Source organism: Massilia sp. MP_M2, from assembly GCF_039123635.1.
In the GTDB taxonomy this organism is placed as follows: Bacteria; Pseudomonadota; Gammaproteobacteria; order Burkholderiales; family Burkholderiaceae_D; genus Telluria.
The window spans coordinates 224,907-282,577 of sequence record NZ_JBCHJF010000005.1 but is presented as its reverse complement, the minus strand read 5'-3'; the positions used below and the strand labels follow the sequence as shown (position 1 = coordinate 282,577).

Sequence of the window (57,671 nt, the reverse complement as noted above, 5' to 3'; positions counted from 1 at the left end):
GAAATGGACCAGGCCAACCAGCGTACCGGAATTGCGGTGCAAGGCAGCACCATCCTGAACGGCGATCCGACCCGCAATAACGAAGTCCTCAATGCAATCAACTCGCTCGTCACCCGGGTAAAGCCAGGCGCCGATGTGAATGGCGACGGTCATGCCGACGGCGGCGTACTGGCCTATGCCTACGATGGCCCGGACCACGTCGTGCTGGGCGGTACAGCGGGCAACGATACCCTGAAGGGCGGCCGCGGCATGGATACCTTATGGGGTGACGGCGGCAACGACCACTTGGATGGCGGCGACGAAGCCGATCAAGTACATGGCGGCGACGGCGACGACATCATCGAAGACCACGGCACACCTGCAGGCGCGGCTGACTTCCTGCGCGGCGACGCTGGCAACGACGTCATCAGCAATGGTGCCGGCAACGACATCGTCTTTGGCGGCACCGGGCAGGACTTCTTCATCGTCGGCCCCGACTTTACTGAAATATTCGCCGGCGAAGGCAATGACTTTCTGCTGGGCGGCCCCGGTTCCGACGGCTTGATGGGCAATGAGGGCGACGACTGGATCGAAGGTGGCGAGGGCTTCGATGGCCTGTCGGGCGAGAACTCCCAGCTGTTCTTCAACAGCGACATTATCGGCCACGATGTGCTGAATGGACAGGGCAACGACACCGACTATGACGGCGAGTCGGGCAACGACATCATGGTACAGGGAGCTGGCATCCAGCGCAGCAACGGCATGCTCGGTTTCGACTGGGCCATCCACAAGGGCGACCCTGTCGCCGCCAATTCGGACCTTGGTATCGCCGTCTTCTTCGAGCAGGACCAGTTTATCCTGCGCGACCGTTTCGACTCGGTCGAGGCCTTGTCCGGCTGGAAGTATGACGACGTGCTGACCGGTACGATCCGGCCGACCGGCACGGCCGGCGAGCCAGGCGGCATCCTGAACGGCCCATTGTCGGACAGCAAGCTGCTGCAAAAGGACGTGGCCATGATTGCAGGGCTCCAGCAACTGCTTGGCGTGGCGGCCGTGGCCAATGGCGAAGCAGTGGTGTTTGATCCGGTCAACGGAGGGGATATCCTGATCGGGGGCAACGGCAACGACCGATTCATTGGCAAAGCTGGTGACGACCTGATCGATGGCGATGCCTGGCTGAATGTGCGGGTCAGCGTACGCAGCGCGACCGATCCCGACGTCGAAATCCGGTCGGTCGACAGTATCAGCGAGCTCAAGACGGACATGCTGAACCGGACGATCAACCCGGGCCAGCTCCGGATCATCCGGGAAATCATCACCGACCCGGCGGCCAAGAGCGATACCGACACGGCCGTTTATTCGGACCTTTACGCCAATTACGACCTGAGCCGCAACGCCGACGGCACTTGGACCGTTGCCCACCTGCGCGGCACCCAGGCCGATGGCACGGACAAGATCCGCAATGTCGAACTGCTGCAGTTCACCGACCACCTTGTCAACCTGACCGGCGAGCCGAAGATCAGCGACAGCACGCCGCTCGAAGGCCAGGTGCTGACTGCGCTGCCGGGAGAGATTGCACTGTTCAGTGGCATTCTCGAATCGGCCATCAAGTTCCAGTGGCAGAGCGCGAACAGCGGCGCATATACGAATATCGCCGGTGCCACGTCGCCCACATTCACGCCAACTCAGGCCCATGTGGGCATGAGCTTGCGTGTCGTCGCCACATTTACGGACGCGGCAGGCATTGCGCGCACAGTGACTTCGGCGCCGACCAAGGGCGTCGGCGACCTTGTCACCGGCACCAACCTTGGCGATACGCTGAGCGGCACGGTCAACAATGACCGCCTTGTCGGGCTCAACGGGAACGATACGCTCGATGGTGGTGCCGGCGCCGACGAGATGATCGGCGGCGCGAACAACGACGCTTATACCGTCGACAACACGGGTGATGTCGTCACCGAACTGGATGGCGGAGGCACCGACATCATCCATACGACGCTGACCAATTACGCACTTGATGAGCTCGGCAACGTCGAACATCTCATGTTCATCGGGAGTGCCAACTTTACCGGCCAGGGTACATCAAAGGCCAATACGCTGACTGGCGGCGCCGGCAACGACATGCTCGACGGCGGCGCAGGCGTGGACCGGCTGGTTGGCGGCGTCGGTAATGACACCTATACCGTCTCGGATCTCGGCGACATCGTCGTCGAAGGGACTGGCGCGGGCAACGATACCGTCAATGCCAGCGTGGCTACCTACACGTTGGCGAACAATGTCGAAATCCTGCGCTACACCGGCACCGGCAATTTCAACGGCACCGGCAACACAAGCGCCAACCTGATCGTGGCCGGCGCCGGAGACGACATCCTCGACGGCGGCGCCGGCAACGACGAATTGCGCAGCGGGGCCGGCAATGACAAGCTCACCGGCGGCATCGGCGACGATATCTTGTTCGGCGGCACAGGCGACGATGTGCATGATGGCGGCACGGGCGCAGACCGCATGACCGGCAGCAATGGTGACGACACCTATGTGGCCAACGACGTGGGCGACGTCATTGTCGAGCTGCTCGGCGAAGGTGACGATACCGTCCGCACCACGCTGGCAAATTTCGTGCTCGGCGCCGACCTGGAAAACCTGCTTTACACCGGCACCCAGGTGTTCAGGGGGACCGGCAATGCGCTAAGCAACCGGATCACAGGCGCGGGGGCTGCGGATTTCCTGGATGGCGGGGCCGGCATTGACAGCATGACCGGCGGCAGCGGCAACGACACCTACACTGTCGACGAGTCGCTCGACGCCGTGGTAGAGCTGGTCAACGGCGGCACTGACCTGATCAGAACCAGCCTCACCAGCTATGCGCTGTTCGACCACGTCGAGAACCTGACATACACCGGCAACCTTGCCTTCCTGGGCGATGGCAACGGCCTTGCCAATATTATTGTCGGAAGCACCGGCGCGGACACGCTCGACGGCAAGGGTGGCGCCGACCAGCTGGTGGGCGGCGCAGGCAACGACATCTATATCGTCGACGAGACCGCAGACATGATTGTGGAGGCAGCTGGCGCAGGCCTGGATATCGTCAGGTCGACCGCGCTGGCGTACACGCTGGCCAACAATGTCGACTACCTCGCCTTTGCAGGTACCGGCAACTTCACCGGCACCGGCAACAACCAGGCCAACCAGATCACCGGCGGTGACGGCAATGACGTGCTGGACGGCGGCGCCGGTGCCGACACCCTCACTGGTGGCAAGGGCAACGACGCTTATAAGGTCAATCAGGCGTCGGACGTCATCGTGGAAGTGGCTGGCGAAGGCACTGACACGGTCCAGTCGACTGCGACGAGTTATACGCTCGGCGCCAACCTCGAGGATCTGCTGCATGTCGGCGTTGCTGCAACACTGATAGGCAATGAGCTCGGCAACACCATCGTCGGGGGCGGTCTCAACGACATTCTCCGTGGCATGGATGGCAACGACCGTCTTGACGGTGGCGCTGGTAACGATGTTCTTCAAGGGGGAAACGGTTCTGATGCATTCGTGTTCAGCACGTACGCGTTTGGCGCCGACACGATATCCGGATTCGATGCCAATCCGGACGGCGGCCAGGACCTGATCGATCTTGTTGCACTTGGTATCACTGAGGCGAATTTCACGTCAAAAGTGCAATTTACGCTGGCAGACAACAACACCAGCATCCATATCCAGATCGTTGGAGGTGGCTCGATCTTGCTTCAAGGTCTTGGGGATCTGTCTTCGATGACCATGGCCGACTTCGTACTGGCTGTCTAAAAGCATCTTGTTGTAGCTGTAAGCGAAACCCCTGTGGCTGGCACGGGACAGTTGTCCTGTGCCTGGTCAGAATCCATCTCAACTAGGTGAGGCATCATGAAAAATTATTATTTTGGCAAAGCCAAACAAGTCGTCGTCGCTATCGTGTTATCTGCGGCGAGCATACAGGCGGCCTCGGCCGGCATCATTTTTTCGCAGCCAACAGCGGTGCCCGGCGTCGGGAACGGCGTGTTTGCCGTTCGGTTCAATACGGGACCAAGCGATACCGGGCCATCCACCACAGTAACCGGCACAGCTGGCGCGGGCCCGGTCAACGAACGGTACCTCGTCGATTTCTCAAGTAATGAATCGCTGATAGCGGCCGACAATCCAAACGCAACTCCGCCGATCACACCGCAAGTGAGCGGCGAGGACGGCAGTTTCCGGCTACTCGACGTCAGTGTTCAGGACGGCGCATTTACCTCATTGTTCCTGAATTTCCGTGTGCCCGTTGTGCCTCGTGATCCAGCGGGCCGCTTCGCCGATATCACAGCGTTCGGGTTCGATGGGGAAATGGCCACTTATACCCTTGAGCTCAGCAATGGCAACAACTTTTTCCGTGTCGATGCCACGGAAGGTACGCTGCTGAGAAGCCTATCGTTGTTGAGCCCTTTCGAGATCCTCGACGCACGCCAGGCGCGCATCGGCGGTCTGCAAGACGCACCAGTGCCTGAACCGGCTACGCTGCTAAGCCTCGGCATTGGCCTGGCAGGCTTGGTTTCAGTGCGGCGCCGTGCCCGTGTTCGAAGTGAAGTCGTTTTCGGTGCACAGTCGGCGTTCCAATAGCGCGCCAAAAAGGGAGTGCTCGACCTTGTGGACCGAACGCAGCGATGTCGCGTCGTTCCGCCCGCGCTTGCTGCCTGTGTTGCGGTGGCAGGCTGGGGCGAGTAATCGCTTCTTTGCCGAATATTTACCCATGAATTTCACGCTTTTCAGAGGCGCCAAGCCTTCGAATACACGCGCTGTAAAACCTTGACAGCCAGGGGTGTCAACATGCAGAGATCCACAGGAAATGGGGTTCTTACGCCCAAACGTCGCGAATTCCTGAAACTCGGTGCGGTAGCAGGAGGATCCGGACTAATTGCGTCGCGCGCACTCGACGTCAGCGGAGCAGTTATTACGCCTCCGTATACCGTACCGTATCTTGAAGCACTCCCGGTGTATCGTGCCAAACTGCCGATAGAGCTTAGTCCGCCGCCGCAGGAGTATCCCCATGCCGACGAGGCGGGGCGTGACCGGCACCAAGCATGGAACAGGTTTCCATACCAAAAAACCTATTCAATCATCGTCAAGCAAGCGATGCATTCATTTCATCCGCACCTGCCTACCCAGACGATTTGGGGCTACGACGGCAAGTGCCCCGGTCCGACGATCGTCGCGCGGATAGGTGAGCCTGTGATTGTCCGTTATTACAACAGACTGCCTCGCGACGTAAATAGTTTTGGTTCACCTGAGATATCAACCCACTTGCATAATGGTCACGCGGCGTCGGAAAGCGATGGTTTTGCCGGCAATTATTTTAGCCCCACAGTTGCCGGGCCAACATTGACTCGGCCTGGCAAATACTACGATTGCCATTATCCGAATGCGTATGCCGGTACCGATCGATGGCCAGACAGCGCAGGCGATTATCGGGAGGCTTTGGGGACACTGTGGTATCACGATCACCGTGAAGGTTTTACAGCAGCGAACGTGTACAAGGGGCTCGCCGGTTTCTACCTTGTGTTTGACAAAATCGATTCCGGCAATGAGCGGGATCCTTCTCCGACTGCCTTGCGTCTACCCAGCGGCGTCGGTGTCTACGACATCCCCATGGTCATCCAGAACCCAAAGTTCGATGCAGGGGGTTTACTGATTTTCGACCAATTCGACACTGAAGGCTTCCTTGGAAACAAGATTACCGTGAATGGTAAAGTTTCACCTTTTTTCAAGGTGGCAAGCCGCAAGTACCGGTTCCGTATTCTCAACGGCAGTACCTCACGCTTTTACGATCTGGTCGTGCGGCGAGGCAATACTGACTTGCCTTTCCAAATTATCGCCAATGACGGTAACCTGCTGCCGGCCCCCTTGCAAGCGACCTCAATACGGATTGCGCCTGCCGAGCGGATCGACATTGTCATGGATTTCTCAACCATCGCAATTGGTTCCGAATTGTACTTGGTGGATCGCATTGTGCAGAGCGAGGGCCGGGGCCCTGAAAGTATTCTCAACCTTGCCGGTAATGCGCTGATGCGCTTCGACATCGACCGGACCGCTGCCGATAGCAGCCGCGTTCCGAGCCAGTTGCGACCATTGCCAGAAATAGACTTTACTGAGGTAGCCAAACGGCGCGCGTTTCGATTCAAACGCGAGAACGGCGTGTGGCTGGTGAACGACGAGGTCTTCGATCCTGAAAAAGTCTCGTTCAAAGTCAAGCGTGGTACTGCAGAAATCTGGGAACTTGGGGGGAGCGGCAGTTGGCATCATCCGATCCATATTCATCTTGAAGAGGGTCGCTTGTTGTCACGCGGCGGCAGACCGCCGTCGCCAGTCGAAGCAGGACGAAAGGACGTGTTTGTTCTGAATCCGCAAGAGAGCGTCACGATATATATCCAGTTTCGGGACTTCGTTGGAAAATACATGATGCATTGTCATAACACGATTCATGAAGATCATTCGATGATGGTGCGTTTTGACGTCGAGGACTGAGCAGTTGCGCGGAAAATAAACCTACGAGGTGAACAGACATGGACAGGCGTCTTTTATTTGCAACCGCAGGAGGACTAGCATTTGGCATGGCGAGCAAGCTGCTTGCGTCGCCAGATCATGCGCCGTCTGCGCATCCGTATTTCCCTGACACCGTGTTATATGATCAGGACGGCAAGCCACGACGATTTTATTCGGATCTGCTGGAGGGCAAGGTTGTCGTCATTAATATGATGTATGCGGTGTGTACCGCGATCTGCCCGGACAATACCGCGCGTCTGCGCGAGGTGCAGACGGCGCTCATGGAACGGTCTGGCCGCGATGTGTTTATTTACTCGATCACATTACGGCCAGAAGTCGACTCCCCGGCTGTATTGGCGGCATACGCTAGACAATTTGAAGTTGGTAAGGGATGGTCATTTCTTACCGGCTCACCCAAGGATATCGATCTTGTCCGACGCAAACTCGGTTTCTACGACACCGATCCGGTGGCCGATGCCGATATACGGAACCACACTGGTGTCCTGCGAATTGGCAATGTCAAGCTGGACCGGTGGATGATGATGCCGAACCAAAGCCGGGCGAGTCTTGTCGTCCGCGCCATCGATAATATCTGTTGACAGCCTCGTTGAGCGAACCTACCCACGGCAAGGCACGACGCCCTACTGCAACGCCACGCCTCCTGGTGTCCTGGCAGGCCAGGCGCGCGTCAAGGAAAGTGTATGCTCTTGCCATGCCCACTGTCCGAGGAAAGCGCGCCATGACTGCCCCCACCCGACCATCCCGCCGCGCTGCCCCGCCATGGCGCACACGACGGCTGATGGGCCTTGCCTGCGTCGTGGGGCTGGCGCTGTCGCTGCTGCCCGCAACCAGCCACGCGGTCGAAGAACCCGCCTACACCATTGTGCGGTCCTTCCCCACATTCGAGATTCGCCAATACGCGGCCTACACCGTCGCCGAGGTGGTGATGCCGCCGCCCGCCGATGATGCGGGGAACCGCGCCTTTCCCATCTTGGCCGGCTACATCTTTGGCAAGAACAAAGGCGAACGCAAGCTTGCCATGACCGCCCCGGTGACGCAGGCACCGGTCCCGGTCAAGCTGGACATGACGGCGCCCGTGACCCAGAGCACAGGTCCCGACGGTATCCTGGTGCAGTTCGTCCTGCCCAAGGACATCAGTATGGACAATGCGCCGCTGCCGCTCGATCCACGCATCAGACTGCGCGAAGTGCCGCCCGCACAGATCGCGGTGCTCCGGTATTCCGGCTTCTGGTCGCAAGCCAATTACGACGAGCACCTGGCCGAACTCCAGGCGGCGCTGCGTGCAGCCACGATCAGCTGGACCGGCGAACCGGTACTGTCGCGCTACAACAGCCCGCTGACGCCATGGTTCATGCGGCGCAACGAGATCTGGCTGAAACTCGACTGAACGGCGCCGCGCCGGCGCCTGTTACCGACGCGCGGGCATGCGCCTCCATTTGACCAGGCCCACAAGCGCGAACACAAGCACCAGGCCGAGCAGCACGGCAAGCTCCATGCGCACCTCGTGCAACGAGGCGCCCATCTGGTTGGTGGCGACAAAGCCCTGGATCGCCGCAGTCGACGGCAACAGCGCGCCGAGTGCGCGCAACGGCAGCGGGATCGCGCTTGCCGGCCAGGTCAGGCCCGACAGGAACATGATGGGCAATGAGGTGGCAACGAGCAGCTGCATGCTGCGCTCGCGGGTGCGAAAGAACATGCCGATCAACATGCCCAAGGCCGCCACGCTATAGGCGAACAGCAGGGTCAGGACGGCCGTGCCCCACAGGTTGCCGCCGCGCGGATAGTCCTGCCACCAGAAGACGAAGCCGAAAAAGTACAGCGCATTGAGCACCACGACCAGCGCGAACGCACTCAGGGCGCCGCAATACGAGGCCCCGTCCTGCCCGTAAGGGAAGGATTTGTCGCTCGACCAGCTGCCGAACAACAGCCCGATCCCGAGCAGGAAGGTTTGCTGCATCACCAGCACCACGACGCCAGGCACGACATACGAGCCATAGCCCTCGCGCACATTGAACAGGGGCAGCGCTTCGACGGCCAGCGGCTGGCGCGCCGCCTCGGCCTGCATGCCGGACGGGGTCGCTGCGCCCAGGCGCTTGAGTTCGATACCGGCGGACACCGTGCCGACAACCTCGGCCAGGCCATTCAGGACCACCTTGTTCAGCAAGGGATAGGAACCGTGGCCGCTGACCTCCACTTCGGGCTGCATGCCGGCCAGCACCTTGCGGCTGAAGTCGGCGGGAATGAACAGCGCGCCGGCAGCCTTGCCCTGCCAGATCAGCGCCTGTGCATCTTCCGGTCGCGTGCTGACGCCGGCCACGACCAGGCCGGGGTGCGCCCCTGCATAGCGGATCAGCTGGCGCGACAAGGCTGACTGGTCCTGGTCGACAACCGCGACCGGCACCCGGCGCACTGTCTCGGCACTATAGGGCAGCGGATAGAAAAACGAATAGATGATGCCGGAAATGAAAAACAGCAGCAGCGCCGCCTTGTCCCGCAAGATGGCTTGCCAGGTCAGCACGAAGGCGCCCCAGGCGCGGCGCGGGGCGCTCATTGCTTGCCCCAGGTGGCAGGCTGGTGCATGCGGCGTGCCAGGCGCAGCCAGGCAGCCACGCCCAGGCCAAGCGTAAACGCCAGCAGGATCGCCACAGGGGCAATGTTGTAGCGCAGCGGCGCGCCCCCTGTCCAGGTGTTGTTCAGCATTTGCAGATAGTGTGTCAGCGGCAGGGATTCGGCCCAGATGCGCGCGCTCAGCGGCATCGACAGCAGCGGAAAGCCCTGGCCGGCGAACGCGAACGCGGGCGCCGTGATGAAGGCGCTGGCCGACAGCGCCGCGCGCAGCGATGACGTGAAGACGGCGAGCGCCGCGCCAAGCGCGAGGCAGGCCGTGATGAACAGGGCCGTGCCCGCCAGCATGGACGTGGCGCTCCCCTGCACCGGCCAGCCCAGGACGCCGAACAGCACGAACAGCAACAGCGCATGCACGGCGAAGCAGGCGCAGGGGATGAGCAATTTGCCTAGCAGGGCCACAGCAGGCTTGCCGTGGGCGGCGGCCAGCCATTCGGCCACCGTGGCGGCGCGAAATTCGCGGCCAATTGCCGTCACCGCCGCCAGCGTCACGAACATGTGCAATAACGTAAAGGCCACCGGCAGCGCAAGCGACGGGATGTAGTTGCCGTTTTCATTGAACAGCGTGCTGATGCGGGTTTGCACTGGCTCGATCTGCACGCTGGCCTGGCCGGGGCCGGCGCCGCGCCGCGCGCGCGCTTGCAGTTCGATGCCCGCCGACAGGGTGGCCACCACGGCGCGCACGTCGCGCGTCATGCTGCCCGAATGCGCCGCGAACTGGGCGTTATAGGCCCACTGGACTTTGGCACCCCGGCCCGCCAGCACCGACTCCTGCAAATCTGCGGGAATCGACACCAGGCCGAATGCCTGGCGCGCGCGGATCAGGCGCAGCGCCTCGGCCTCGTCGTCTGCCGCGAGCACCACTTTGAGTCCGGGCGAGGCGTCGAGCATGCGGATGAGGTTGCGCGAGACGGCGGTCTGGTCGCGGTCATGCACCACCAGCGGCAGGTCGCGCGCCACGCCGGCCGAGAAGATCCACCATGTCAGCAGGTAGAGCGCGAGCGGGATCGCACCCAGCATGGCGATATCCCACGGATCGGCGCGCAGGCGCGCCCATTCGCGCCGCAAGGACGATGCGATGGCGTTGCCGGATCGGGTCATCGGCCGCGCTCAGTGATCGAACACGACCGTCATTCCCGGGCGCAGCCCGGGCACCGGGGCAGTCGGGCGCAGCCTGACCTCGAAGGTGCGCAAATCGGTGCCGCCCGGGCGCGCCGCGCGCCAGGTGGCGAAGGCCGGCAAGGCTGACACCGTGGTGACCTTGAACTGGACCCGTGTGTTGAGCGCGGGGATGGTGGCCTGGTGCAGCGAACCCTGCGCATACGCCTTGAATGCATCTTCACGCACGGCCACCACGGCCCAGACATCGGCCAGGTCGACCAGGGTAATGACGGGGAAGCCCTGCGGCGCCAGCTCACCGGCCTGGATCGCGAGCCTGGTCACCTCGCCCGCGGCAGGCGCCGTGATGCGCGTCTCGTCGAGCGCGGCGCCGGCTTCGTCCGCTACGCCGGCCACCTGACGCGCCTGTGCCTCGGCGGCCTGGCGGTCTTCGGCACGGGCGCCCTGGCGCGCCAGCGCATATTGGGCCCGGGCGGCGGTGGCCAGCTCGCTCGCCGAGCGCGCCTGGGCTTCGGCCTCGTCGCGTTTCTGGCGCGCGACGACACCTTCGGCATACATCGCCCCGATGCGCTCGAACGTGACCCTGGCGAGACTGGCGCCTGCCTCGGCGCGCTCCCAGTTGGCGCGCGCGGCGACGATTTCTTCCGGCCGCGCGCCGGCCTGCACCTTCTGGCTGGTCGCGCGCGCCGCATCGCGCGCGGCTTCGGCCTGCGCCACCTTGGCCCGCACTTCGGGGCTGTCGAGCTCGAACAGCAGAGCGCCGCGGGCGACACGTTGGCCCAGTTGCACATGGACCTGGCCAACCCGTCCCGGCACCTTCGACGCCACATTGATTTCCTGCGCCTCGATCTGGCCCTGGAGCGGATCGCGGACCGGCTGGAAGGCCAGGTACAGGCCCCAGCCGAGCAGGGCGAGAATGACGATGCCGGTGCCGCCGGCAAGCAGGCCTTTGGCCGAAGGTTTTGCCATGATGCTTATTCTTTCGTGAGGTCGACGATGTGCGTGGCGGTCCGGGACAGCGCGCTCAAGCGCTCTGGCTCGCCGCTGGTGCCCAGCAATTTGGCCAGCGCCATGACGTAGTCGTAGCCAGCCTGGGCGCGCTCGAGGGAAGTTTTGGTGTGATTGAGCGAAGCGTCGGCAACGTCGGTCGAGGTTGCCTGACCGTTCTGGAACCCCACCTGCGCCAGGCGCTGCGTCTCGGCCGCCAGCTCGATTGCGGACCCCATCGCCAGGTAGCGCTGGCGGGCGTCTTCCATGGTACGCCACTGGCTTTCAGCCAGGGTCGGGATATCGCGCCCGGCCTGTTCTGCCGCGACTTCGACGCGCTGCTGCTCGAGCCGGGCGGCGGCGGTCATTTTTGCACGGTCGATGCGCTCGACCAGCGGGATGCTGACCGACACGCCGACCAGCCAGTTGGCGCGGCTGGAGCTGCCACGGTTGAGGTTATAGTTGGCGATCCCGATGACGGTCGGGCTGAATTCCCGGCCCTGCAGCTGCAGTGCGCCGTCCGCCTGTTTGCGCTTGCTTGCAATTTGCTTCCACGCCGCGTTCGAGGCCATGGCCGCATCGATGAACGAGGCCAGCGAGCCGGGCGACTCCGCATGCACGAACAGCGGCGTGGTCGGCGTGATGACGCCCTGCGCGTCGAGCAGGCGGCGCAGCGCGAGCTGCGCGATCTCGAGGTCGCTGGCCGCCTTTGCCGCTTCCCGGACCGCATTGTCGACGGCGACATCGGCTTTCAGGCGCTCGACCTTCGCGATCAGCCCGCTACGCTCCATCTTGCGCGCCATGCGCTGGTGTTCTTTGGCAAGCTCTGCCGCCGAGCTGCGCAACTGGCTGGCCTTCGTGGCAAGTTGCACCGTGAAATAGCGCTGCGCCAGCTGGATCGATGCATCGTCCACGGCCGCCTGCACGCTCGCATGGGCTTCGTCCGCGCGGCCGGCGGCGATCTGCTTGACCGCATCGAGGCGCCCGCCCGTATAGAGCGGCCAGATTGTGTTCAGGCCGAGCGAATGCACGTCAAACACGCGGTCGACATTGATGGCCGGCGGGATCTCGGGCAGATTCAGGGCTGGCAGCGGCGGCAGCGAGTCGAGCACCGGGTTGGCCAGTTGAGTAATCGCACCAGTGTCAACGCTGAGCGTGGTCGATACCCGCCCGGCAAAGCCGGACAGGCGCACATCCGGGCCATCGATGCGGCGCAGCGCCTCGGCCTGCAATTGCCTGGCCTGGAAATCGAGCCGGGCGCCATTCACCGCACCCGCACTGGTTTGCACCCGGCGCAGCGCCTCGGCATAGTCGATGCCGGTATCGGCCCGCGCGGGCAGGGTCAGCGCCACAAGCGCCGCCGCTGCAATCGCCCCGCGCAACATAGCCTTCACTTTCATGCATTACTCCGGTATTCAGTCGTCGATCCGCCCTCGTCGGCGCGGAAGCTGTTGCGCTGGTCATACATCGTGCATGACAGGCATCATGGACGTAATGATAACGCCTCGGGTGTAATGACGGCTACCTGCTTGCGTTGACCGTTCCTGGCTGGCGATCATGGATCCGTTACAAGCGTCACGAGCAAAACATCGCCGTGTTCCTTGAAAAACTTCATGGTCTGGTGTGACCAGGTTGCTGATCGCAGTGGCATGACGCCTCTACGCGGTCAATGCCGTTCGTATAACACAGCTGGGGCCTGGCAATTCAGGTAGTAGCGCAGAGGATTGAACATTCTTGCGTCGGTGGTCGATTTCGCCCCGGACCACCAAGAATATTGTTCCCACAACGCCCACGCATCAAAGTGGGCGTTGTCGTTTGCGGCCCAGTTTATTCTGGCTTGACCAGCTTGCCGTTTCTCGCCACGATAGCACCCTGCTTCATTACCAGAACTGGTTTCGCGAGCCGGGCCAGGTCCTTCACCGGATCATTCTCATAGACGTTGAAACTCGCCTCGCAACCTTGTTCCAGGCAGCCGACACGGCGTTGCGGAAACATCCACTTCGCCGTGGCAGACGTGGACATTTCCAGGAGCTCAACCGGTTGGAAAAGACCCGTCCCAGCCAGTGCATTGAGCTCATCGAGCACACTGCCTTCGAAACGATCGGAGCCGGTCAGTAATTTGACCTTGTGTTTGCGTAGCAAGCGCAGGTTGTGCATATACAGCCCGGCTATTGCAGAGGCATCATTGGGTCGTGCGGTTGCATGATAAACCGACGCTGCCATTGTCGGGATAACCGTTACGGCATTGGCAGCGGCCGCCTTTACGACATCTTCTGTCAGTTGGTAATCTTTAACGGTGCGGTTTTTTGCTATACGGTAGCCAGGAAGATGGGCAATCGTGTCGACACCGGCTTGGACAGCAAGTTTGAAATCGGCAGCGGTGTCCACATGGGCCACAACGCGCAGCCCTGCAGTGCGGGCAAGCGGCACAAGCGCTTCGAGTACTTCTCGGGTAACACCATTGAAACCGTCGAGCTCCGGGCGCTTTGCGTTCGCTAAACCATTTTCTTCATCGATCAGTATGACCTTTACGAAATCAGTTTTCGTCGTCTTAAAATGCGGCCACTTGCGCTGCAGATCAGAAACGCTATCGGCAATCAGCATCCCATCGACAAGCTGGTCGAAGCTCATGTCCATCCCAGCCTCTTTGGCCCCGGCGCGGGCGATACCGATCGGATGACCGGTGCTACTGGTAATACCGATGCGGGCAAACGCAGTTGAAGGCGCTGAGCCGCTATTGAACAGCGGGGCGCATTCCGCCCCGGCCGGATCGGTCGCGAAGAGCTGCGCGGAATACAAGATTCCCTGTTTCAGGTAGGCCTGTGCCATCTGCGGCGCCAAATAACAGTTCTGGAAATTGTGGTTATGCGCTTCAGCCAGACCAGGAATGACGTAACCACCGCGAAGGTCTACGGTCTTTACCGCATCGCGCCCGGCGACAATCTTGCCATCTAGCACGGCAACGTCCCTCTTCTCGAATTTTTCCCCGATAAACCAATGGCCGTTTATATAGCGTACTGTTTCTGCTGACGCTACCTGAGCAATGCCGACAAGCGACATAAAACCGATCACTGTGGTTATCGAGGGAAAATTCATGGAGTAGAAAGTCCGGTAATAATTGATCCAAAGATAGCGTTATATTGCCCAACTGGCATATCGATGTCCAGAAAATATTCTGGCGCATGATGCAGTCGGATCGGTTTTATCGATACGGCGTTTATTCTCCGGGCCGCACGAGGGGCCCGGCAGTCCGCCGCCTTTGATGACGCCGGATGGACAGGCTTGGCCCTGTCGTCGGTCCACGTCCAGCACCTCATCCCTGGCAAGCATTCCTAACGGACGCAGTCGTTATCTCCGCTGCGGTACGCTTTCAACATACGCACACCCGTGCGATGGGAGATCGATCATGCATCACATTCGCCGCGGCACTGGCAAACCTTTGCTTCTGATTCATGGCCTCGGTGGCCATTGGCAAAGCTGGAATCCCATCCTGGCCGATCTCGCGGCCAGGCGCGAAGTCATCGCGGTAGACCTGCCCGGCTTTGGCCAGACGCCCAAACTGGCCGGCGAAACCTCGATCCGCACTCTGGCAGATGAGACGGCAGCCTTCCTCCATGCCCAGGGTTTGACCGGTATCGATGCAGTCGGCAGCTCGATGGGGGCGCGGCTGGTGCTGGAACTGGCGCGGCGCGGTGGCGCCGTTGGTGGCGTGGTGGCGCTTAATCCGGGCGGCTTCTGGCAGGGATGGGAGCGGCACGCGTTCTTCAGTTCGATTTATCTGTCGATCCGGCTGCTGCGGCTGCTGCGGCCCGTATTGCCAGCGGTCTGCGCCAACCCGCTTGGCCGCGCTTTGTTGCTGGCCCAATTTTCTTCCCGGCCAACAAAGCTGGCGCCGGACGTCGTGAGCGACGAATTGTGCAGCTATGTGGCCTCATCGGCATTTGATGAGCTGCTGGCCCAGCTCGCGTATGGCGAGGAGCAGCAAGGCGCGCCCCGCAACAGCATCACGCAGCCGCTCGTCATTGGCTGGGGACGGCGTGACCGGGTCTGCTTCCCATGGCAGGCAAAGCGGGCACTGGCCTTGTTCCCGGATGCCCGACTGCACTGGTTCGAGCGGTGCGGGCATTTCCCGCACTGGGATGCGCCGGCGGAAGCCGCGCAGCTGATTCTGAGCGCACTGGCCGGGCCCCACCCCAATGCTACGGCCGAACTGTCACACGCACGCGATGCAAACTACGCTGCACACGACTTGCATTTACACTTGCCATAATCGACTGGCTGATCGCCACACGCTTTAAGTCCACCTATTTATCCAAGCAAAGGAAACCAATGACACAACAAACTGAAACCGCGATCCTGGCCGGAGGCTGCTTCTGGGGCATGGAAGATCTGGTGCGTCGCATGCCTGGCGTGCTGTCCACGCGCGTCGGCTACACCGGCGGCGACGTGTCCAACGCTACCTACCGCAACCATGGCACGCACGCCGAAGCGCTCGAACTGGTGTTCGATCCGAGCAAGATCAGCTATCGCCGGATTCTCGAATTTTTCTTCCAGATCCACGATCCGACCACCCCGAATCGTCAGGGCAATGACCGGGGCATGAGCTATCGCTCCGCGATCTATTATCTCGACGACGCACAAAAGCAGATGGCCGAGCAGACCATTGCCGACGTCGACGCATCCGGCCTCTGGCCCGGCAAGGCCGTCACCGAAATCGCTGCCGCAGGGCCTTTCTGGGAAGCCGAACCGGAACACCAGGATTATCTTGAACGCATTCCAAACGGTTATACTTGCCACTTCATCCGTCCGGACTGGAAGCTGCCGGCGCGCCAGGAATCGACGTAAGCCCGGCACGGTCGGGGCGTGGAGTTGCCAGACGAGGATGCAATATCCCCGGCCCGGTGATTCCATGGAAAAGCTGATATGGCGAAGTCAAGTTAAACCATATCCGCTTGACTCCGACCATTGGTTGCGCGCTGAAGCGGAACTCCAACGGATGAACATCTGTCCAAAAATGGACGTTCATTTCGGAGGTGCAACCATGAAATCTTTCTTGAAGTGGTTTGGTGCGTTGAGTTTGGTGGTTATGTTGTCGTCGTGTGGAAGCAGTGACGACGATCTCGGCAATGTGGCTGAGGTCGCTCAAAAGAATGGCTTCACAGCATTACTGGCGGCAGTCGACAAGGCAGGCATCGCCAGTACACTCACTGCTGCGAATGCCGACCTGACGGTTCTGGCGCCCACCGACGCGGCCTTCGGCGCACTGGCGACACAACTTGGCTTTGCCAATGCCGGCGCCATGGTGGCGGCACTGCCAGCGGCCGACCTGGCCAAGATACTGCGCTACCATGTGATCCCAGGTGCCCGATCCTCGGCGGCGCTGAGCACCGCCGGCGCGACGCTGCCGACGGCCTACGTCTTCGACGGCGCTGCTGCCCGGCTCGCACTGAACACGTCTTCTGGCGTGGCGTTCACCGACGCCGCCCTGGCGACGGCCAGCGTGACAACGGCCAATGTGTACGCCGACAACGGCATCATCCACGGGATCGACAAGGTCCTGATACCACCCGGCGTACTCAATGTCGTGCAGATGGCCCAGGCCAATCCGGCATCTTTCAGCTCGCTCGTCGCCGCAGTCGTGGCAACCGGCCTGGCACCTGCGCTCAGCGCAAGCGGCCCATTCACTGTCTTTGCGCCGAACAACGCCGCATTCGCCTCGGCGCCCACGGGCCTGACAAGACCGCAGCTCACATCGGTCCTGACCTACCACGTGTTGCCGGCACAGGTCCTGTCGACTGCCATACCGTTTGGCACGCCGGTGGCCACCCTTGCCACGACAGCCCTCGACGGATCGACGGTCCCGGCACAGACCATCACGATCAACCGCAATCTGACGATCACCGACACCACGGCCGTTCCGGCCACCATCCTGGCAACTGACGTCCGTGCCAGCAACGGCGTCATTCATGTCATCGGAAAGGTGTTGATTCCCAAATAGGTGCACGTACTAGGTGCACTTCGGGCCATGGCAGCGCCGGCCCCCTCTCGCGGCAAAAAAAGACACCGTGAAACACGTACGACAAGCACTTCCATGGCAGCGCCCCGGCGGCTAGTCCAGGACCGGGGCGCAGACCAGCAGGCAATACGGACCAAGCGGCGTGCCTGTACTGACGCTGCCGGTTACCCGCGTCCATGACGTTGACTACACAGTTGCGCCCGGCGATACTCGTTGCTCTTCGACCAATGCGATGCACGATGCATGCTCGTTATCGGTCCCTGATGCGAATAACCTGGAGCGCGCATGCCGCCTGTTTCTGCTGCCATGATTACCAACGATGCCGTCGTCTTCGGCATGCTTGCCACCATACTTGGTACCGTACTGTGGACCGCAGCGCGTCCGGACGGTTTCTGGAAAAAGTTCTACAGCTATGTACCCGCCTTGCTGCTGTGCTACCTGCTACCTTCGCTGCTGAACACGCTTGGCGTCATCGACGGCGCGGCCTCACGCCTCTACCCGATGGCGCGCGACTACCTGCTGCCCAGCTCCCTCGTGCTGCTGTGCGTGGCAATCGACTTCAAGGCGATCGTGCGACTCGGTCCCAAGGCGATCATCATGTTCCTGACAGGCACGGTCGGCGTCATGCTCGGCGCGCTCGTGTCGTTCGAAGCCATGCGCGTGATCCATCCCGAGACGGTGGCCGGCGAGACATGGCGTGGCATGACCACGGTGGCCGGCTCCTGGATTGGCGGCGGTGCCAACCAGGCCGCCATGCGCGAGGTCTTCGACGTGGATGCCACGATGTTCGGCCAGTTCGTCGCGGTCGATGTATTGGTAGGTAATTTGTGGACGGCCGTGTTGCTGTTCCTTGCCAGCCGGGCCCAGGTATTCGATCGCTGGACAGGCGCTGACCTCACGGCGCTGAACCGCTTGCGTGACAGCATCGAGAGCTATCAGGCGCAGCACGCGCGGATCCCGACCCTGGCCGACATCATGGTGATCCTTGCCATTGGGCTGGGCGCGACAGGCCTGTCCCATTTCCTGTCGGAGCTGCTGGTCGGTTGGATCACGTCGTTGCCGGCCGAGTGGCGCCTGCAGGACTACAGCCTGACGTCGGGCTTTTTCTGGATCGTCGTGATCGCCACCACCATTGGTTTGCTGCTCAGCTTTACCAAGGCCCGCACGTTCGAGGGCGCCGGTGCTTCGCGCATCGGGTCAGTGATGCTGTACGTGCTGGTCGCCACGATCGGGATGCAGATGGACCTGAGCGCCCTGGTCGATCGCCCCTGGCTGTTCCTGCTGGGCCTGATCTGGATCGCGTTCCACGGCGGCTTGATGATCCTGATGGCCAAACTGATCCGTGCACCGCTCTTCATGATGGCCGTTGGCTCGCAAGCCAATATCGGCGCGGCAGCATCGGCGCCGGTGGTTGCCAGCGCCTTCCACCCGGCGCTCGCACCGGTCGGCGTGTTGCTCGCCGTGCTGGGCTATGCACTGGGCACCTACGGCGCCTACATCACGGGGATTTCCCTGCGCGCGATTGCTGGCGGGTAATCAATGACCGCCGGCGCGCGCGTCTTAAGGATGACCTCATCAGCGGGCTGTTAGAATTTGCGACAATCTTTCCCTATTTATTTGCAGGAGTACTCAAATCCTCGGTTTTCTCGTCAAAATGGCCATCGGCAAGCCAAAACTGGTGCTTGCCCTGGTGGTGGCGCTGCTGGCAGTGTTGGCCGGCATGATCACCTATTCCGGCTACCTCGTGATCGGGGTAGTGGCCGAGTATCTCGGCACGGGCCGCTTCATGGCCGGCCTGCTCCTTGGCGTCCTGTTCGCCAGGTTTCCTTCGGTTAGCCAGGGCAAGTTGCGCCTCGTTGGTCTGCTGCCCAAACCTGTCCGTCGGCCACTCATCGTGACGCTGGTCGCACTCTGCCTGCTGCACTTCGTGTGGCAAGGCGACTACGTGCCCGCCCTGTTCACCGGGTTTGTGACGACCTTTCTTCTTGCTTTCCCCTGGTTGCGCAAGACTCTGTTCGATCGGGTCTCCTCGTCGCTCTTCAAGTTCATGCCTGGCCGGCGAGCGCCTGAACACAGCGACGACATGGTGATCGAGGGTGAATTCAAGGAGCGCAAAGACTAAGGGCTTGAGCGTCCCGGGCAACGGGCGAGAACGCCTTCAAACGGGGTAGGCGCATCCCTCTTGCCTGCAACCCGCACGGCGCACAGTGGTATGCTGCGCCCTCATACTCCGAAGCCAATGCCATGACCACTAAAAAACAGCCTTCCGCCCGCCAGCCAGCCGAGACGCCCGCCGGCCGGGTGGAAAATCCCTTCCTGGACGTCGAGTTCTATCAGCGCATGCGCGACTACACCGAGCGTGATGCCGCCTTTTCGAAGGAGCTGAAAGCCATCGGCGACACCGGCGCGGGCAAGCACAGCACCGACATTCGCGAAGCACCGTCACTGCAATTGCTGCGCGCCGTCGTCAAGAAGGGCTTGTCGCTGGAGACCATGTTGGGCCGCATGGTGCAGGGTGTGGAACTGGGCTTGTGGGAGCCATGGATGAGCGCCTTCGGTATAGAGATCCGCGGCGTCAACTATGCCAAACCAGAACAGCGCAACGCTCGCCTGGCGCTCGACATGAGCCTGGCATGCAAGGTCAATTCGGTCTTTGCCAATGCAGGCGTCGTCAACTGGCGCAGCCTGGTGGCGCAGGATTGCGCGCAGATCCAGATCGACAAGCCGACCGAGAAATCCGGCGCCAAGGTGTACGCCATCTTCTTCCTGGATGCGCCAACGAAATAATGTGGATCAGCGTGACGCGTACCAACGTAACGCGTACCATCTGATCATCCAACCCACCCAACTGGCCCCGCCACCACGAGCACCCATGGACCGACGCCACTTTCTGGCCGCACTGGCGGCATGCGCAGCGCCCGTTGCCGGGGCCGCCCCAGCGCCTTGGCCGCAGCTTCAGCGCGGCGGCTACGTCATCCTGATGCGCCACGCCGCCACGGTGCCGGGCATCGGTGATCCACCCGGTTTCAAACTCGGCGTGTGCGCCACCCAGCGCAACCTGTCGCAGGCAGGTCGCGCGGATGCCACCAGGATCGGGGCAGCCTTTCGCCAGCATGGGGTACCGCTCGGCCCGGTGCTGTCGAGCCGGTGGTGCCGCTGCGTAGACACCGCCCAGCTCGCGTTCGGCCGGGTCGAACCCAGCGAGATGGTCGATTCGATGTTCCAGGACGACGACGCTTCGCGCGAGCGCAAGCTGGCGCAGCTGCGCGTCTACCTGGCGCAATACAAGGATCCCGGCAACCTGGTGCTGGTGACCCACGACGTGAACATCCGCGCACTGGTTGGCAAGTACGTGGAACAGGGCGACATCGTCATCGCCGCGCGCAGCCCCGATGGCGCCTTGCGCATCGAGGCAACGGTCCCGGTCGCGCAGCTGACCACCTGACGGGCGGGCACGCGCCCCCACCGCGTGACACCGCCCCCCCCTACCAGGGCAGTTCGGCGCCGTTATACGATCTGAACGAACCGCTATCGGCCGGCGTCAGCGCATCGAGTACCTGCAGCATGTCGGCTACAGCAGCCTCGGCCGGTCGCCCGATGAGCTCGCCCCGGAACGGTTGCGACAGCCGTGAGTTCACGGTACCAGGATGCAGGGCGACGAGCACACTGTTCTTCTGCGTGCGCGCGACTTCGATCGCTGCGGTTTTGACCAGCATGTTCAGCGCCGCCTTCGAGGCGCGGTAGCTGTACCAGCCACCCAGGCGGTTGTCGCCAATACTGCCCACCTTGGCGGACAACATGACCATGATGGCGCGTTCGCCTGCCAGCAATGGCACGAAATGACGCATGACCAGTGCAGGACCAAAGGTGTTCGCCAGGAAGGTGGCCTGCATCTGCGGGTAGTTCAGATCGGCCAGGCGCTTCTCGGGCATCGTTGCGCCGTCGTGCAGCACGCCGGTCGCATTCACGATCAGGTGGTAGCGCGGGCCGCCGGCGAGCGCCTGCGCGGCCGCGGCGACACTGGCCTCGTCTGCGAAGTCGATCGCGGGTGCCGACTGGCGATGCAGCCCACGCACCGAGGCGCAGCGCGGCGTATGTTCCAGCAGATCGACAAAGGCCGCGCCGATTGTCCCCGAGGCGCCGATGACCAGCGCATGAAATTGATCCGGCAAACTGTTCATCATGATGTCGCGCTCCACCGTTGTACGTGCATCGAGTGTACAGAAGGCGGCTGGTGTCATCACCGTCATGCCACGACAACGACGGGTCAATACGCGAGCTGACCCGTCATGCTGCGCGGTCATTCCCCGGCAGCCCCATGCTATTCTTGCATCGCCCCGACCACCACGAGACCCCATGACCCGCTCGCTTCCCCTGCTCCTGTGCTCCCTGTTGTGCGCCGCCCTGCCCGCCATGGCCCAGGTCAAAACCCCGGCGACGCCGGAAACAATGAACCAGCTGTACGCCGCATACTGGGAAGACTACCTGCGCGAAAATCCGATCGCCGCGACCTTCAATGGCGACGCGCGCTACAACGACCGCTTCGGCCCCGTCTCGTCGGCCGAGGAGCGCAAGCAAAGCCGCGCGCTGTCGGAAAAATATCTCGCGGCCAGCGCCAGGTTCGATCCGGCGCCGCTGCCGGCTGAAGACCGCATCAGCTACGACTTGCTGCGCTACCGCTTGCAGCAGGTTCTCGACGGCCTGCGTTTCCCGTCCGACCTGGTGCCGGTGGACCAGTTCTCGGGCCTGCACCTGATGATGGCCCAGCTGGGTTCCGGCGCCTCGACGCAGCCGTTCCAGACCGTCCAGGATTACGACAACTGGCTAGCGCGCGCTGCCGGCTACGCGCCGGCGGTCGACAACGTGATTGCCGACATGCGCCTTGGTATCAAGCAGGGCATCGTGATGCCGAAGGCCCTGATCAGCCGCGTCTTGCCGCAGCTCGAGAGTGTCGGCAGCGACGATCTGGCCACCAGCACCTATATGGGTCCCGTGAAGAAGTTTCCGGCCTCGTTCAGCGCCGCCGACAAAGCGCGCCTGACCGACGCATACGGCAAGCTGGTACGCGAACAGCTCGCGCCCGCCAACCGCAAACTGCTCGCGTTCATGCGCGACACCTACCTGCCAGCTGGTCGCACGACGGCCGGCATCGGCGCCCTGCCCGGTGGCAAGGAATGGTATGCGTTCCGGGCGCGCCAGTCGACCACGACCGACCTGACGCCGGCGCAGATCCACGATATTGGCCTCTCGGAAGTGGCGCGCATCCGCGCCCAGTTCGAAGAAGCCAAGGTACGCGTGGGCTTCAAGGGCACGCTCAGGCAATTTTTTGACCACCTGAATAATGCGCCCGAACTGCGCTTCACATCGCGCGAGGAAATCCAGGCCGCCTATGAAGGCGTGCGCCCGCAGGTCGAGGCCAAGGTGGGCCAGCTGTTCGCGAATGTGCCCAAGGCGCCGTTTGAAATCCGCCCGGTCGAAGCGTTCGGCGAAGTGAGCGCGGCGCCGGCGTCGTACCAGCGCGGCTCGGTCGACGGCAAGCGGCCCGGCATCTTCTATTACAACGCCTACAAGCCCGAGACGCGCACGCGCTTCACCACCAATGCATTCTTCCTGCATGAGGCGATTCCCGGCCACCACTTCGAGCGCAGCCTGGCGCAGGAAACGACCGGCCTGCCGGCCTTCCGCCGCTTCGGCGGCAGCACTGCGTTTTCGGAAGGCTGGGGCCTGTACAGCGAAATGCTGGGCCAGGAAATCGGCATGTACGACGATCCATGGCAGTGGATCGGGCGCCTGACGGCCGAGATCTGGCGCGGCGTGCGCCTGGTGGTCGATACCGGCATCCACGAGAAGGGCTGGACGCGCGAACAGGCCATCGCCTACTTCATGGACAACGTGCCGCAGAACGAAGTGACGGCGGTGCAGGAAGTCGAGCGCTATATCGCGGTGCCAGGCCAGGCGCTGAGCTACAAGATCGGTGAACTCAAGCTGCGCGAACTGCGCGCACGTGCTGAAAAGACGCTGGGCAAGGACTTCGACCTGCGCGCCTTCCACAACGAGGTGCTGTCGCACGGCGCGGTGCCGCTCGACGTGCTGGAAGCGGCGACCGACCGCTGGATTGCGGCGCAGAAGAAAGGCTGAAGGACTGGTGCGACCCCGGCCGATGCGCCTCGCTCAGGCGCTGAACTGCAGCTCGACCCGGTCGATGACATGGTGTACATCCTGCATCGGCACGGGAGGACTGAAGAAATAGCCCTGGCCGATGTGGCAACCATGGTTGAGCATCCAGTTCATCTGGCTCTGCGTCTCGATGCCTTCGGCCACCAGCGTCATTTTCAAGGCAAGGCCCATGGCGATGATGGCCTCGGTAACCTTCTCCGCATTTGGATCCTCCAGGAGATTTTGCGTGAACGACTTGTCGATTTTCAGACATTGCAAAGGCAACTGACGCAAATAGCTGAGTGACGAAAAGCCGGTACCGAAGTCGTCCAGCGAGGTCACGATGCCATTGTCGTTCAGGCCCTTCAGTACGGTCTGGGTCAGCTCGAGTTCGCGCATGATGCTCGACTCTGTCAGCTCGATTTCCAGCGCGTGGGGCGCCACGTGATATTCGTCGAGCAATTGCAGCACATAGTCCGTCAGGTTGGGCGACAGGATATCCGCGATCGAGAGATTGATCGCGATCGGCAGCGGCAACCGGCCTGCGTTCTGCCATTGCGCCTGCTCGGCAATGACGGTGCGCATGACCCAGCGATCGATCCCGATGATCTGGTTACTGCGTTCGGCGATGGGGATAAATACAGTCGGACCATTCTGGCCGCGTGTCGGGTGGTTCCAGCGCACGAGCGCTTCCAGGCCCACCACTTTATGGCTCGACAGGTCGACCTTCGGTTGATAGACCAGTGCGAGCTGGTTGCACTCCACGGCATCGTGCAGGTCGCGCTCGAGCAGGAACGAGTCCAGGTGGTCCGACGCCATCGACAGCTCGAACACGGCGCTGCGCGAACGGCCCAGGGATTTGGCCTGGTACAAGGCCAGGTCGGCATGGCGCAGCAATTCGCTGATGGTTGTGCCGTGAACAGGCGGGATGGCGATACCGACGGAGATGCTGAGGCGCAAACGATGCTCGCCTACTTCGAAGGGACGTGTGACGGCCTGGTGCAGCTGCTCCGAAAAAATCATGCTGGACGTGGCGCTGGGAGAAGGAATCTGCAGCAGCAGCAGGAACTCGTCCCCGCCCAGCCGCGCCAGCAAATCGAATTCGCGCGTGACTGATTTGAGCCGCAAGCCCAGTTGCTGCAGTACCAGGTCGCCCGTTGCATGGCCGTAGGTGTCGTTGATGTTCTTGAAGTGGTCCAGGTCGAGCAGCATCATGGCGCAGTCGTAGTCACCCTCCTCGAGGCGCCGTGTGATCGCTTCCTCGATCGCGTGCCGGTTATACAGACCGGTAAGATGATCGTGATGGGCGCGCCAATGCAGCTTTTCCTGCAGTGTGCGGTTGACGTGCGCCTTGTGGACTTCGTTCAGAACGCGCAGGAAATCCTGCAGCGCATCGATTTCGACCTGCGTCCAGGGTTCGGCATGCCCCCGTACCAGCTCGCGCCACAAGGCGAAGGAGCGCCGGGGCTGCAGGCGCACCATGCCATCGGGGGAAACCACTGAATCACCTTTCACGGGCTTGCCGCCCCAGCGCACTTCGTGCCGGTGTTCAGGTCGGCCCAGGCAGGCGAATGTCAGATCGGGCTTGGATCGCTGAACCAGCAGCAGGCCGGCAGTGTCGGGCAGCAAGGCAAGGGCGCGTTCCGGCGACGCGAGCAAATCGGTCTCCATCAGGACGCGCGGGCGGATCGTGGCTTTGTCGAGTTTGCCCTCGATCTCGTCGAGTATGCCCTGCGCAGGCCCGTGCTGCCGTGCGCTGCCGCTCGCGTAGGACAGTGCGCCGATCCGCACACCCAGGCTGCTCGCACCGAAGGCCTGGAGGATCTTGGGCGCCCAGGCATCGAGCACTGCCGGCAGGTCGCCGCGCTGGATCGCAGCCTGGTGAAATTCGTTGATCAGGCGGTCCAGGGAGAGGCGCCGCATCATGGTCTCCATGCCCGACAGGGCCTCGATGCGCATGTTGGTGATGTCGCCCAGCAAGGTGCATACCTGGCGCATGCCTTCCCTGACCTGGTGGGGCGGGGTCTTGGGCGTGTCGTGGTGGCACGCGATCAGCCCCCATAATTTGCCATCGCAAACGATCGACACCGTCAGGGTGGCCTGCACCGCCATATTGTGCAGGTAGGCCAGGTGCGCCTCGGACGGTCCGCGCAGCATGCAGTGACTCTGGTCGAGCATTGCGCCATCGGGCAGGACGGGCGGGACCAGCCGGTCCATCGGTGCATGGACGTCTGCCACCACCCGCAGCTTGTTGGACAGGTACAGCTGGCGCGCCTGCATCGGGATATCGCTGGCGGGGAAACGCAATCCAAGGTACCTGGGCTGACCTCCGGGCGAAGTAGATTCGGCCACCACTTCGCCGCAACCATCCGGCAGGAACCGGTACACCACAACGCGATCGAACAAGGTGAACGACTGGACCAGTTCGGCGCATTCATCGAAGAACGTACCCAGCTTGTCGGCACGACGCAGCCGTGCAATCACCACGGCGAAATCGGCAAACATCCGGCTTTCGGTCGGGGCGCTGTCGGTGGCCGGCTGGACCGGTAACCACTCGAGGATGGCCAGTCGACCGCGGCGGTGGCCGAGGCATTCCAATGAAGGTGCCGCAGGCACTGCCGTCTGCGGCTCGCAGGGACCATCGTGTTCGAGCCGCAGACGCCAGGGCAACACCAGCGCCCCGGTCTCAGGCAGCGTGTCGAGATCCGGCATGCCCTGCGTGTCGGGAAACATGACCCAGTCGGCAACAGCCTGGCCGATCAGCGCGCCGGCATCGTGCAGTTGCGGCACATGGCGCACGACCCCTTCGGATACCTGAACGATGCGTCCACTGTCCACAGCCAGCACCATCAGGAATCCGTACGACTGGACGGTGCCCAACAGGTGAATCGGTTCCAGGGCACAGGTCTTTTCAAGCTCGTTCGTGATCAAGCCATGCGGGTCATCGGAGTTCATGTGCTCTCCAGCAACATTGCACCGGGTCGGCGGTGTCACAACGCACCTGATTTGACACGCCAACCGGAACAGGGGCTAAACGTCTTGGATTGGTTCGAAAGGGGTTAGTTCTATCGCAAGATCAACCACATGCTTCGACCGAAACCGCACCCCTGCGAACGTCTGGCCGATCCTCGTCTGCATGCGTACAATCTTCGCATGAAAATGCGGAAAAAATCCGAGCTGCCGTCTAAAAACTGCGTCCACTGCGGGCTTGCATTCTCATGGCGCAAGAAATGGGCGCGGGACTGGGACCAGGTCAAGTATTGCTCGGAACGCTGTCGGCGCACGGCAACGCCGACCGCCCGGCGCGATCGTCAGGATCAGGACTGAGCGCCGGTCGCGCTGCGCGAATCAGTGCGGTAGCTCAGCGCGCGCCGGCAAGACCGCCACCTCACGCCCGACCACCATGCGGCGACCGTCATGGCTGACCACGGTGACTGTGATCTGGTAGACGCCTGGCACAGAAAAGCCATGCTGGGCCGTAGCTTGGCCTGCGCCACCCACCCCGGTCAGTACGCGCGCTGCCCCGCCGCTGCCATCGCCCCACGACCATTCGACGCTGCGCGTACCGATCCGGTCGCCGTCGACCCATGCCACCGATGCCTGCAGCGCCGCCCCGACCTCGACGGTGCGCGGCGCCTCAAGCGGGCCGAGCGTATGTCCGCATCGGCATCCACGATCAGGCTGGAGCAGCACCAGTCCCGCATTCGAAGTGGCCACGATCGCGCCGCTGTCGTTGATCGCCATCGCGTGGTCCAGCACCAGGCCGCTCGGCGCATGGCGCAGGTACCGGTTCAGGTCGCGCATGCCGCTGTCGGCGCGCCACACGAAAGCGCGCATGACGCCAGCCCCATCCTCGGCAAAGCCGACGATCTGCCCCTTCGCATTGACATCGCGCGCCACCGATGTCCTGCCGCCCAGCGTGCCAAGTTCGTGCATGCCACCGTGGCGTGTCCACGACATCGCGTGCTGGCGGCCGTCCGCATGGCCGATCGCGCCAGCGATGTGCAGGCCGGGCGTCATCGCATTCACCCACGCCGAGGTGCCAGGACCAGTGCCCAGATCGACCATGCCGGTGGAGCGGGTCCACAGGAAAGGGCGATCGCCGGCGTCGTCTGCCGACGCGAGCCGGTTGCCTGCCACTTCGCCCCCTGCGCCGACCGCCACCGGCGACGATTCGATGCTGCCGAGCGTATCGATATCGACAACACCGCCCGAGCGCGACCAGACAAACACCCGCGTGACTTCATCGTCGATCGTGGTCACGCCGGCGATCAGGCCGGCGTCGTTGAGCACTCGCCCGGCCGCAGGCGCCGGGATGCCGAGCGTGACGCCCAGGTCTTCGAGGCCGCCGGCCATGCTCCAGCGGAAAGGATGCCCGGCAGCGCCGAACGAGCCGGTCATGACGCCGTGGTGGTTGATGGCCCAACTGTATGAACGGCCACGACCGGGCTCGGCGCGGATATCGACCATGCCGCTGCCTGCGCTCCAGAAGAACGCGCTCTCGATGCCTTCTTCGTTGACCGACGTGCCGGCGATCTGCCCTGCATCATTCAGGCCATTCACGTACACAGTATGGCGGCCCGGCGCGCCGATTTGCCGCACGACGTTGCCGTCGTAAAAGAACCCGGCGGTGCGGTTGTCGTTGGTGAGCGAGAACGCGGCCTGCCCGGCGGCATTGAGATGCGGATAGGCCGCGATTGTCCCGGGGCCCAGGTTGATCACGCGGTAAGTGGCTTGCGGCCGGCCAGCATCAGCGGTGCCGGATCCGGCCCAGGCTGGCGCCGCACCGGCAGTACCCTGCACCGACAACAGCAACAGCAGACCGGGCCAGACCCGCTGGCCCACAGCGCCAGCACTAGACAACAAGATCATTGGAAATCGCATGGCTTCTCCGGTCAATGATGAACGTGCCTGGACGGTCAACGACCCTGCCAGGAACCGGACCCAATCATGCACCGAGTGCCGCGCGCACGATAGCGCGCGACCGGAAATCTCGTCGCCGTTTGTGCTGTGCCAATGGGCTGTGCATGGGCCAATTGATTCCGACTACGGCGGCAGCATTCCTGCCGCCATGATGCGCAAGGCATGTCCTGACTGGATGTCCGCTGACGGAACCTCGCACGAATCCAGGTGTCTCACCACCACATGCGGTTTTCCATGCTGCCACCACGTTCTCTAATGGTGTCTGTTGATTCTTCATATCGCGCTAGCGGGAGGGCACTATGCAGCACATCACGAACTTGAGCGAAGCCTTGCTGGGATCGCTCACCGGCGCAGCGTCCATGTTCTTTGCGGCCGTGCCACGGCTACTCGGCTTTGCCGTCGTCCTGATCGCGGGCTGGCTCATCGCCTCGCTCATCGAGAAAGGCGTGGTGACGGTGCTGCGCGCCGCGCGCTTCAATGTCATGGCAGAGCGCGCCGGTGTGGCCAGCTTCATCCAAAAAAGCAATATGAAGGGCGACGCCGCCGGCGCGATTGGCGCCATTGCCCGCTGGTTCGTGCGGCTGATCGCGCTGGTCGTGGCGTTCGACGCGCTTGGCCTGGCGGCCATCTCGAACATCCTGCATCAGCTCCTGATGTGGCTACCCAACCTCGTCGTGGCGCTGGTGGTGGTGGGCATCGGTGGGCTGGCCGCCAATACCCTGGGCAATCTGGTCCAGGGCGCGGCAGCCAAGGGTAGCCTGGGCAGTCCGGCCATGTTGGCCAGGATCGCGCGGTATGCCGTCTGGGCATTCGCAGCCATGGTGGCGATCAACCAGCTCGGCATCGCGACGTCGCTCATCAATATTCTCGTGATGACGACCTCCGGCGCGATCGCGCTGGCACTCGGCCTGTCATTCGGGCTGGGCGGCCGCGACACGGCTGCCATGATCGTGCGCCGATGGTATGACCGTGGCCAGGCGAATGCGCCGCAGATCCGCAGTACAGGCGATGTCGCCGCCAATCAGGTCAACATGCTGGGCCGTGCTCCCGGCGCCGAGCGCCGCACCGCCATGGCGGATCGCCGCGCGGGCAGCCGCGCCTGATGCTGCGTGTGGCCCTTAATGGCAATGACCGATCCTGAGGAGAGCACGATGAAAACCTACGGCGCCGAGTTTCTCGGCACATTCTGGCTGGTCATGGGCGGGTGCGGCAGCGCGGTGCTGGCCGCCGCATTTCCCGAACTGGGCATCGGCCTGCACGGCGTCGCCCTCGCCTTCGGCTTGTCCGTGCTCACAATGGCGTACGCGATCGGCCACATCTCGGGTTGCCACCTGAATCCGGCGGTTTCGATCGGCTTGTGGGCCGGTGGCCGCTTTCCCGCGCGAGAGCTGTTTCCTTATATCGTGGCGCAGGTCGCCGGCGGCATCCTCGCCGGCGGCGTGCTGTATGTGATTGCCAGCGGCGCCCCTGGCTTTGACAGCGCCAATGGCTTTGCTGCCAATGGCTACGGCGATCATTCGCCAGGCGGTTATTCGCTGCTGGCAGGGCTGCTGAGCGAATTGGTCATGACCACGTTCTTCCTGCTGATTTTCCTGGGGGTGACCGACCAGCGTGCTCCCCAAGGGTTTGCGCCAGTGGCAATCGGTTTCGCGCTGACCCTGATTCACCTGATCAGCATCCCTGTCACAAACACGTCCGTCAATCCTGCGCGCAGCACTGCCGTTGCCGTGTATGCCGGCGACTGGGCCGTGGGGCAGCTATGGCTGTTCTGGATCGCGCCGATCGCCGGCGCTTTACTTGGCGCCGCGCTCTACCGCGTCATTGGCGCGCAGGTGCCCGTGTCGGAACCGGTCGACGCGCCCGCCTGCGGCCATGTGGAGCGCCGTCTGCGGCAAGTGCGCGGCAGCGGGGGCGGGGGCGGCCGTGAGCAAGGCCAGCATCTACGTCCGGGTACCTGATCGACCGGGCGGCAGAACGCCGGGCCGCCGAGCCACGCCGTCTTTCGGCGGCGTGATTTGTTGTTTTTTCTGCACATTTTTCAATGTAATTGGTGCGAGCGCCAAGGGCGTAACAGGCGCGCATTGGGGGGCGCACACGACATGAGGCATTGTCTTACATGATTCAACCCACATCGCATTTACTGTTAGATTGTTAATACACCTTCACTCCTAACCTCTCTACCAGTGCTGCCATGAAAACCTTTCACTGCGACAAATGTTCGCATCAGATCTTCTTCGAAAACACCCACTGCTTCAACTGCGAAAGCGCGCTTGGCTACCAGCCTTCGCAGCGCTCCATCAACAGCTTCGAGCAAGCCGATGACGGCCTGTGGCGTAGCCTGAACCGCAAGGATGAAGGCAAGCTGTACAAGCAGTGCAGCAATTATGTGCAGCACAATGTGTGCAACTGGATGCTGCCGGCCGACGACTCGCATGAGTTGTGCGAATCATGCCAGCTGACGGTCGTGATTCCGGCGCTGACGTCGGAAAAGAACCGCGTCCTGTGGTCGCGCCTCGAAACCGCCAAGCGTCGCCTGCTGTTCTCGCTGGCGCAGCTGAACCTCACCCCGGCCTCGAAAGAAACCCAGCCCGACACCGGCTTGGCATTCCAGTTCCTCGAAGACGGCGTGACCGACCAGTGCGTGATGACGGGCCACGACAATGGCCTGATCACGCTGAACATCGCCGAAGCCGATCCGGCCGAACGCGAGCGCACGCGCGAACAGATGCACGAACGTTACCGCACGCTGCTGGGCCACTTCCGCCACGAGAGCGGCCACTATTATTTCGACCGCCTGGTGGCCGATACGCCATGGATCGACAGCTACCGCGCACTATTCGGCGACGAGCGCCAGGATTATGGCGACGCACTCAAGCGGCACTATGAGAACGGTCCGGTCGCCGACTGGGAAGAGCGCTTTGTGAGCAGCTACGCCGCGTCGCACCCATGGGAAGACTGGGCAGAAACCTGGGCCCACTACCTGCACATGATCGATACGCTGGAAACGGCCCACTCGTGCGGGCTGTCGCTCAAGCCGGCCAAGGCGGACGAGCCGGAACTGGACAAGATCACGCTACCGACCAAATCCGGCGCCTTCGAAGAAACGCTCAGCGACTGGTTCGCGCTGACCTATGTGCTCAATAGCCTGAACCGCAGCATCGGCATGCCGGATTCGTATCCGTTCAAGCTGAGCACACCTGTGCTGGAAAAGCTGGAATTCGTGCACAAGGTGGTGCGTGATCAGATGGGCAAGCCGTCGCTGGCCGCACAGGCGGCGCAAGCACCGGCACCTGCACCAGCTGCACCAGCTGCACCAGCTACCGTCTGAGCTTGAGTAGGGTGGACGGGTTTCCCGTCCACGCGTTCAACAATCCTTGGCGCGCCACAAAATCACGGTACCTTGAACGCGTGGACGGCATAGCCGTCTACCCTACGGCCGGGATAACGAAACAGCAGGCATCACCCCGGCGCCCCCTCCAGCAACTCCACCGTCACCTGCATCTCATGCAGCGCCAAGGCCGGTCCGAACTGAGTAAAAATCGCCACGTCAGCCGCATCGCGCCCATACCCCACCGTCACGCGCCCGCCGCGCGGCCCATCCTGGGTCGCATCGAACGTGTACCAGCGCCCGCCCACATATGCCTCGAACCACGCATGCAGGTCCATCGGTAGCAGCCCATACAGGTAACCGGCCACGATGCGCGCCGGAATGCTCAGCGCGCGGCACAGCGCAATGCCCAGGTGCGCCAGGTCGCGGCACACCCCTTCGCGGTATTCATTGACCTCGGTCGCTGCCATCTGGTTCTGGTTCGACGCCGGATTGAAGCGCACCTCGCGCCGGATCCAGTCGCTGATGCAGGCCACCTGGTCGTATCCTGGTGCGACGCCGGCCACGATCGCACTGGCCATCTCGGCGAAGCGGTCGGACTCGCAATAACGGCTAGGTAGCAGATACAGCAGCACGTCGACCGGCAAGGTCTGCACCTCGTCGAACGGCGCACCGGGTGCAACACTGATGACCTGGTCGGTCAGCACGTCGGCCGAGGTCTGGATGGAAAATTCGCCGGGCGGCGCCGTCAGGCGCTGGCACAGGTTGCCGTAGGCATCCGTGTATTCAAGGACCTGCACGTTCGGGGTGAGCGTATAGGATTCGCGCGCCACCCATTGCTGCGCACCGCTGCGGGGACGCAGCATCAGGATGAACGGCGTGGGGTAATCGACGCTAAAACTGAGCTTGCAACCGGTTCGCAGCCACATTGCAGGCCAGCCTTCCTTCGTTAAAGTATGTGCACCGTCATGACGCACTCTAGCCATGACGGTGCGCCGCGCCACCTTTTGGTGCGCGAGTTGGTCAACGCGTCTGCGACTGTGTTTGCGACTGTGTTTGCGACTGGGTCTGCGTCTGCGACGAGGTTTGCGACGAGGTTTGCGACTGGGTCGGTGCCAGCACTGGCACCACCTCCGGCAACTCCGGCGCCACCGGCAGCAGGAAGTCGCGCCCGATACCGTTGCCCAGCTCGCCAATACAGGCCAGGAACTTGGTCAGGAATTCGTGCAGGCCTTCGTCGAGAATCTCGTTGATCTCGGCCGACTTGAGCGACGCATGCAGTTTTTCCGCCAGCCGCTCGGTGTCGTGCGACAGCTCGTTGCGCACGTCTTGCAGCACGGCGACGACGGCGGCCATGCACGCTACCAGCGAGCGCGGCATCTTGCCTTGCAGGATCAAGAGTTCGGCTACGCGCGTCGGCGTGATCGCGTGGCGATACACCTTGCGATACGTCTCGAACGCGGACACCGAACGCAGCAGCGCCGCCAGGTAATAGTATTCGCCCTGCGCGCCTTCCTGGATCGTGTCGGACGCCAGGAACTTGAACTTCACGTCGAGGATCCGCGCCGTGTTGTCGGCCCGTTCCAAAAAGGTACCCAGGCGGATGAAGTTGAACGCTTCATCCTGGAACATCGTGCCCAGCGTGACGCCGCGCGACAGGTGCGAGCGGTACTTGACCCATTCCAGGAACTGGCCGGGATCGCGTTCGAACATGCGCTCGCTCAGGTGCTTTTGCAGCACGAGCCAGGTGGTGTTCTCTGTTTCCCAGACTTCAGTGGTCAGGGTGCCGCGCACGGCGCGGGCATTCTCGCGCGCGGCGCGCAGGCAACTGGCGATCGACGACGGATTGTCGGGGTCGCGCACCATGAAGTCGAGTACGTTCTTTTGCGTCAGCGCGTCGTACTTGGCGTCGAACTGGGCTTCGAGTTCGGACACGCTCAGCATCGTGCGCCAGCCCTGCTGCTCGGCCTGGACCGATTGCGGCATCAGCGAATACTGGACGCGCACGTCGAGCATGCGCGCCGTGTTTTCGGCCCGCTCGGTGTAGCGGGCCATCCAGAACAAATGATCTGCGGTGCGGCTCAACATGCTAGTTCTCCAGTATCCAGGTGTCCTTGGTGCCGCCGCCCTGCGACGAATTGACCACCAGAGACCCTTCTTGCAACGCCACGCGGGTCAGCCCGCCCGGCACCATCGACACGGTCTTGCCAGACAACACGAACGGACGCAGGTCGATATGCCGTGGCGCGATGCCCGCTTCGACATAGGTGGGGCACGCCGACAGCGCCAGCGTCGGCTGCGCGATGTAGCCGTCCGGATTGGCCAGCAGGCGGCGGCGGAAGTCTTCGATCTCGGCCGTCGTCGAGGCCGGTCCGACGAGCATCCCGTAGCCGCCGGCGCCATGTACTTCCTTGACCACCAGTTGCGGCAAATTCGCCAGCGTGTACTGGAGGTGTTCTTGTTTCCGGCACTGGTAGGTCGGCACGTTGTTCAGGATCGGCTTTTCGCCGAGATAGAACTCGATCATGTCCGGTACGAACGGGTAGATCGACTTGTCGTCGGCCACCCCGGTGCCGATGGCATTGGCCAGGCCAACGCGGCCGGCGCGCACGGCGTCGAGCAGACCCGGCACGCCCAGCGTCGATTCGGGACGGAACGCGCGCGGATCGAGATAATCGTCGTCGATGCGGCGATAGATGACGTCGACCTGCTTCGGGCCGCGCGTCGTGCGCATGTAGACGGTGTCGTTGCTGACATACAGGTCTTGCCCCTGCACCAGCGCCACGCCCATTTGCTGGGCCAAAAACGCGTGCTCGAAGTAGGCCGAATTGTGCATGCCGGGCGTGAGCACGACCACGGTCGGGTCGTCACCGCCATGCGGCGCCACGGTGCGCAGATTGTCCAGCAGCAGGTCGGGATAATGGTCGACCGGCGCCACGCGGTTGCTCGCAAACAGCGCCGGGAACAGCCGCATCATCATCTTGCGGTTTTCCAGCATGTACGACACGCCCGACGGCACGCGCAGATTGTCTTCCAGTACGTAGAACTCGCCCTCGCCGGCGCGCACGATGTCGACGCCGGCAATGTGGGCGTAGATATCCAGCGGCACATTGACGCCTTGCATGGCTGGCCGATATTGCGCGTTATTCAGGATCTGTTCGGCCGGAATGATGCCCGCCTTCAGGATGTTCTGGTCGTGGTACACGTCGTGCAGGAAGCGGTTCAGCGCGGTCACGCGCTGCACCAGGCCAGCCTGCAGCTTGGCCCACTCGGCGGCGTTGATCACGCGCGGAATGATGTCGAATGGGATCAACCGTTCCTTGCCGGCGTTGTCGCCGTAGACAGCGAACGTGATCCCCACGCGTTGGAAGTTCAGCTCGGCTTCAGCACGCTTCTGATCGATCAGATGCGGGGGTTGCTGGGCGAGCCAATCTGCGAATGCCTGGTAATGAGGCCGCGCAGTTGCTCCATTGGAATACATTTCATCGTAAAAGTTCGACATCATTGCCTCCTGTGCCAGAATACTAACAAGAAACGTGCCAGCCACCCCGTCCGACTCGCAAGTCAAACGAACGCAGGTATGAATCATGCTTAAATGCGTCTATCTTGCGCTTACTTAGTTGTGTGCAAACCAATACGACCAAATTCAGTGCGCCGGCATCAATCGCGCCCTCATTGAAAGGCACTACCGCATGGCTATCCGCGTTGCGCTTCATCACAAGACCAGCTACCGTTACGACCGCCTGGTCAATCTGTCACCGCATGAAGTGCGCCTGCGTCCGGCGCCACATGCGCGTACGCCAATCCTGTCGTACTCGTTGACCGTCCTGCCAAAAGAGCATTTCATCAACTGGCAGCAAGACCCGTACGGAAATTACATCGGCCGTTTCGTGTTCCCCGAACAAACCGACGTGCTCGAGTTCACGGTCGACCTCGTTGCGGACATGACGGTGATTAACCCGTTCGACTTCTTCGTCGAAAAGTATGCCGAGACGTTCCCGTTCGCCTACCCGGACCTGCTGCAATCGGAACTGAGCCCGTACACCAAATCGCAAGAGCCTGGCCCGCTGCTGACCGAGTGGGTCGCCGGCGCGCGGCGCGAGCTGCTGGCCCAGCCGATGGGCACGAACGACTTTCTGGTGGCCATCAACCAGCGCCTGCAGCGCGACATCGCCTACCTGCTGCGGATGGAGCCGGGCGTGCAGGAGCCGGAAGACACCTTGCAGAAGCGCTCCGGCTCATGCCGCGATACCGGCTGGCTGCTGGTGCAGATCCTGCGCGAGATGGGGCTGGCGGCGCGTTTCGTGTCCGGTTACCTGATCCAGCTCACGGCCGACCAGGAAGCGCTGGACGGCCCGAGCGGCACGACTGTCGACTTCACCGACCTGCACGCCTGGACCGAGGTGTATGTGCCGGGCGCCGGCTGGATTGGCCTCGACCCCACCTCGGGCATGCTGGCCAGCGAAGGCCACATTCCGCTGGCGTGCACGGCGATGCCGTCGTCGGCCGCACCGGTGACCGGCTTTACCGACAAGGCCGAAGTCACGTTCGTTCACGAAATGACGATCACGCGCATCCATGAAGACCCGCGCGTGACCAAGCCGTACGCGGAACTCGACTGGGACAAGATCAACCGCCTTGGCCAGCAGGTCGATGCCGACCTGGTCAACCAGGACGTGCGCCTGACGCAGGGCGGCGAGCCCACCTTTGTGTCCATCGACGACATGGACGGCGCCGAATGGAACACGCTGGCGCATGGCGACAAGAAGCGCGAGCTGGCGGGCAACCTGATGCACCGCCTGAAGAACCATTTCGCACCGGGCGGCATGCTCCATTACGGCCAGGGCAAGTGGTATCCGGGCGAGCCGTTGCCGCGCTGGGCGCTGAACATCTTCTGGCGCGTCGACGGCCAGCCGATGTGGTTCGATGCGTCGCTGTTCTCGGACGAGCACATTGACGACGGCTACGGCAGCGAGGATGCCGGCCGCTTCGCTGCCGAGCTGGTCAAATCGCTCGGCCTGCCGGCCGGCAGCGCCATCCCCGCGTACGAAGACGTGCTGCTGCAAGCCCAGCGTGAGCAGGCGCTGCCGCGCAATCTCGATCCGCTCGATGCCGACCTGAAAGCACCGGAAGAGCGCCGCCGTCTGGCGCGCCTGCTCGAACGGGGCCTGGGCCAGGTGGCCGGCTACGTGCTGCCGCTCAAGGCGCGCGAGCACGATCCGTCAGTCATGCTCGGCACCAGCTGGCGCACGTCGCCGTGGCCGCTCAAGCGCGAAAACCTGTACCTGATCGAGGGCGATTCGCCCATCGGCCTGCGCCTGCCGCTGTCCACGCTGCCATGGGTGCTGCCCGAAGAGCGCGATCCCGATTTCGATGTCGACCCGTTCGCGCCGCGCGGCCCGCTGCCGGTCGGTAAAAAAGACAAGCGGCCCGTCTTGAGCGTGGCCGCCGGTAAATCGCCGCACAAGGCGGCGGGCGTGGCGGCCGACCCGGAAGCGCGCGAAGTGATCCACACCGCGCTGTGCCTCGAAGTGCGCGCAGGGCGCCTGTACATCTTCATGCCGCCGCAAAAGCGCATCGAGGATTACCTGGCGCTCGTCACGGCGGTCGAGAACACGGCGGCCAAGCTGAAGATGAAGCTGCGCATCGAAGGTTACGCGCCGCCGCGCGATCCGCGCATCAAGCTGCTCAGCGTCACGCCCGACCCGGGCGTCATCGAGGTCAACATTCATCCGGCCGCGAGCTGGAATGAGCTGGTCCACAATATGACCACGCTGTACCAGGAAGCGCGCCTGACCCGCCTGGGCACCGAGAAATTCATGCTTGACGGCCGCCACACCGGCACGGGCGGTGGCAACCATGCGACACTGGGCGGCGCCACGGTCGAAGACAGCCCGATGCTGCGCCGGCCCGATCTGCTGAAAAGCCTGATCACGTACTGGCAGATCCACCCTGCCCTGTCGTACCTGTTCTCGGGCACCTTCATCGGTCCGACCAGTCAGGCACCGCGCGTGGACGAAGCGCGCGACGACAATCTGTACGAGCTGGCGATCGCGTTCCAGCAAATGGACAAGGTACTGCCAACCATGCACCCCGGCGACAAGCCGTGGATGGTCGACCGCCTGCTGCGCAATATGCTGGTCGACCTGACGGGCAATACGCACCGTTCGGAGTTCTCGATCGACAAGCTGTACTCGCCGGACGGCCCGACCGGCCGCCTGGGGCTGGTGGAATTCCGCGCCTTTGAAATGCCGCCGCATGAGCGCATGAGCTTGCTGCAAATGCTGCTGCTGCGCGCCCTGGTTGCGCGCTTCTGGCGCCAGCCGCTGCAGGCCAAGCTGGTGCACTGGGGCACGGCGCTGCACGACCGCTGGATGCTGCCGCACTTCGTCGCGCAGGATATCCGCGACGTGGCCAAGGACCTGCGCGCGGCCGGCTATGCGTTCGAGGATCACTGGTTCGAGCCGTTCATCGAATTCCGCTTCCCGCGCTTTGGCACCGTCGTCTACGAAGGCGTCGAGATGGAACTGCGCCAGGCGATCGAGCCGTGGAACGTGCTGGGCGAAGAAGTCAGCGCCGGCGGCACCGCGCGCTACGTCGATTCGTCGGTCGAGCGCATGCAGCTGCTGGTGCGCGGCCTGACCGACGGGCGCCACGTGGTGGCCTGCAATGGCCGCATGCTGCCGCTGCATCCGACCGGCGTGCCAGGCGAATACGTGGCTGGTGTGCGCTTCCGTGCCTGGAGCCCGTGGTCGGCGCTGCATCCGAGCATCCGGGTGCAGGCGCCGCTCGTGTTCGACCTGGTCGACACCTGGAGCGGACGCTCGATCGGCGGCTGCACCTACCACGTCGTGCACCCTGGCGGGCGCAGCGAAACCGGTTCACCGGTCAATGCCAACGCTGCCGAGGCGCGCCGCTTTGCCCGCTTCTGGCCACATGGGCACACGCCGGGGCCGTTTACGGTGTACAAGGAAGACCTGAATCCAAGCTTCCCGATGACCCTCGATTTGCGCTGGCAGCCGATGTAAGCTGGCATTCGTTTCAACCGTAAAGCTGCACGCCAATGCCCAATCAACTGCTTGCCCCCTATCTGGCCGCGCCGGATGGTTTCGATGAAATGCTGGACGCCGACAAGGCGCCGCGTGCGCACTGGCGTGCGATGCTTGCCAACCTGGAGCACGAAGCACCGGACATGATGCGCCAGCGTCTGGAGATGGTGCAACGCCAGGTGCGCGAAAACGGCGTCAGCTACAACGTGCTGGCCGATGCCGGCACCAGGCCGCGCCAGTGGGACCTGAACGTGCTGCCCCTGATCCTGCCGCACGAGGAATGGAGCGGCATCGAAGCGGCCGTGATCCAGCGCGCCACCCTGCTCAACAAGATCCTGGGCGACGTGTATGGCGAGCAGGCGATGCTGCGCGAAGGCTTGCTGCCGTCGGCGCTGATCCATGGCCATGCGGGCTTTCTGCGCCCGTGCCACGGCATGCGCCACCACGACGACGTGGCGCTGCATTTCTATGCGGTCGACCTGGCGCGCGCGCCCGATGGCCGCTGGTGGGTGATGGCCGACCGCACGCAGGCGCCGTCGGGCGCCGGCTATGCACTCGAAAACCGGTCCATCATCGCCCCCACCTTCCCCGACCTGCTGCGCGAACTGAAGGTGCAGCCGGTGTCACCGTTCTTTCGCACCATGCATGACAGCCTGGTGCACTGGGGCCGGCTGTGCGCGGCCCACGGCGACAAGCCGGCCCCGCTGCGCGACGGCGAAATGCCGCTGATCGTGCTGCTCACACCGGGCCCGCGCAGCGAAAGCTATTACGAACAGGCCTATCTGGCGCGCTACCTGGGCCTGACGCTGGTCGAAGGGGGCGACCTGACGGTGCGCGACGGCGTGGTCTTCATCAAGACCCTGGCCGGGCTGCACCGGGTGCACGTGATCATGCGCCGGGTCGACGACGAATCGTGCGATCCGCTCGAGCTGCAAAACTCGCTGCTCGGCGTGGCCGGCCTGACCCAGGCCGCCATGCGCGGCAATGTGGTGGTGGCCAACAGCCTCGGTTCGAGCCTGCTCGAATCGGGCGCCCTGCTCGGCTTCCTGCCGGCGCTGTCCAAACGCCTGCTGGGCGAGCCGCTCAAGATGCCATCGGTGGCGACCTGGTGGTGCGGCGAACCGGCCGCGCTGGAAACCGTGATCGCCAGACTCGATCGCCTGGTCATCAAGCCAAGCGGCGCGATGCCGGGCCAGGCGGCCGTGTTCGGCCAGGATCTCGACGGCGAGGCGCGCGCGGCGTTCATTGCCAATCTGCGCGCCAATCCCAACCATTACATCGCCCAGGAACTGGTGCGCCTGTCGCAGGCGCCGGTGTGGAAGGATGGCCGCGCGCCCGGCCTGCAGGCGCGCGCGGTCGGCCTGCGCGTGTTTGCCTGCGCGACGCCCAATGGCTATGTCGTGATGCCGGGCGGCCTGACCCGCGTGGCCACCGGGCCCGATGCGCGCGTGCTGACGATGCAGATGGGCGGCGCCAGCAAGGACACCTGGGTGCAGGCGCGCGCCCGGGTCGAAACGCATCGCCTGCAAAAAAGCAGCATCACCGGCGAAGACCTGGTGCGCGAAGACAGCAATCTGTCGAGCCGCGTGGCCGAAAACCTGCTGTGGTTCGGCCGCCACGCCGAGCGCAGCGACAATATCTGCCGACTGCTGCGGGTCGCCCTCAATATCCGGTTCAGTGTGCGCTTCGACCAGCGCGGCGCCGAATGGCCGACCGTCGAGGCGCTGTGCATCTGGTTCGGCCTGCTCGACGCGCAGCGCAAGCCGGCCACGCCGGGCGTCGTGGGCGTCGTGGGGTCAAGCAAATTGCCGGGCACGGCCAGCGCCCTGCCGGCCCCGATCTTCACCGATGCCGAGATCGAGTCGGCCCTGCTGCTGGCGGTCGTCTCGCCCGCCGTCCCGGGCCTCGCGCGCCAGCAGCAGCAGTTGCACCGGATCGCCGGCCAGTTGCACGAGCGCTTCTCGGTCGACAACTGGCGCGCCCTGAACCGCATGGTGCAACCGGTCGCGCCGCCCGGCGAGCGGCCGTCGCAGTCGGGCGTCATGACGATTCTCGACGATGCCGCCGCGGCGCTGATGACGCTGGCCGGCTTTGCCCTCGACGGCATGGTGCGCGACCTCGGCTGGCGCTTCATGTCGATCGGCCGGCGCCTGGAGCGCCTGCAGTTCCAGGCCGTCGTGCTGCAGCGCGCACTGGCGATGGATGAAAACGGCAACCTCGACTGGGTGCTCGAACTGTCCGACAGCATCATCACCTACCGCGCCCGCTACCGCGCCCAGCCCGAGTGGCTGCCGGTGCTCGACCTGCTGCTGCTGGATGAAACCAATCCGCGCTCGATCCTGTTCCAGCTCAACGGTATCATCGGCACGCTGGGCAAGGTCACGCAGGCCCAGGGCGCCGGGGGCCTGGACCTGTTGACGCCATTGAAGGCCGAACTGACGGCGCTCGACCCGGGCGTCGACCTGAACCACGGCAACGCGCTGCTCAGCGACCTGCTCAGCCGTATCGGGCAGGCCAGTGCGGCCTTGTCCGAGCAGATCGGCGTCCAGTTTTTCAGCTATACCGCCAACGGCCGGCAAAGGAACCGTACCTCATGACCGATTTGCTGCCGGGCGCCGCGAGCGCCGATGTGGTTGCGCGCTATCGCGTCGTGCATGAGACGCGCTACAAGTACAACAGCATGGTGACGCTGTCGCAGCAATACCTGCACCTGACGCCGCGCTCGTTCTCGTGCCAGCAGACCGAGTCGCACCTGATCTGGCTCGACCCGGTCATCAACGACAGCAACGAGGGCGTCGATTACTTCGGCAACATCACGCGCCACGTGGCGCTGACCGTGCCCCATGACAGCCTGCTGGTGCACGCCGAATCGACGGTCTCGCTGCGCCCGCGCTACACGCTGGCGCAGATCGCGGGCACGTTGCCATGGGAATGCGTGCGCGACATGATGGGCAAGGAAAAAAGCGCAGCCACGCTGGAAGCCTGCCGCTACCTGTACGCCTCGCCTCATGTCGCCCTGTTCCCGGAACTGGAAGCCTATGCGCGTGAGAGCTATATCCCGGGCCGCCCGCAGCTCGATGCGGCGCTCGACCTGACGCACCGGATCTTCGACGACTTCGAATTCGACAGCAAGGCCACCGACATCTCGACGCCGCTCGACCAGGTGCTGCGTGGCCGGCGCGGCGTGTGCCAGGATTTCGCGCAGCTGATGATCGGCTGCCTGCGCAGCATCGGCCTGCCGGCGCGCTATGTCAGCGGCTACATCCTGACGCACCCGCCGGAAGGCAAGCCGCGCCTGATCGGGGCGGATGCCTCGCATGCATGGGTCTCGGTGTTCTGTCCGGCGCTGGGCTGGGTCGATTTCGATCCGACCAACCGCTGTCTCGTGCAGCAGGAACACATCACGCTGGGCTGGGGCCGCGACTTCAGCGACGTGACGCCGATGCGTGGCATTGTGCTGGGCGGCGGCAAGCAGGAGCTCGACGTGCAGGTGACAGTGACGCCGCTGCCGCTGGTGGGTTGAACAGCACGCGCTGTTGATGAATAGCGGGGCAGGGGAATTTTAATGATCGACAGGTAGCCGGGATCACAGCGGGGGGTCTGACCCCGATTTTGCGATTGTGCTGTTCGTGCGACGTTGGTGTGACGATGACGAATAACACACCGGCCATGCCATCTGCGGGAGCATGGCCGGTGCAGCGCCAATTACATCGGCAATTCCGTGCTGCGATAGCCGATTGCGCCTTCGCCGTTGTAGGTCATGCCGCCATGCAGGTTATTACCCTGGTTGCCGGACGTGACATTGAGCGCCACGCTGTGCTGGCCGGCACGGCAGCCGATCAGCCAGACACCGCCCGGATGCCACGCCGACGACGTGTCGCCCCACTGGTTTTCGATCTGGTAGTTGTTGCCGGCGACCGCCGTGCCTCGTACGCGGATGGGCCCTTCACCCGCATACGTCATGGTGCCGGTCAGGGTCTTGCCGCCATCGTTCGACGTCAGGTCGACCGCGAGCACTGCCTGGTCGCGGCAACCGAGCACGGCGATGCCGCCCTGGTGCCAGGGCGCGAACGCGCCGCCCCACTGGTTTTCGACGGCGTACACGGCGCCATCGCTCGTCTGGCTCTGAAAACCGATCGGGCCTTCGCCGCTGTAGGTCATCGTCCCCTTGAGCGTTGCACCGTTGTCGCCCGATTCGACGTGGATAGCGACCACGCTCTGGCCAGGGCGGCAGCCGATCACCCATGTCCCACCCGGATGCCACGGGGCCGACGCACCGCCCCACTGATTTTCGACGGTGTACGTGTTGCTTTGGGTCAGAGTGGCGCGAAAGCCGATGGGGCCTTCACCTGCGTATTTCATCTGGCCGGTGAGCGTCTTCCCGTTGTCGCTGGAAGAGAGGTCCAGTGCCACCACGTGCTGGCCGGGCCGTGCGCCAATGATCCACATGCCGCCTTCATGCCACTGCGCGGTAGTCCCGCCCCACTGGTTCTGCACATGATGCAGATTGTTCGTGGCCTTGCTTGTTTTGGACATGCCTGACTCCTTCTTGACCTGCGCAGCAGAACGGCGCTGCCCCGATAACGCGCAGGCTGGCTGCGCCTGACGACCCTGTTGATGGTGATGGTTGGAAGTAGATAAACGTCTTGAGCGAACTTTATTTTGCTCCAGTTATCCTCGTAAACTTTTATCAAAAAAGCAGTTTTTTCAAAACCGGAATCTTCCTATAGACGTCCTTCGTGATTGCCTGAACGGGTATCCCATACGCATGACGCCACGCCCGGATTGACACACCGGATTTCCAGAGCAAATGTCATTTAGAATATGTTCATGGAATACACTGTGCGCGCCCCGATTGCCAACTTCACGGACTTGCTGCTCGACGCCGTCTGCATGGTCGACGCCGGCGGACGGTTCGTGTACGTCAGCGCGGCCGGTGTCAACATCTTCGGCTATACACAGCAGGAAATGATCGGCATGCGCGTGGTCGATCTGGTCGCCCCCGCCGACCTCGCGCGCACGCTCGCTGTGGTGCAAGACATCATGAATGGCCAGGTCCATTCCAACTTTGAAAACCGCTATGTGCGCAAGGACGGCAGCATCGTCCATATCATGTGGTCGGCGCGCTGGTCCGAGGCCGATCAGCTGCGCGTGGCCGTCGCGCGTGACGTGACCGCGCTGAAGCAGGCCCAGGCGATGCAGTCGGTGCTGTACGCCATGTCGGAAGCGGCCCACGCAAGCGATGACCTGGCCGACTTGTTCAGTCGCAGCCACGCCATCGTCCGCGAGCTCCTGCCGGCCTCCTGCTTCGGGGTGGCCCTGTGCGACAAGGCCGGCCAGGATATGCACTTCGCCTACCTCGTGGACGACGGCGCCCCGTGCGATGCGTCCCTGATGCCGCTGCTGTGCGAGACAGTGGCGCAGTGCGCTGCGCCATTGCTGCTCGCGCCTGGCGCACAGGATATGTTGCCGGCGCCCTTGCGGACGGTGGCGGCGAGCCTGGCAGGCGGCGCACTGGCCGTACCGCTGACCACGTCCGACGGCGTCGTCGGCGTCATCGCGCTACGCAACGGCCCGGATGACGCGCCTTACCGGACGCAGGACCGGGATTTACTGGTGTTCGTGGCCGATCAGCTCGCCGCCGCCATCGGACGCAAGCAACTGCATGCGCAACTGCGGTTCATGGCCCTGCATGACGAGCTGACCCGCCTGCCCAACCGGCGCCTGTTCCACGACCGCCTCGACACCGCGCTCGCGCATGCCCGACGCCAGCAGGAACGCCTGTCCCTGCTGTTTATCGACCTGAACCGGTTCAAGCAGGTCAACGACAGCTTTGGTCATGCTTGCGGCGACCGCTTGTTGCAGGAGGTCGCGCGCCGTGTCTCTGCCTGCCTGCGCAACAGCGATACGCTGGCGCGGCTGGGCGGCGATGAATTCGTTATCTTGCTGGAAGACATCGCGCTAGCGGCCGCTGCAGGGCTGGTCATGGACAAGATTCACCTGGCGCTGGTGCCGCCGGTCGAGCTGGGCGACGGACAGTGGCTGCAGATTTCCGTCAGCGTCGGTGTCGCACACTATCCCGAGCATGGCAGCACGCGTGAAGAACTCATCTCGCATGCCGACAAGGCGATGTATGCCGCCAAAGCGGCCGCATACATCGCCGGATCAGAGGCGCATCAGCCGGCGTGATCGGCATCCTTGCGCCCCAATCCCGGCGCCAGACCCATACCCATGGCACCGCCGCCGCCGCCATCGGCATTGCCCCCGCCATTGCCACCGCCCCGGTTACCGCCAGCTTCACCCTTGCCACGCGCCGCACCGCCCTGGGTGCGTGTCGGCCCCTGCAGCGGAATCAGCACATCGGCCGGCATCGGGTCCAGATCCAGCGCGCTGCGGATGAAGCCGCGCAGGCTGATCACCAGGTCTGCCGTGTGAATCGGTCGACCGGCCGCCATATCGGCCGCAGCCTGCCCCGCCAGCCGGCAGTGCTCTTCGGTACCCAGCAGCAGGATGTCCGCCAGCGCGGCCTCGACGGCATCGCGCATGCGGCGCGACCGTTCGGAGCTGAAGGTTTCCTCGGCCAATGGCAGCGCGCCCTCCCCGGCCCGGGTGCGCTCATGCAGATCGCGCAAATGGGTCGGGTCGACCGTCAGCTGGCCGGTGAACGAGCCGCCCAGCGTGCGATAGGCCGCGATCAGCGTCTTGAGCCGCTCGTTGATCTGGCGGTTCATGCGTTCGCGCCGTTGCTGGATCGTCTGCATGATGATGAGACGAATGCCCACCCCGAGCAAGGTAATGACGGCAAGTCCGATGATGGTCGTCATCGCGCCTTGCCACGAGCTGAAATCCATGGAGCGCATCCTTGCCTCGACAACGTTGAGAGGATGCCAGTGTACCGACTCGGCGCCCGGCTACACGCCAGCGAGCAGTTCGTGTGTAAAAATAGCATTCTTTTGACGCAACCTTTCTGGAAGATGAACGATGACGATCAAAAATGTATTCATTGTCGGCGTCGCAAAATGCGGCACCACGGCGCTGTCGGAATGGATGGTCGTCAATGGCCTTGCCGAAGACCGTGTGCCCGGCGAAAAAGAACCGTATCTGTATGCGAACGACGAGCCCCACGCGGCGCGCTCGCGCAGCGGAAATTTGCCGCTGCTTGATGCCAGCGCCGGTTATGCCTTCGATCCGGCCACCGTGCAGCGCTTGCCCAAATACGATACGCGCCTGGTCCTGTGCCTGCGCAACCAGTTCGAACGGATGTGGAGCTTCTACAAGATGTTCAAGGTCGACTCGCTGGGTGGCGGGCAGGCAGAGGACTATTTTTCGTTGTATCAATCCGAAGGCAGCGGGACCGGCCGCGCGCCGCGCGCAGCCAGCACGTTTTCGGATGCCGTGATCCGCATCTGCCAGGCCTACTTTCCAAGACGCTCGCACCTGATCGTGGAAGGCTATGCGCGGCAAGAACTGGAACATCTGCGCACGCACACGTTCATGCAGCGCATCGAGTACGAACTCGCGTTTTACTTGTCGCGCAAACAGTTCCCGTTTTTCTCCATCATCTCCAACAGTTTTTACTACACCCCGCTGCGCACGCTGCTGGAACACTACCTGCCCTCCGATCTGTCCGTCATCTGCGTCAGCCAGCTTGACGATGCCGACGCGCGCCGCCGTTTCGTCGACGCCGTGTTCGAGAAATCCGTCGAGACCCCGCCGGTTCCCGTCGTCTTCAGCAGCACCGAGATTGCCATCGACGAAGCACGGCCCGATTTCGATGACCACGCGTTCGACACCCTGCGCGCCTGCCTGCGGTACGACCTGGTCCAGGCACGCGGCCTGATCGCCACGACGCGCCTGGGCGACGGCCTGCTGGACAATGCAGAACTGGACCGATACCTCGTGACCAACTAAGGGGTCCAACCAGGGGATCCAACCAGGGTCAGGTCTGACATTTGGACACGGACTCTTCCTTAGTTGTCGGGTCCCGGGCCGCATCGCGCCTTGCCACGAGCCGAAATCCATGGAATGCGTTCTGGTCTCGACAAAGTCTGGAGGCTGCCAGTGCACCGATCTGGCGCTCGCCATACGCTGGCCAGCAGTGCTCATATGAGACTACTTCGCTTGTGATACAAGCGCTTCCTCAGGAATGGACAATGACAATCAAGAATGTATTCATTGCCGGCATGGCAAAGTGCGGCACCACCGCGCTGTCAGAATGGATGGTCGTCAACGGGCTGGCCGAAGACCGCGTGCCCGGCGAAAAAGAACCGTATCTGTTTTCCAATGACGAGGCGCACCCTGCGCGCCTGCGCAGCGCCGACCTGCCACTACTCGATGCCAGCGTGGGCTATGCCAACAATCCCGCTGCCGTGCAGCGCCTGCCCGAACGCGACACCCGCCTCGTACTGTGCCTTCGCAACCAGTTCGACCGGATGTGGAGCACCTACAAGATGTTCAAGATCGACCGCATGGATACCCCGCAGGTGCAGGATTATTTTCTGTCGTTCCAGGAGCAAGGCAGCAGCACCGGCCGCAAGCCCCGCGACGCGCACGACTTTTCGGATTTTTTGATCGATATCTGCCGGAAGCATTACCCGCGACGCTCGCACCTGATCGTGGAAGGCTACGCGCGTCAGGAGCTGGAACATATTCGCACGCACACCTTCATGCAGCGCCTCGAGTACGAGCTGGCGTTTTACCTGTCGCGCCGGCATTTCCCGTTTTTCTCGGCCCTTTCCAGCAGCTTTTATTACACACCGCTCAAGACGCTGCTGACCAAATACCTGCCGTCCGATATCGCCGTCATCTCGGTGCATCAACTGGCCGATGCCGATGCGCGCCGCCGTTTCGTCGACGCCGTGTTCGAGAAATCGGTCGACACGCCGCCGGTTCCCGTCGTCTTCACCAGCAGCGAGATTGCCATCGACGAAGCACGGCCCGATTTTAACGACCGGGCGTTCGACACGCTGCGCGCTTGTCTGCGGTACGACCTGGTCCAGGCACGCGGCCTGATCGCCACGACGCGCCTGGGCGACAGCCTGCTGGACAATGCAGAACTGGACCGTTACCTCGTGGCAACGTAAGCGCGCCGTTTGTCATACCACTGTCATGACAGCGCCCGATGATGAAGCTGCAAAGTGAGCACCGGCAGGATTGATATGCCGGTCCGGTCAACAGCATCGGGAGCGCTGCATTCATGTACAACAGCGATAAACGGCTTCTCATTCTCGACGCGGATGGCACCACCATCGATGCATTTTCCGCGATCGCCATGGCCTTTGGCCAGCACGGCTGCGTACTCGGCGCCGAAACGGCGTTCCAGAAACGGCACCACCTGCTCAAGTACGTGGGCGGCCTGAAGCAGTTCCCGTCGATCATCAAGAAAAACCTGCGCAAGAACAGCCGCGCCAAACTGGTCGACACGCTGACCGACATTTACCGGCAAGAGGCCCGGCTGTATGACGGCATTCCCGAGCTGATCCGCGAACTGATCGATTCGCCCGGCATCACGGTGGGCATCGTCACGCGCAATATCACGATCGAGCCGCTCGAAACGCTGCGTCAGCTGTTCCTGCGCCACGATATCGATATCGGCGCACTGGATTTTCTGGAGCATATTCCACTCAAGGACAAGAAGACGGCGTCGTTTCGCGCCGTACGTGAGCGCTTCGGCGTCAATCCTGCGCGCGGCTATATTTGCGGCGACGAGCACAAGGACTTCACGGCCGCGGCCCATACCGGCATGCACCCGTTCATGGTCTCGTACGGATTCGAGGATTACGATCGCCTGACAAACAAGTTCGCCATTCCACCGGAGCTGATTTCGCGCACCTCGGGCGAGTTATGCGGGCGCGTGCGCCATGCACTGGACCTGGGTCAGGCGCCGTACCAGAACAGCAGCGCGCTGATCGCACCGAACAGCCAGTAATCGATCGGCGCGCCCAGCGCCCAGCGCTTGTGCCACGTCACATTGACCTGCTTGAAGCGGCGCCAGCCGAAGGCCGGGTTGATGACGAACCACAGGTAATCCTCGACGATCCAGAACAGCATGATCGACGCCATCACCGTCGCCTCGAGCTGCCACGACCACTGGCCCATGACAAACAGCGGGAAGTGAAACACCAGCCCGATGAATGAGAACATCCACAGGTGGTAACCGGTCAGTGCGCGGCCGCCCCAGAATATATCAAGCAGCAAATGTTCCTCGATGCGCCAGGTCGGCAGATTCGCCGCCCAGCCAGCCTCGCCTTCGATTTCCACTTCCACGCGCGCAAACAGATAGGCCAGCGCCAGCACGGCGCACAAGGTCGCCACGAGCCTGGCGCCATCGGATAATTCAAACATGAGCGAGATCACTTTTGCGGGCGGCTTGCACCAGGACCGTTTCGACGACGTGGCGCGCAGCCTGCGGGCGGCCAAGGGCGCGGGCGCAGGCGGCCATGTCGGCCAGTTTTTCCGGATGCGCCATCAGGTAGCGGATGCGATAGTCGAGCGTCGGCAGATCCACCGCCTTGAGCGCCGCGCCATGCTCGAGCAGGTAATTGGCGTTGTGTTCTTCCTGGCCCGGGATCGGCGCATTGACGATCATCGGCAAACCCATGGCCAGGCATTCGGCCGTGGTCGCGCCGCCCGGCTTGGTGATCACCAGGTCGGCGCACGCCATCAGGCGCTCGACGTGGTCCGTGTAGCCCTGCGGCGCCAGCCGCCCCGGGAAGCGCACGGCCAGGCGCTGCAACGCGGCCAGTTCGGCAGCGTTCTTGCCGGCCAGCGCGATCAATTGAAAATTGCCCGGAATCGCCAGCAACTGCTGCGCCACGCGGTGCAAGCCGCCCAGACCCGCGCCCCCGCCCATCAGCAGGAAGGTCGGCAGCGCCGGATTCAGGCCCAGTGCGCGCGCGCAGTCGGCGCGGTCGTGGCTGATCGAAAACGCCGGCATCGTGGGAATGCCGGCAACATAGATGGCGTGCGCGGCGATGCCTTGCCCGTGCATGCGAAACGCCACTTCGTCGTTGGCGGCAAAATAGCCGGTGACGTGCGGCTGCAGCCACATGCGGTGCAGGTCGAAGTCGGTGACTTGTACCCAGAGCGGGCACGTGAGTGTTCCGGCGGCGATCTGCTGCGCCAGCACTTCAGCCGGCTGAAAATGGGTGCAGATGATCGCGTCGGGTTGCAGCGCCGCGAGGTGGTCGGTCAGCACGCGGCATGCACGCCGCTCGATCCGGCGCCGCACGCGATTGACCAGGCCATCCGGGCGGGCCGCATCGGTCCAGCGGTAGATGTAGCGCCACAAGCCCGGCGCGCGGGTGATCAGGCGAAGATAGAAATCGGTGTAGACCTTGCGCAGCAGCGGCGTGGCAAACGCCATCGCGTCCAGGTGGATGATGGTGGCGTCGGGATGGTCGGCGGCGGCGCAGGCGCGGATGGCCTCGGCAACCCGGGTGTGACCGGCCCCGGCCGGTACGCTGAGCAGAACGATGGTCTTGCCGGCCATGCTGCGCTGGAGTTCGCCCTCTTTCACGAGGGGCGCTTTCCGGCCTGCGCCAACGCTGCCATCCGGTCTGGCGAAGATTTTTGCTTCATGCACACTCCATCGCAACGTGATGCGACGAAGTGTGAAGGCCGATTATGACCCGGCCATGACCAGCACGCGCTTATGTCACAAACTTACGTCACACGCTTACACCACGCTGTTCCACGGCTTGGACAGACGCATCGCGCAATTGATCAGGCCAACCATCGAATACGTCTGCGGGAAATTGCCCCACATTTCGCCCGTGACCGGATGCGTGTCTTCCGACAGCAAGCCCAGGTGATTGCGCGCCGCCAGCATGGCCTCGAACACGACGCGTGCTTCGTCCTCGCGCCCGATCCGCGCCAGCGCATCGATGCGCCAGAACGTGCAGATATTGAAGGCTGTTTCGGGCTTGCCGAAATCGTCCGGTGCTTCATAGCGGCGCATGTACGGGCCGTCGCACAGCGACTTTTCCAGCGCATCGACGGTGGCGACGAAGCGCGGATCCATCGGATCGATGAAGTTGATCTCGGCCATCAGGAGCACGCTGGCGTCGAGATCGCGCCCGCCCAGGCTTTCGGCAAACGCCTGGCGCTCTTCGCTCCACGCTTCGGTCAACAGGCGATTGCGGATGATTTCTGCGCGATCGCCCCAGAACGTCGCGCGCTCGGGCAAGTCCAGTTCTTCGGCGATCTTGGCCAGGCGGTCGCAGGCCGCCCAGTTCATCAGCACTGACGAGGTGTGCACGCGGGCGCGCGTACGCAGCTCCCACATGCCGGCGTCCGGTTCGTCGTACAGGCGAAACGCCTGTTCGCCCACCGCTTCGAGTTGCACGAACTCGGCATGCCCCGCACGGCGGAACAGGCGGTGATCGAAGAAGGCCTGCGCTGCGCCGAGCACGATATTGCCGTACACGTCGTGCTGGAAGTGTTCCTGCGCCTGGTTGCCCACGCGCACCGGCCCGTTGTTGCGGTAGCCGGGCAAGTGCTCGATGATCGATTCGGGCAGCTCTTCCTCGAGGCCGATGCCGTACAGCGGCTGGATGTGCCCGCCCTTGGCGCGCGCCACGACATTGCTCAGCCAACGCAGATAGTCTTCCATCGTGCCAACTTCCGACAAGCTGTTCAGCGCCCGGATCACGAAGAACGCATCGCGCAGCCAGCAGTAGCGGTAATCCCAGTTGCGCTCGCTCCCCGGCGCTTCCGGAATGCTGGTCGTCATGGCGGCGATGATCGCGCCGGTGTCTTCATACAGCGACAGTTTCAGCGTGATTGCGGCGCGGATGACCACGTCCTGCCACTCGAGCGGCAGGGCCAGGCGGCGCGACCAGGTGCGCCAGTACGAGATCGTCTCGAGCTCGAAGCGGTGCGCGGTGTCCTTGATGCCGTCGGCCAGCGTTTCGTCCGGTCCCAGCATGAAGTTCAGCGGCCGGTCGAGCAGGAAGAACGATTCGGACAGTACGTAATTGAGCGACGCGTCGGTGTTCAGGCGCAGCGTCTGGTCGGGACCGATGTAACGGATGTGGTGGCTGCCTTGCGTGATCTCGGGCGCCTTGGCGCCGTATTCGAAGCGCGGCCGCATGATCACGCGCACGCGCACACTGCTGCCGAGCGGACGCACGCGGCGCACCAGCATCAGGGGCCGGAACATGCGGTCGCGGCTCAGGAAGCGCGGCGCGAAATCGGTGATTTCGATGCCATTGCCACTGCTGTCGTACAGGCGCGTGCGCAGCACCGCCGTGTTCGGCTCATACACCTGCTCGCTGCGGGTGAAGTCTTCCAGCTCGACGCTCCACAGGCTGCCATTTTCGCTCGGGTCGAGCAAGGCATTGAAGACCGGGTCGCCGTCAAAGCGCGGCAGGCAGCACCAGACCATCCGGCCCATGCGGTCGACCAGAGCGCTGAAGGCGCAATTGCCGATCACGCCGCAATCGAGCGAACCGGTGGGTTCGATGGCGACCTGTGACTCGAGGACGTTGGGTAGCGCGGTACTCATTGCCGACTCTTGGGAATCATCATTCATGGGGTGTGTCCTTTCCAATGGTTGGCGCGGCGGCCGCTTGCGACAGTACGATGCGCAATTGTTCCGCCGACGCGATGCGGCACTGGGCCACGGTGGGGCCCGGTCCGACCTTCAGGCCGATCCCGCCAATACTTTGTACTTGTGCAAAACCTGCTTCGTCGGTCGTGTCGTCGCCGATGAACAGGGGCCGGTAACCGGCGAACGGCGCTTCGGCCAGGAAGTCGCGGATCGCCGTGCCCTTGCTGACGGCATTCGACTTGACCTCGACGATCATCTTGCCTTCCATCAGCAACAGGCCCGGGCTGGCTGCCACCGCAACGCGCATCGCTTCGGTGCACAGCGCCTGCAATTCGGGCGCCTGGCGGAAATGCAGCGCCAGCGCGCCGTGTTTTTCTTCGACCCACAGATCGGGATGGCGCGCCGCCAGCCCCTGCGCGGCCTGCCGCACCCGCGTGAAGTCAGGCGCTGTCAGGCGGCGCAAGACACCGTCGACGCCACGCCGTTCCATGCCGTGCACGCCGGCGGCAGGGAACGTCAGCGGCGCCAGCAGTTTGTCGAGCTCGTTGATGGGCCGGCCGGACACGAGGGCCAGCCGCCCTTTCAGGCGCGCCTGCAGCAGCGGCAATGCGGTGCGCAGCAGGTCGGTGACGATCACTTGATCGGGCAACGGCGCGATGTCGACCAGCGTGCCGTCGAAATCGAGAAACAGCACGCAATCGGGCGCGGCCAGCAAGTCGAGCGCGGCCTGCAGGTTGTCAGTGGTGTCGGTCATGCTTGCCCCCTGCGCACGCGGTCCTGGCTGAGCGAGACGATGCGCGACTTGACGCGCTCGCGCTGGCGCAGGCGCGCTGCATCCTGCAGCATGCGGCCGGCCCAGCGATACACGTTGAAGTCGCGCACCCGGCGGCGCATGCTGCGCATCCGCTCGCGCTGTTCGTCACGCGGCATGCGCAGCGCCTGGTACAGCGCTTCGGCGCCCTCTTCGATGTGGTACGGATTGACGATCAGCGCTTCGTGCAGCTCGCGCGCCGCGCCGGTGAACTGGCTCAGGATCAGCGCGCCGCCTTCGTCGTCGCGGGCGGCGATGAATTCCTTGGCCACCAGATTCATGCCGTCGTGCAGACTGGTCACGCTGCAGACATCCGAAGCGCGGAAATACGTGCGCAACTGGCGCTGTTCGTGGTGCTCGGTTTTCAGCACGATCGGCAGGTAGGTGCCGCTGGCGTAGCGGTCATTGATCCGCTGGGCCAGGGCCCGCACGCGCGTTTCCAGGTTCTGGTATTCGTCGAGCGACGAGCGGGTGGGCGCGGCGATCTGCACGAACGTGAATTTGCCGATCATTTCCGGATACAGCTCGAACATGCGTTCGACCGCTTCGAAGCGCTCGACGATGCCCTTGGTGTAGTCGAGGCGGTCGACGCCGATGCCCAGCAACTGGTCGGCCGGCAGCGACAGCGCCTGGCGGATCTCGGCGCGGCAGGCGGCGATATCGGGTTCGCCCGGAATCTCGTCGGGCCAGGCAATCGAAATCGGATACGGCTTGACCTGCGTGAGCTGGTTGCCGTAGCTGACGGTCGAGGCTTCGTCCTCGATGCGGGTTTCCAGATAGCGGTCGACCGTGTCGAGGAAATTCTTGCGATGGAACGGCGTGTGGAAGCCCAGGATCGTGCTGCCCAGCATGCCGTCGAGGATTTCTTCGCGCCACGGGCAGATGCCGAACGACTCGGGGTTTGGCCATGGGATGTGCCAGAACGTGATGATGGTTGCCTTTGGCAGCACTGCGCGTACCATGCGCGGCAACAGGGCGAAGTGATAATCCTGCACCAGCACGACCGGGTTGTCCGAGCGCGCTTCGGCGATCACGGCGTCGGCAAAGCGCTGGTTCACGCGCACGTACTCGGCCCAGTCTGTCGAGCGGAACACGGGCCGCACGTGGGCGATATGGCACAGCGGCCACAGGCCCTCGTTGGCAAAGCCGTAGTAATAGCCCTGCTCTTCTTCCTTCGACAGCCAGACGCGGCGCAGCGTGTAGCTCGGGTTGTCGGGCGGGACCGGCACATGGTCGTTGGCGTCGACCGTCTCGCGGTCGGCCGAACCGGCACCATGCGCGATCCACGTGCCGGAGCAGGCGCGCATCACGGCTTCCACCGCGGTCACCAGGCCGCTGGCCGGGCGCTGGACTTTCACACCGTTGGGTGTGGCCACGTGGATATAGGGCTCGCGGTTCGAGACCACGAGGATCTGGTCACCGGCCAGGTCCTGGTTCAGCAACTGTTTGAGCGTTTCGGGACTCCAGGTCGTTGACTCGACCGGGCTGGCGGCCAGCTCGCGCTGGTAATCATTGAGCATGGCGCGAAACTCGCTGGCCAGCGGCGCCATGTCGCCTTCGGCGGGCGCCGCCTCGGCCGCAACGTGACTTGGCGAGCGCGGTAACAGTTCGCCGCGCAGCATTTCACGCATGCCGGCCACCCAGCCACGCCAGCTCAGGTGAGCGATGATCACGGTAATGAGCGAGATCGCGCCGGCCATCAACACGAACAGGCCAAGGATGTATTTCTTGGTGTCGGCGCTGCGGCGCTCGATGAAGCTCATGTCCTGCACCAGCACCAGGCGCCCGGCAGACACCCCATCCTGCGTCAGCTCGCGCGTGGAAACGTGGACCGGACCCTCCGCCAGGCGCACGACGGGATTGGACGTCGAGCCATCGTCCTCATTGCTGACCTGTCCCTCACGGCAACCGAGCGTGGCTGGATAGGTCGAGGTCTTGTACAGCAGCATGCCGTCGGTCGAACACAGGGCCAGCGCATACAGGCGCTCGTCCTGAATCGCGCGCTCGAACGCGTCGTTGATCCTTTCGCCCGAACCGTCTTCGAGATAGGTCAGCAAAGGCTGTTGCAGCGTGCTCGACACCAGGCGCGAGCGCGTGTCCAGGTCACGCACGAACCAGCGCTGGGTAAGATTTTCCATCCACGGAATGGCAAAGTACCCGAACAGGGCCAGCACAATGGCAAGGGGAACAATGAACCGCAGGGACAGTTGAATGGATCTGAAGCGCATGGAGCTCTTTCAATGGGACGAAGTCGCCGACCAATTGATTATAGCTATCTAAAAATTATCTTGTCGCTATGGCATGCAACGGTGTCGAACGGGGCGGGATCGGCTGGTAAAAGTACATCGCAGAGCCGCACGATGTGTCACTGGGTAGTGCCATCCGGTCCGCAATCGCGCCGAGCCCAGGCTTGCACGAAACCGCGACCGTCGACGGCGCCGGTCACTGGCTGCACCGGGAGCAGCCCGGCATCGTGAATGACTTGATCCTGTCATTTGCTGACACGGTGCGGGCCGATACGGCGACCTGAACGCCGGCTTAACCCGGCACGCGTTTCATGACGAACTCGGCGCGCGGCCTGGCGTGTCGCTCCAGCCGGTAAGTGAGCACGGTGCCATTCTCGCTGACCGTCACTGTCCACAAATTGGTGTCAGCGCCGGGAACCAGTCGGGCCGTATAGGCATCTGCCAGGAATGCCTGTGAGCGTGCAGTGCCGCCGGGCTGCGCCATCCCGCCGTACATCGTTACCCTGTCGGGCGTGCCGTCAGCGTGACGATGGTCATGGCGTAATTCCAGCCCTGCTGCAGGGCGCGTGAAAATCCACGTGCGCGAACGATCTTCGCCAACCTTGACCGGCATGCGCACATCGGCCGCGCTGCAGATGACTTCGGTCGAAATGGTCTTGTTGGCAAACTCGTTGTTTGGATCGACCGCATAGGTCTGGCCGCCCTCGAAGCGCTCACCGCACATCGTCCTGAGTGTGGCCATGAAGCGGTCGCCATCGACAGGCGCCGGAACGGCAGCACAACCGGCCAGCAGGCAGGTACTCGCGAGAAAAGGAAAAAGAGGATGCATCGTGGTCCCGTTAGAGGAAAAAGCATGAAGCACACAGCATGTCGGCAAACTGACAAATCATCAACAAAAGCTACCCAATGGCAACAAAATAGCGCGGGTGCGTGAAATGAAAAATAATGTGTCGTTATTTATGTGACAAGCGTATGAAATTTGTCGGAAAATCTTACAATTAATTACCAAATTTTTATTTTGAAAAATATTTCTCATAGAAATCAATGTGTTGTTTTGCTGGCACGCAATGTGCATTAGCTCCGATAGTCGTCGAATGATCATTACGACATCCGATACAGGGGCTGTGACACGAATGCAGACCCGTTCATCGTACACACTTGGAGCGCATCAGAATGAAGAACGCACTTGCTGCATTGCTGGTTTCCGGAATGATGTCCTCGGCGTTCGCCGGGGTTGTGATTGAAGAAGGTTTTGATGATGTAAACAGTCTCCAGAGCAAGGGTTGGATTCTGGAAAATAACAGCACCCCTGGCGGCGCGACGCCCGGCTGGTTCCAAGGTAGCGTCGGCTTCACGTCGCAAAACGGCGGCGATTACAGCTACGCCGCGTCGAACTTCGGCGTTGCGGGCACCGATGGCATCATCAACAACTGGCTGTACACCCCCGAATTTTCCACTGCACTGGGCGCAACCGTGTCGTTCTGGCTGAATGCCATCGACGAAGCCGGCTTCAGCGACAGCTTCTCGTTCGGCTACACCGGCGCTGACGGCGTCCTGGTCAGCCTGATGCCTGCCTTCACCGTCTCGACCGGCGGCTGGACGCAATACACCACCAATATCGCTGCCGCAGCAGGCACGACCCGTTTCGCATTCCAGCACACCGGTGCGCAAGCCACGTCGAACTATGTCGGCCTCGATACGCTGTCGATCTCGGCCACCGATGCCGCCGAAGTGCCGGAACCGGCAAGCATCCTGATCCTGGCCGCTGGCGCCATGGGCCTGGTTGCCGCACGTCGCCGCAAACGCGCCTGAGCGCTCCACGCCACGTTGTCCGGCGAAGCGCGCTGCGCTTCGCACATTTTGCATCGAATATGTTTTTCCAGGAGATTGTCATGTTCCAGAAACAACAAACCGGCCTGCGCGCACTGCGCGTCGCCGGCATTGCCTTTGCCCTGATGGGTTTCGCCGGCCAGTCCGCCATTGCCCAGGAAGCAGCTGTCGCCCCGAATGAGTCGCTGACCATCGTGCGCGATGTCGAAACCGGCAAGCTGCGCGGCGCCACCCCTGCCGAAGCAGTCGCGCTGAAAGCGCAATCCGTCAAGGCCACCGCACGCATTGCCCCAAAAGCAACGCTGCAAAAATTCCACAGCAGCGGCGCGCGCGGCGCCCGCCTGACTGACGAGTTCATGACCACGTCGGTGGCGGTTCGTAACGCCGACGGCAGCATCACCGTCACGCACGGTGACACCCAGAATGCCGATTCGACCGGCCACGTTCACACCATTACGCCTGTCACGGAGTAATCATGCGCACCCCATC

General features: G+C 63.0%; 46 protein-coding genes (2 of these 46 cut by a window edge). 27 read left to right on the top strand and 19 right to left on the bottom strand.

Going from position 1 to position 57,671, the window contains the following annotated elements:
* From RCH14_RS13740 to RCH14_RS13720, 5 genes are all read left to right on the top strand, one after another.
* Window positions 1-3,774: the 3' portion of a peroxidase family protein gene (locus tag RCH14_RS13740; protein ID WP_343026654.1), read on the top strand. Its footprint begins 2,550 nt before the window's first position; 3,774 of the gene's 6,324 nt are visible here — the last part of the coding sequence; its start codon lies off the left edge, out of view; it ends in the stop codon at window positions 3,772-3,774.
* Window positions 3,775-3,870: 96 nt separating this feature from the next.
* On the top strand, window positions 3,871-4,599 hold the full coding sequence (locus tag RCH14_RS13735; RefSeq protein ID WP_343026653.1) for a PEP-CTERM sorting domain-containing protein: 729 nt from the start codon (window positions 3,871-3,873) through the stop codon (window positions 4,597-4,599).
* A 207-nt stretch (window positions 4,600-4,806) separates the two neighbouring features.
* Window positions 4,807-6,501: a multicopper oxidase domain-containing protein gene (locus RCH14_RS13730; protein ID WP_343026652.1), complete on the top strand. Its 1,695-nt coding sequence runs from the start codon at window positions 4,807-4,809 to the stop codon at window positions 6,499-6,501.
* 86 nt (window positions 6,502-6,587) lie between these two features.
* Window positions 6,588-7,118 carry an SCO family protein gene (locus RCH14_RS13725; RefSeq protein ID WP_343026651.1) on the top strand — a complete coding sequence of 177 codons (531 nt, stop codon included), beginning with the start codon at window positions 6,588-6,590 and terminating at the stop codon, window positions 7,116-7,118.
* Between the two features lie 140 nt (window positions 7,119-7,258).
* Complete coding sequence (locus RCH14_RS13720) at window positions 7,259-7,927, top strand: heme-binding protein (RefSeq protein WP_343026650.1); 669 nt, start codon at window positions 7,259-7,261, stop codon at window positions 7,925-7,927.
* A gap of 21 nt (window positions 7,928-7,948) precedes the next feature.
* Here the strand turns inward: RCH14_RS13720 and RCH14_RS13715 are convergent, their stop codons facing one another.
* The 5 genes from RCH14_RS13715 to RCH14_RS13695 all read right to left on the bottom strand — a co-directional run bounded on the left by RCH14_RS13715 (window position 7,949) and on the right by RCH14_RS13695 (window position 14,367).
* Window positions 7,949-9,091, bottom strand: coding sequence for an ABC transporter permease (locus RCH14_RS13715; protein WP_343026649.1), 1,143 nt, complete (start codon window positions 9,089-9,091; stop codon window positions 7,949-7,951).
* Window positions 9,088-10,266: an ABC transporter permease gene (locus RCH14_RS13710; RefSeq protein ID WP_343026648.1), complete on the bottom strand. Its 1,179-nt coding sequence runs from the start codon at window positions 10,264-10,266 to the stop codon at window positions 9,088-9,090. The genes RCH14_RS13715 and RCH14_RS13710 overlap by 4 nt, the downstream gene beginning before the upstream one ends.
* Before the next feature lie 9 nt (window positions 10,267-10,275).
* Entirely contained in the window at window positions 10,276-11,253 is a 978-nt protein-coding gene (locus tag RCH14_RS13705) for an efflux RND transporter periplasmic adaptor subunit (protein ID WP_343026647.1), read from the bottom strand.
* A 5-nt stretch (window positions 11,254-11,258) separates the two neighbouring features.
* Complete coding sequence (locus RCH14_RS13700; protein WP_343026646.1) at window positions 11,259-12,671, bottom strand: TolC family protein; 1,413 nt, start codon at window positions 12,669-12,671, stop codon at window positions 11,259-11,261.
* 427 nt (window positions 12,672-13,098) lie between these two features.
* The gene (locus RCH14_RS13695) at window positions 13,099-14,367 is read right to left on the bottom strand and encodes an amidohydrolase family protein (RefSeq protein ID WP_343026645.1); all 1,269 of its coding nucleotides are present in this window, start codon (window positions 14,365-14,367) and stop codon (window positions 13,099-13,101) included.
* Window positions 14,368-14,677: 310 nt separating this feature from the next.
* Here RCH14_RS13695 and RCH14_RS13690 point away from each other — a divergent pair, with 310 nt between their 5' ends.
* The 7 genes from RCH14_RS13690 (at window position 14,678) to RCH14_RS13660 (ending at window position 20,732) form a co-directional block, all read left to right on the top strand.
* Window positions 14,678-15,541: an alpha/beta fold hydrolase gene (locus RCH14_RS13690; protein ID WP_343026644.1), complete on the top strand. Its 864-nt coding sequence runs from the start codon at window positions 14,678-14,680 to the stop codon at window positions 15,539-15,541.
* A 59-nt stretch (window positions 15,542-15,600) separates the two neighbouring features.
* Window positions 15,601-16,116: a peptide-methionine (S)-S-oxide reductase MsrA gene (msrA, locus tag RCH14_RS13685; RefSeq protein ID WP_343026643.1), complete on the top strand. Its 516-nt coding sequence runs from the start codon at window positions 15,601-15,603 to the stop codon at window positions 16,114-16,116.
* 64 nt (window positions 16,117-16,180) lie between these two features.
* The gene (locus RCH14_RS13680) at window positions 16,181-17,269 is read left to right on the top strand and encodes a fasciclin domain-containing protein (protein WP_343026642.1); all 1,089 of its coding nucleotides are present in this window, start codon (window positions 16,181-16,183) and stop codon (window positions 17,267-17,269) included.
* A 303-nt stretch (window positions 17,270-17,572) separates the two neighbouring features.
* On the top strand, window positions 17,573-18,823 hold the full coding sequence (locus tag RCH14_RS13675) for a DUF819 family protein (RefSeq protein WP_343026641.1): 1,251 nt from the start codon (window positions 17,573-17,575) through the stop codon (window positions 18,821-18,823).
* Window positions 18,824-18,941: 118 nt separating this feature from the next.
* Complete coding sequence (locus tag RCH14_RS13670; protein WP_343026640.1) at window positions 18,942-19,409, top strand: hypothetical protein; 468 nt, start codon at window positions 18,942-18,944, stop codon at window positions 19,407-19,409.
* Window positions 19,410-19,531: 122 nt separating this feature from the next.
* On the top strand, window positions 19,532-20,074 hold the full coding sequence (locus tag RCH14_RS13665) for a hypothetical protein (protein ID WP_343026639.1): 543 nt from the start codon (window positions 19,532-19,534) through the stop codon (window positions 20,072-20,074).
* A gap of 85 nt (window positions 20,075-20,159) precedes the next feature.
* Window positions 20,160-20,732, top strand: coding sequence for a histidine phosphatase family protein (locus RCH14_RS13660; RefSeq protein WP_343026638.1), 573 nt, complete (start codon window positions 20,160-20,162; stop codon window positions 20,730-20,732).
* A 40-nt stretch (window positions 20,733-20,772) separates the two neighbouring features.
* Here RCH14_RS13660 and RCH14_RS13655 read toward each other — a convergent pair whose 3' ends face one another.
* Entirely contained in the window at window positions 20,773-21,468 is a 696-nt protein-coding gene (locus tag RCH14_RS13655; RefSeq protein WP_343026704.1) for an SDR family NAD(P)-dependent oxidoreductase, read from the bottom strand.
* 175 nt (window positions 21,469-21,643) lie between these two features.
* Here RCH14_RS13655 and RCH14_RS13650 point away from each other — a divergent pair, with 175 nt between their 5' ends.
* The gene (locus RCH14_RS13650) at window positions 21,644-23,425 is read left to right on the top strand and encodes a DUF885 domain-containing protein (RefSeq protein ID WP_343026637.1); all 1,782 of its coding nucleotides are present in this window, start codon (window positions 21,644-21,646) and stop codon (window positions 23,423-23,425) included.
* Between the two features lie 33 nt (window positions 23,426-23,458).
* Here the strand turns inward: RCH14_RS13650 and RCH14_RS13645 are convergent, their stop codons facing one another.
* Window positions 23,459-26,398, bottom strand: coding sequence for an EAL domain-containing protein (locus tag RCH14_RS13645; RefSeq protein ID WP_343026636.1), 2,940 nt, complete (start codon window positions 26,396-26,398; stop codon window positions 23,459-23,461).
* A gap of 129 nt (window positions 26,399-26,527) precedes the next feature.
* On the opposite strand from RCH14_RS13645, the gene RCH14_RS13640 reads away from it, so the two are divergent.
* Window positions 26,528-26,770: a DUF2256 domain-containing protein gene (locus RCH14_RS13640; protein ID WP_407070078.1), complete on the top strand. Its 243-nt coding sequence runs from the start codon at window positions 26,528-26,530 to the stop codon at window positions 26,768-26,770.
* A gap of 21 nt (window positions 26,771-26,791) precedes the next feature.
* Here RCH14_RS13640 and RCH14_RS13635 read toward each other — a convergent pair whose 3' ends face one another.
* Window positions 26,792-28,327: a hypothetical protein gene (locus tag RCH14_RS13635; protein WP_343026635.1), complete on the bottom strand. Its 1,536-nt coding sequence runs from the start codon at window positions 28,325-28,327 to the stop codon at window positions 26,792-26,794.
* A gap of 338 nt (window positions 28,328-28,665) precedes the next feature.
* On the opposite strand from RCH14_RS13635, the gene RCH14_RS13630 reads away from it, so the two are divergent.
* The 3 genes from RCH14_RS13630 (at window position 28,666) to RCH14_RS13620 (ending at window position 31,694) form a co-directional block, all read left to right on the top strand.
* The gene (locus tag RCH14_RS13630) at window positions 28,666-29,469 is read left to right on the top strand and encodes a mechanosensitive ion channel family protein (RefSeq protein WP_343026634.1); all 804 of its coding nucleotides are present in this window, start codon (window positions 28,666-28,668) and stop codon (window positions 29,467-29,469) included.
* Between the two features lie 48 nt (window positions 29,470-29,517).
* Entirely contained in the window at window positions 29,518-30,324 is an 807-nt protein-coding gene (aqpZ, locus tag RCH14_RS13625; RefSeq protein WP_407070077.1) for an aquaporin Z, read from the top strand.
* Between the two features lie 233 nt (window positions 30,325-30,557).
* On the top strand, window positions 30,558-31,694 hold the full coding sequence (locus tag RCH14_RS13620) for a putative zinc-binding peptidase (protein WP_343026633.1): 1,137 nt from the start codon (window positions 30,558-30,560) through the stop codon (window positions 31,692-31,694).
* Window positions 31,695-31,825: 131 nt separating this feature from the next.
* Here RCH14_RS13620 and RCH14_RS13615 read toward each other — a convergent pair whose 3' ends face one another.
* From RCH14_RS13615 to RCH14_RS13605, 3 genes are all read right to left on the bottom strand, one after another.
* On the bottom strand, window positions 31,826-32,623 hold the full coding sequence (locus RCH14_RS13615; RefSeq protein WP_343026632.1) for a transglutaminase family protein: 798 nt from the start codon (window positions 32,621-32,623) through the stop codon (window positions 31,826-31,828).
* A 94-nt stretch (window positions 32,624-32,717) separates the two neighbouring features.
* Entirely contained in the window at window positions 32,718-33,782 is a 1,065-nt protein-coding gene (locus RCH14_RS13610; RefSeq protein ID WP_343026631.1) for an alpha-E domain-containing protein, read from the bottom strand.
* A 1-nt stretch (window position 33,783) separates the two neighbouring features.
* On the bottom strand, window positions 33,784-35,196 hold the full coding sequence (locus tag RCH14_RS13605) for a circularly permuted type 2 ATP-grasp protein (RefSeq protein WP_343026702.1): 1,413 nt from the start codon (window positions 35,194-35,196) through the stop codon (window positions 33,784-33,786).
* Between the two features lie 190 nt (window positions 35,197-35,386).
* Here RCH14_RS13605 and RCH14_RS13600 point away from each other — a divergent pair, with 190 nt between their 5' ends.
* From RCH14_RS13600 to RCH14_RS13590, 3 genes are read left to right on the top strand one after another with little or no spacing between them, the layout of a single operon-like run.
* Window positions 35,387-38,722: a transglutaminase family protein gene (locus RCH14_RS13600; protein WP_343026630.1), complete on the top strand. Its 3,336-nt coding sequence runs from the start codon at window positions 35,387-35,389 to the stop codon at window positions 38,720-38,722.
* A gap of 35 nt (window positions 38,723-38,757) precedes the next feature.
* Window positions 38,758-41,340: a circularly permuted type 2 ATP-grasp protein gene (locus RCH14_RS13595; RefSeq protein ID WP_343026629.1), complete on the top strand. Its 2,583-nt coding sequence runs from the start codon at window positions 38,758-38,760 to the stop codon at window positions 41,338-41,340.
* Window positions 41,337-42,266 (top strand): transglutaminase family protein, encoded by a 930-nt coding sequence (locus RCH14_RS13590; RefSeq protein ID WP_343026628.1) that lies wholly within the window; start codon window positions 41,337-41,339, stop codon window positions 42,264-42,266. Before RCH14_RS13595 ends, RCH14_RS13590 begins: the two co-directional genes overlap by 4 nt.
* A 182-nt stretch (window positions 42,267-42,448) precedes the next feature.
* Here the strand turns inward: RCH14_RS13590 and RCH14_RS13585 are convergent, their stop codons facing one another.
* Complete coding sequence (locus tag RCH14_RS13585) at window positions 42,449-43,279, bottom strand: lectin ESA-2 (RefSeq protein WP_343026627.1); 831 nt, start codon at window positions 43,277-43,279, stop codon at window positions 42,449-42,451.
* A 294-nt stretch (window positions 43,280-43,573) separates the two neighbouring features.
* Here RCH14_RS13585 and RCH14_RS13580 point away from each other — a divergent pair, with 294 nt between their 5' ends.
* On the top strand, window positions 43,574-44,932 hold the full coding sequence (locus tag RCH14_RS13580) for a diguanylate cyclase domain-containing protein (RefSeq protein ID WP_343026626.1): 1,359 nt from the start codon (window positions 43,574-43,576) through the stop codon (window positions 44,930-44,932).
* Here RCH14_RS13580 and RCH14_RS13575 read toward each other — a convergent pair.
* Window positions 44,920-45,603, bottom strand: a complete 684-nt coding sequence (locus RCH14_RS13575) for a hypothetical protein (protein ID WP_343026625.1) — start codon at window positions 45,601-45,603, stop codon at window positions 44,920-44,922. The genes RCH14_RS13580 and RCH14_RS13575 overlap by 13 nt on opposite strands.
* Window positions 45,604-45,724: 121 nt before the next feature.
* Here RCH14_RS13575 and RCH14_RS13570 point away from each other — a divergent pair, with 121 nt between their 5' ends.
* The 3 genes from RCH14_RS13570 (at window position 45,725) to RCH14_RS13560 (ending at window position 48,671) form a co-directional block, all read left to right on the top strand.
* Window positions 45,725-46,654, top strand: coding sequence for a hypothetical protein (locus RCH14_RS13570; protein WP_343026624.1), 930 nt, complete (start codon window positions 45,725-45,727; stop codon window positions 46,652-46,654).
* Window positions 46,655-46,896: 242 nt separating this feature from the next.
* Window positions 46,897-47,826: a hypothetical protein gene (locus tag RCH14_RS13565; protein WP_343026623.1), complete on the top strand. Its 930-nt coding sequence runs from the start codon at window positions 46,897-46,899 to the stop codon at window positions 47,824-47,826.
* A gap of 113 nt (window positions 47,827-47,939) precedes the next feature.
* Window positions 47,940-48,671: an HAD hydrolase-like protein gene (locus tag RCH14_RS13560; protein WP_343026622.1), complete on the top strand. Its 732-nt coding sequence runs from the start codon at window positions 47,940-47,942 to the stop codon at window positions 48,669-48,671.
* Here RCH14_RS13560 and RCH14_RS13555 read toward each other — a convergent pair.
* The 6 genes from RCH14_RS13555 to RCH14_RS13530 all read right to left on the bottom strand — a co-directional run bounded on the left by RCH14_RS13555 (window position 48,620) and on the right by RCH14_RS13530 (window position 56,181).
* Window positions 48,620-49,087: a hypothetical protein gene (locus RCH14_RS13555; RefSeq protein ID WP_343026621.1), complete on the bottom strand. Its 468-nt coding sequence runs from the start codon at window positions 49,085-49,087 to the stop codon at window positions 48,620-48,622. The genes RCH14_RS13560 and RCH14_RS13555 overlap by 52 nt on opposite strands.
* Window positions 49,080-50,234 (bottom strand): MGDG synthase family glycosyltransferase, encoded by a 1,155-nt coding sequence (locus tag RCH14_RS13550; RefSeq protein ID WP_407070080.1) that lies wholly within the window; start codon window positions 50,232-50,234, stop codon window positions 49,080-49,082. The genes RCH14_RS13555 and RCH14_RS13550 overlap by 8 nt, the downstream gene beginning before the upstream one ends.
* 186 nt (window positions 50,235-50,420) lie before the next feature.
* Entirely contained in the window at window positions 50,421-52,250 is a 1,830-nt protein-coding gene (locus RCH14_RS13545; RefSeq protein WP_343026701.1) for a glycoside hydrolase family 15 protein, read from the bottom strand.
* Between the two features lie 19 nt (window positions 52,251-52,269).
* Window positions 52,270-53,049 carry a trehalose-phosphatase gene (gene otsB, locus RCH14_RS13540; protein WP_343026619.1) on the bottom strand — a complete coding sequence of 260 codons (780 nt, stop codon included), beginning with the start codon at window positions 53,047-53,049 and terminating at the stop codon, window positions 52,270-52,272.
* The gene (locus RCH14_RS13535) at window positions 53,046-55,334 is read right to left on the bottom strand and encodes a trehalose-6-phosphate synthase (RefSeq protein WP_343026618.1); all 2,289 of its coding nucleotides are present in this window, start codon (window positions 55,332-55,334) and stop codon (window positions 53,046-53,048) included. Before RCH14_RS13535 ends, otsB begins: the two co-directional genes overlap by 4 nt.
* 310 nt (window positions 55,335-55,644) lie before the next feature.
* Window positions 55,645-56,181, bottom strand: a complete 537-nt coding sequence (locus tag RCH14_RS13530; protein WP_343026617.1) for a hypothetical protein — start codon at window positions 56,179-56,181, stop codon at window positions 55,645-55,647.
* 344 nt (window positions 56,182-56,525) lie between these two features.
* On the opposite strand from RCH14_RS13530, the gene RCH14_RS13525 reads away from it, so the two are divergent.
* The 3 genes from RCH14_RS13525 to RCH14_RS13515 all read left to right on the top strand — a co-directional run.
* The gene (locus tag RCH14_RS13525) at window positions 56,526-57,164 is read left to right on the top strand and encodes a choice-of-anchor J family PEP-CTERM protein (RefSeq protein WP_343026616.1); all 639 of its coding nucleotides are present in this window, start codon (window positions 56,526-56,528) and stop codon (window positions 57,162-57,164) included.
* A gap of 80 nt (window positions 57,165-57,244) precedes the next feature.
* Entirely contained in the window at window positions 57,245-57,655 is a 411-nt protein-coding gene (locus RCH14_RS13520; protein WP_343026615.1) for a post-PEP-CTERM-1 domain-containing protein, read from the top strand.
* A gap of 2 nt (window positions 57,656-57,657) precedes the next feature.
* Window positions 57,658-57,671: the start of a PA domain-containing protein gene (locus tag RCH14_RS13515; RefSeq protein WP_343026614.1), read on the top strand. 1,474 nt of this gene lie beyond the right edge of the window; only the first 14 of its 1,488 coding nucleotides appear in the window; the start codon lies at window positions 57,658-57,660; the stop codon falls past the right edge of the window.

What these genes read in the sequence shown, in the direction of transcription:
- RCH14_RS13735 (WP_343026653.1), top strand. Translation starts at nt 3,871, where the DNA reads ATGAAAAATTATTATTTTGGCAAAGCCAAACAAGTCGTCGTCGCTATC.
- RCH14_RS13730 (WP_343026652.1), top strand. Translation starts at nt 4,807, where the DNA reads ATGCAGAGATCCACAGGAAATGGGGTTCTTACGCCCAAACGTCGCGAA.
- RCH14_RS13725 (WP_343026651.1), top strand. Translation starts at nt 6,588, where the DNA reads ATGGCGAGCAAGCTGCTTGCGTCGCCAGATCATGCGCCGTCTGCGCAT.
- RCH14_RS13720 (WP_343026650.1), top strand. Translation starts at nt 7,259, where the DNA reads ATGACTGCCCCCACCCGACCATCCCGCCGCGCTGCCCCGCCATGGCGC.
- RCH14_RS13715 (WP_343026649.1), bottom strand. Translation starts at nt 9,091, where the DNA reads ATGAGCGCCCCGCGCCGCGCCTGGGGCGCCTTCGTGCTGACCTGGCAA.
- RCH14_RS13710 (WP_343026648.1), bottom strand. Translation starts at nt 10,266, where the DNA reads ATGACCCGATCCGGCAACGCCATCGCATCGTCCTTGCGGCGCGAATGG.
- RCH14_RS13705 (WP_343026647.1), bottom strand. Translation starts at nt 11,253, where the DNA reads ATGGCAAAACCTTCGGCCAAAGGCCTGCTTGCCGGCGGCACCGGCATC.
- RCH14_RS13700 (WP_343026646.1), bottom strand. Translation starts at nt 12,671, where the DNA reads ATGAAAGTGAAGGCTATGTTGCGCGGGGCGATTGCAGCGGCGGCGCTT.
- RCH14_RS13695 (WP_343026645.1), bottom strand. Translation starts at nt 14,367, where the DNA reads ATGAATTTTCCCTCGATAACCACAGTGATCGGTTTTATGTCGCTTGTC.
- RCH14_RS13690 (WP_343026644.1), top strand. Translation starts at nt 14,678, where the DNA reads ATGCATCACATTCGCCGCGGCACTGGCAAACCTTTGCTTCTGATTCAT.
- msrA (WP_343026643.1), top strand. Translation starts at nt 15,601, where the DNA reads ATGACACAACAAACTGAAACCGCGATCCTGGCCGGAGGCTGCTTCTGG.
- RCH14_RS13680 (WP_343026642.1), top strand. Translation starts at nt 16,181, where the DNA reads ATGGAAAAGCTGATATGGCGAAGTCAAGTTAAACCATATCCGCTTGAC.
- RCH14_RS13675 (WP_343026641.1), top strand. Translation starts at nt 17,573, where the DNA reads ATGCCGCCTGTTTCTGCTGCCATGATTACCAACGATGCCGTCGTCTTC.
- RCH14_RS13670 (WP_343026640.1), top strand. Translation starts at nt 18,942, where the DNA reads ATGGCCATCGGCAAGCCAAAACTGGTGCTTGCCCTGGTGGTGGCGCTG.
- RCH14_RS13665 (WP_343026639.1), top strand. Translation starts at nt 19,532, where the DNA reads ATGACCACTAAAAAACAGCCTTCCGCCCGCCAGCCAGCCGAGACGCCC.
- RCH14_RS13660 (WP_343026638.1), top strand. Translation starts at nt 20,160, where the DNA reads ATGGACCGACGCCACTTTCTGGCCGCACTGGCGGCATGCGCAGCGCCC.
- RCH14_RS13655 (WP_343026704.1), bottom strand. Translation starts at nt 21,468, where the DNA reads ATGAACAGTTTGCCGGATCAATTTCATGCGCTGGTCATCGGCGCCTCG.
- RCH14_RS13650 (WP_343026637.1), top strand. Translation starts at nt 21,644, where the DNA reads ATGACCCGCTCGCTTCCCCTGCTCCTGTGCTCCCTGTTGTGCGCCGCC.
- RCH14_RS13645 (WP_343026636.1), bottom strand. Translation starts at nt 26,398, where the DNA reads ATGAACTCCGATGACCCGCATGGCTTGATCACGAACGAGCTTGAAAAG.
- RCH14_RS13640 (WP_407070078.1), top strand. Translation starts at nt 26,528, where the DNA reads ATGCTTCGACCGAAACCGCACCCCTGCGAACGTCTGGCCGATCCTCGT.
- RCH14_RS13635 (WP_343026635.1), bottom strand. Translation starts at nt 28,327, where the DNA reads ATGCGATTTCCAATGATCTTGTTGTCTAGTGCTGGCGCTGTGGGCCAG.
- RCH14_RS13630 (WP_343026634.1), top strand. Translation starts at nt 28,666, where the DNA reads ATGCAGCACATCACGAACTTGAGCGAAGCCTTGCTGGGATCGCTCACC.
- aqpZ (WP_407070077.1), top strand. Translation starts at nt 29,518, where the DNA reads ATGAAAACCTACGGCGCCGAGTTTCTCGGCACATTCTGGCTGGTCATG.
- RCH14_RS13620 (WP_343026633.1), top strand. Translation starts at nt 30,558, where the DNA reads ATGAAAACCTTTCACTGCGACAAATGTTCGCATCAGATCTTCTTCGAA.
- RCH14_RS13615 (WP_343026632.1), bottom strand. Translation starts at nt 32,623, where the DNA reads ATGTGGCTGCGAACCGGTTGCAAGCTCAGTTTTAGCGTCGATTACCCC.
- RCH14_RS13610 (WP_343026631.1), bottom strand. Translation starts at nt 33,782, where the DNA reads ATGTTGAGCCGCACCGCAGATCATTTGTTCTGGATGGCCCGCTACACC.
- RCH14_RS13605 (WP_343026702.1), bottom strand. Translation starts at nt 35,196, where the DNA reads ATGTCGAACTTTTACGATGAAATGTATTCCAATGGAGCAACTGCGCGG.
- RCH14_RS13600 (WP_343026630.1), top strand. Translation starts at nt 35,387, where the DNA reads ATGGCTATCCGCGTTGCGCTTCATCACAAGACCAGCTACCGTTACGAC.
- RCH14_RS13595 (WP_343026629.1), top strand. Translation starts at nt 38,758, where the DNA reads ATGCCCAATCAACTGCTTGCCCCCTATCTGGCCGCGCCGGATGGTTTC.
- RCH14_RS13590 (WP_343026628.1), top strand. Translation starts at nt 41,337, where the DNA reads ATGACCGATTTGCTGCCGGGCGCCGCGAGCGCCGATGTGGTTGCGCGC.
- RCH14_RS13585 (WP_343026627.1), bottom strand. Translation starts at nt 43,279, where the DNA reads ATGTCCAAAACAAGCAAGGCCACGAACAATCTGCATCATGTGCAGAAC.
- RCH14_RS13580 (WP_343026626.1), top strand. Translation starts at nt 43,574, where the DNA reads ATGGAATACACTGTGCGCGCCCCGATTGCCAACTTCACGGACTTGCTG.
- RCH14_RS13575 (WP_343026625.1), bottom strand. Translation starts at nt 45,603, where the DNA reads ATGCGCTCCATGGATTTCAGCTCGTGGCAAGGCGCGATGACGACCATC.
- RCH14_RS13570 (WP_343026624.1), top strand. Translation starts at nt 45,725, where the DNA reads ATGACGATCAAAAATGTATTCATTGTCGGCGTCGCAAAATGCGGCACC.
- RCH14_RS13565 (WP_343026623.1), top strand. Translation starts at nt 46,897, where the DNA reads ATGACAATCAAGAATGTATTCATTGCCGGCATGGCAAAGTGCGGCACC.
- RCH14_RS13560 (WP_343026622.1), top strand. Translation starts at nt 47,940, where the DNA reads ATGTACAACAGCGATAAACGGCTTCTCATTCTCGACGCGGATGGCACC.
- RCH14_RS13555 (WP_343026621.1), bottom strand. Translation starts at nt 49,087, where the DNA reads ATGTTTGAATTATCCGATGGCGCCAGGCTCGTGGCGACCTTGTGCGCC.
- RCH14_RS13550 (WP_407070080.1), bottom strand. Translation starts at nt 50,234, where the DNA reads ATGGCCGGCAAGACCATCGTTCTGCTCAGCGTACCGGCCGGGGCCGGT.
- RCH14_RS13545 (WP_343026701.1), bottom strand. Translation starts at nt 52,250, where the DNA reads ATGAGTACCGCGCTACCCAACGTCCTCGAGTCACAGGTCGCCATCGAA.
- otsB (WP_343026619.1), bottom strand. Translation starts at nt 53,049, where the DNA reads ATGACCGACACCACTGACAACCTGCAGGCCGCGCTCGACTTGCTGGCC.
- RCH14_RS13535 (WP_343026618.1), bottom strand. Translation starts at nt 55,334, where the DNA reads ATGCGCTTCAGATCCATTCAACTGTCCCTGCGGTTCATTGTTCCCCTT.
- RCH14_RS13530 (WP_343026617.1), bottom strand. Translation starts at nt 56,181, where the DNA reads ATGCATCCTCTTTTTCCTTTTCTCGCGAGTACCTGCCTGCTGGCCGGT.
- RCH14_RS13525 (WP_343026616.1), top strand. Translation starts at nt 56,526, where the DNA reads ATGAAGAACGCACTTGCTGCATTGCTGGTTTCCGGAATGATGTCCTCG.
- RCH14_RS13520 (WP_343026615.1), top strand. Translation starts at nt 57,245, where the DNA reads ATGTTCCAGAAACAACAAACCGGCCTGCGCGCACTGCGCGTCGCCGGC.